Below are 57,671 nucleotides of genomic sequence, written 5' to 3' on the forward strand. Positions count from 1 at the left end.
TTGGCGAGCCTGCGAGCCTATTAGGGCAACTCATCTGTGCTTACGCAGAGGTTACGGTTTTTGACGAAGTCAAATGAAGTGGCCTCGGAGGAAACCCATCCCATGTTGACCCTTGGCGAGCCTGCGAGCCTATTAGGGCAACTCATCTGTGCTTACGCAGAGGTTACGGTTTTTGACGAAGTCAAATGAAGTGGCCTCGGAGGAAACCTCTTAATGGGCCTCGTCCCAATTCTCCCCTATCCCATAGTCCACAACCAGAGGCACATCCAATTTCACCACTTGTTCCATGATTGATTTCACTTTATGTGCCCATTGCTCTGCCACTTCCTGTTTCACTTCAAACACCAGTTCATCATGAACCTGCATGATGACCTTGATGTCGTCAGCGCCTTTCAGCTCATCATGAATGGCCAACATGGCTTTTTTAATGATATCGGCGGCAGTGCCTTGCATGGGTGCATTGATGGCAGCTCGCTCAGCCCCGGCTCGCACCCGAGCATTGCGGTTATTAATTTCAGGAAAATACAACCGCCGACCAAACAATGTATCCAAATAGCCTTGTTCTGCCGCTTGGGTTTTAACCGAATCAATAAAACCTTTGACCTTAGGGTACTGAGCAAAATATTGTTTCATATAATTGGAAGCTTCCTTGCGACCAATGTGTAGTTGTTTGCCTAAACCAAAAGCACTCATACCATACATCAAACCAAAGTTGATGGCCTTGGCTGCCCGACGTTGTTCACCACTGACTTCGTCCAAAGGCGTATCGAACACCTGAGAGGCCGTTTGGCTGTGAACATCGACCCCTTGATTGAAAGCATTCAATAAATTTTCGTCTTGAGATAAATGCGCCATGATGCGCAATTCTATTTGTGAATAATCAGCTGCCATCAACAACCAGCCTTCAGGTGCAATGAACGCCTTACGTACTTTCCGCCCTTCTTCAGTTCTTATCGGGATATTTTGTAAGTTTGGGTTTGAAGACGACAAACGCCCTGTAATGGCCACGGCTTGATGATAAGAAGTATGTACTCGCCCCGTTTTGGCATTGATTTCGAGTGGTAACTTATCGGTATAGGTGCTTTTGAGTTTACTCAATGAGCGATATTCCAAGATCACGGCGGGTAATTCATAATCTGCTGATAAATCCTGCAACACATCCTCTGCTGTTGAGGCTTGACCCGTTGCGGTTTTCTTCAATACGGGTATGCCTTGTTCTTCAAACAAAATCACTTGAAGTTGTTTGGGTGAACCCAAATTAAATTCCTTTCCTGCCAAATCATAAGCCTGAAGTGTCAGTTTATTCATGCAAAGTTCTAAGTGTTTACTCTGCCGGGCCAACTCCACTCGATCAATCAACACTCCTGTTTGCTCCATGCCAGCCAAGCAAGCCACCAATGGCATCTCTAAATCTGTAAATATGGCCCTCTGGTCGGTTTCCTTTAATTGTTGCCATAGGGCATGATGTAATTGAAATGTGATGTCAGCATCTTCAGCCGCATAATGAGTGGCATCGGCAATCGAAACTTGAGCAAAAGGCGTTTGCTTGGCACCTTTGCCACAAATATCCTCATACTTAACGGTCTTTTTATCTAAATACAAGGCTGCCAATGAATCCATGTCATGGCGCGTAACTGATGCATTAAAAACATAAGACTCTAACATGGTATCAAATTTTTGGCTGGTGATATTGATGCCATAATTTGACAACACATTCAGATCATATTTAAAGTGTTGGCCAATCACATCCACAGCCTGTAACACAGGAACAACTGCATTCAGTACGGTGGTTAGATCCAATTGATCTTCTGAAGTTTCATGGGCGATTGGAATATAGGCTGCTTGTTCTTCCTCACAGGAAAATGACATACCTATGATGTTGGCGCCAATGGGGTTCAATGAATCAGTTTCTAAATCAAATGCCACCAATCCTTTGCTTTTAATTTTATCCAACCATTGTTGTAACGTGGCCATGTCCTGAATACAGGTGTATTCGATTTGTTTTTGTGGGGTTTTCGGCGCGTCCTTTGCTTCATCCAATTCCGCAAATCGCTTCATACCAAATTTTTTACCAATTTGACTCAGTGCACTGATGTTTCTGTTACTCAACTTGAAATCACCGACCTGATAATCAACCTCACAGTCTTTTTTGATCACAACCAACTCACGTGACAATTTCAGTTGGTCAATCCCTGCGCGCAAATATTCACCTACTTTGCCTTTAAAGTCATCGGCATGAGCGATGATATTATCTACCGTCTCATACTCTTGTAACCATTTAACAGCCGTCTTCGGACCTACTTTATTCACCCCTGGAATGTTATCGGAAGAATCGCCAATCAATGCCAGGTAATCAATGATTTGATCGGGTCTGACCCCAAATTTTTCCATCACGCCTGCTTCATCCATCACATAGTCAGACATGGTGTTCACCAATGTCACATGATCAGAAACCAATTGTGCCAAATCTTTGTCACTGGTTGAAACCAAAGTCTCTATACCCAGCGTTTCGGCTTTTTTAACCAAAGTACCGATCACGTCATCAGCCTCAACATGAGGGACCTCAAGTATGGGAATCCCCATCGCCTCAACCAAATCTTTGGTCGGCTGTAATTGCATACGCAGTTCATCAGGCATCGGTGGTCGATTGGCTTTGTATTCCGCATACATGTCATGCCTGAAAGTTTTCCCTTTGGCATCGAACACCACCACCATGTACTCAGGCCCATATTCATCCAGCATGCGTTGCAGCATATTGGTAACCCCATACATCACACCTGTGGGATGACCATCCTCACTTTTTAGCCGATTTAAACCTGGCGAAAAGAAGGCGCGAAACAAATAGGAGGATCCATCGACTAAATAGAGGGTTTTATTCATGATTACGTGTGTTTTGATCAGAACAGTCATTGTAATCTGAATACAAAATAAAATCACGCTGATGTGTTATCTTTGAAAATTGTACGATTTTTAATAAATTCAATGACAAACCACCCTTTTTCCTTTAATATTTTTAAGGTTAATTAAATCTTATTATCGGGGAATAAACATGAAGTACATTTTTAAAAAAACAGCTTTGGCTGCATCTTTGGCACTGTGTGGCTTGGCCAACGCTCAAACAGAAACCTTTCTTTTTGATAACCAACTTGAATTTACCGGGCTGAATGACCAAACAGGCTATGAACTCAGACTGCGTTTACCACAAGGCGAATTAAAAACACTCTATATCAACCCATCAAAATCAATGACTTTTGAAGCCACTGATTTTGCCATCAACCAGTTTCAAGACGGAATTTACAAATATGAGTTACTGCCGTTAAATACTTCCGTTAAAAAAAGCAGAACCAATCAATCAACCAACAACTCCGATAACGACCTGGGATTTGAAGTATTGTCTGGCACATTCACCGTGTTGAAAGGCGGTACCCTCATCGATCAAGATGAGGCTGGAAGAGACCAACAAATTCTGGACGACCTGATTGTGGATGGCTCAGCCTGTATCGGACAAGATTGTGTCAACGGCGAAAGTTTTGGTTTCGATACATTAAGACTGAAAGAAAATAACCTGCGCATCCGATTTATGGATACCAGTAACTCAGCCAGTTTCCCATCCAATGATTGGGAGTTGACCGCCAATGACAGTACCAATGGTGGTGCCAATAAATTTTCAATTACAGACATTGATGGTGGCAGGGCACCTTTCACTGTTGAAGCCGGCGCCAGAAACCATGCCTTGTATGTTGAAAGTGATGGCGATGTAGGCATTGGTACCAACAGCCCAGTGGTGGATTTACATATCACTACGGGTGACTCACCGACCGTCAGACTGGAACAAAACGGCACCAGTGGTTGGACACCACAAACCTGGGACGTTGCTGGTAACGAAACCAACTTCTTCATTCGCGATGCCACCAATGGCAGTAAACTACCTTTCAGAATCAAACCAAATGCACCCACAAGTTCGCTGTTTATTGCTGCCAACGGTTACCTTGGATTTGGTACCGCTAGCCCAACTCATGGTTTACATTTACTCGCTTCTGAGAACGTGACATTGAAACTGGAAAACAGTGTAACTGATGAATCATGGAAAATTGCCAACAAAGGAGCCAGCTTACAATATGGAAAATCTGGCTCTTTGACAGGTCGATTTGAGTTTTTTGATACGGGACAATTTCAAATCGGTAATCCATCAGCTAGGATTTTTGATTTAGACGACAGTGGAAACTTAACCATCACTGGCTTACTTTCAGAAGGCTCTGATGTGAACTCAAAAGAAAATATTTTTGCCGTGAACCCCACTGAAATTTTACAAAAAGTGGTTGATTTGCCGATTTCCGTATGGAACTACAAATTTGACTCAGACAATGTAAAACACTTGGGACCTATGGCTCAAGACTTTTATAAATTGTTTGGATTGGGTTCTCGTGAAGATAAAATTGCTTCTTTAGATTCCACCGGTGTCGCATTGGCTTCGATCAAAGCCTTGGCTACAAAAGTGGATGAAAAAGAAAGTCAAATTAACCAATTGAAAAATGAGAATGAAGCGCTACAAAACAGACTTCAAATGCTTGAAGCTGCCTTTGAAAAGTTTAACAAGTAATATTTTTGATTAACAACACCACTCCAGTTTATTCTGGGGTGGTTTTTTTTCGCCTTAAGAAAACACTGAATAACAGACCATCAACATTTAAAGGGACCTGACAGTTCTGGTTCAAAAGGCAAGTTTTTATCCAGCCATTGGTAGGCATCCGTTTCTTGGTCTGCCTCAGAAAAGACATGGGATAAAAATCCAGGGTGTTGAAACCAACGGTGATAATGCAAATGGACCAATGCAGACAAATCAATATTTTGCGCCGGGTTGTTTTGCAGCCTGGGCCGAAAAGGCAACGGGTAGTTGTATTGAATACTTGGGACTTGAGGGGTTAGGCCCAGTCTATCAACGGTGATAGAGATGGACATTTGTTCAATAAAACCATAATCAACCTGATGTCTTGAAGCCCGCTTTTGGGTTCGTACTTTGCTGTCCATTAATTGATGAAAGTCATCATACCAACGGCTAAAAAAAGCAGTTTGTTTTTGTGCAAAGACAAAACCGGAGTTATAGTACGGACGGATTTTACACCTATCAACAGTGGTTTCCATGCTAGCTGGCGGCGGGTTTGTTGCAAACTGAGCAAAAGCTTTTTGCCAAAATTCATCATTGGGATCATTTTGTCCCTTTGAACCGATACCCACATTATCGACTGGTCGTATCAACATTGAATGTTGGTTCAATAATTTGTCATCAAGTGCGTTCACAAAAACAGTGTCGGTATCAACCAACAAACAAGCAGCAAGGTTTTTCTGTACTTGTTCAATTTCTCTGGTGGCAAAAATTCCATTGCACAATGGAAAATAATCATAAGATTGATTCAAATCAGCAAACAGGTAAGTTGCACCATGCGCTTTGAGTGATTCAATGGTGCTGGCCGCTGGTTGGTGGTTTTTCCTGACACAACAAGCAAAAGACTGAACCTCAGAAAATGGGGCTACAAACCTTTCTATTGACTTTTGTAACAACAAAGCTTGCTGTTCTAACAACCCTTGCTCAACAATATAAACAATGCCTAACATGCTGCTTTGTACTGATTACAAGAATCCACCACATGAGCCACTTCCGTAGCCGACAACCCAGGATAGATAGGCAAACTAACCACCTCGTCACACAAACGGTTAGTGATTGGAAATTCAGATGTCGCAAAGTTGTTTTTATAAGCACCTGATTGATGCGGTGGAATTGGGTAATGAATCATGGTTTCTACACCGCAATTTTCCATATGTTCTATGAATGCGTTCCTCTCTTTAACTCGCAATACATATTGGTGCCAAACATGGCTGTTATCAAAAATTGGGGTGGTTAACCATGTTGAATTTATGTTTTTACCGTAGTATTCAGCAATCTCTTTGCGTTGCGTAATCAATGCATCCAAATGCTTTATTTTTTCAAACAAAATGCCGGCTTGGATTTCATCTAATCTGCTGTTTAGGCCAAAACATTCATGGTTGTATTTGTTGTTTGATCCATAGTTTCTTATCAGCTTCATTTTTTTATACAACTCAGAATCATTGGTAATCACCGCACCAGCATCACCACAAGCGCCTAAATTCTTAGTGGGATAGAAACTGAACGCCGCCGCAACACCCCATGTACCACAATGTTTGTCTTGATAAACGGCGCCATGGGCTTGCGCAGCGTCTTCAACAATTGGGATCCCATGTTTCAACCCTAGTGCCTTGAGCCGATTCATCGCAACCGGTTTGCCATAAAGGTGGACTGGAATGATTGCCTTGGTGTTCTCTGTGATCGCAGCTTCAATCAAATTGATGTCTATATTCATTGATTGTTCATCTGGCTCAACAGGCACCAATGTGGCACCCAAGTCTGTCACTGGTAACCATGAAGCAATAAAAGTATGTGCAGGGACAATCACCTCACTGTTTTCATCCACGCCCAAGGCCAGCAGAATGATTTTAATGGCATCCAAGCCATTACCAACACCCAAGCAATACTTGGCCCCTAAGTATTCAGCGAAAGCAGCCTCAAACTGCTTAACTTTAGGGCCCAAGATATATTGCCCACTTTTTATGGTGTCGACCACTGAAGTCAATACAGCTTCAAGGTAACTTTTATTTTCTTTGCTGAAATCGAAAAATCGTATTCTCATGTACTTTGCTGAACCATTTGAGAGAATTCTTTGTAGTCATGGTAGTAGTCATCAGGATCGTATTTATTTGAAGCCAAAACCATCAGCACAGAACCTGAAGAAAAATTACTGATTTCACGCCAAATCATTGGGCACAAATAAAGCCCATAATACGACCTGTTCATATGAATCACTTTGCTGTTAAACCCATCATCTATTTTGATATCAAAGCTACCAGACAATGCAATGATCATTTGATGCAGGCCTTTATGCGCATGACCGCCCCTTTCTGCACCTCCAGGAACATCATATAAGTAGTACACCCTTTCTATATCAAAAGGAATGTGGTTGGAACCTTCTATAAAGGTTAAATTACCTTTGGGGTTCGAAATCACAGGTAAGTCGATGATTTTACATTGCTCGATTAACTTGGTGTTTTTTGGTTCTGATGTGTTCATGAAAAATCACCCTCCAACTTTGGATAAAAATATTGATAATACCTGCCATATTTTCTTATGCATGTTTCAATTTCTTTGCTTTCAGAATGGTCATAAAACGCATTGTTGTTTCTGGATGCCAGAGACATGTCTTTGTTGACTGAGCGAATGTTTAATTGCTCACCAATGATTGATGGGTTTTCAACCAAGTCTTCGTATTTAAAAACACTGATGTCATTGATGTTTTCATAATACTTTTTGAACATCCAATCCAATAACAAAACTTGTTTAACCAGCACGCCCTCATTTTCATGACCAACCACACTACTCGGGTCAAATTTTTCTGCAATCATCGACCTGCCTTTGCTGAGTGAAAAATCCAGTGATCGCCAGGACTTAATAACAGCGATGGGGTCTCTGACGGTAACCAACAACTGAAAATGCTTTGACTTGAGCAGTTGATTTAACAGTGCAGTAAAAAACACATTGGATTTGACAATCCATATTTTGTCACAGGTTGAAGCCGCTAACTTAACTTTTTGTGATTGCTTGGTTTTGATGATACCCTGTTCTGTTCTGGCGAAATGATTGTCTGTCAATGAATCGGTTCCTTGGCCAAAATTCATACTCACAGGTTCACCCATTTTTACCTGCGCTCGCAGGTCTGCCATTTTCTGCAACAGACTATCAGCAATCAAACCCACATCCGCCTGTTGTCTGATTTCTTTTAACCAACCTGGCTCATCAAGTCCAACGACCTGTTGATTGTCTGCAATCAACTTGAGCGCCAATGTACTGCCGCTCCTGGGTATGCCTGTGAGCAGCCAGTTTTTATTATTTGTTTTGGGGGGCAAAACTTGCATCTATTTTGTTTTTAATTTCTGGGGTTACTGCAATGATAGTTAACCAATCCAAGCCTTCGCCGTAATAACCAATTTTATTTTCTGTTGATAGCAATATTTCAAGACCGGTCGTCTTAAATATATGTTCCATGCTTTCTCTAGTAAACCCCCATAAGTGTACGGGGTCTGGCTTTTTATCAAGTGGTGACACCAACTTCTGTTGTAGGGGCGTTCCAATCACCACTGCATCAACAGAAAGTGCACTGACTCTTTGAATAAGGTCTGCAGGGTCGGCAAAATGTTCACAAAATTCAAACATAGAAACTATGTTGGTTTTTTCACCTTTGTCATTCAAGTTTTTGATCACAGAAAAGGCATCATCACAGGTATACTTTTTATGCTTCGCTGCATTTTTCTTGGCAAACTCAATTCTACTCTCTTGTAAATCACAACCATGAATTTCCCAATTTTTCGATGAATAAATGTTTTGATTCACCGCATTAGAAATGTAGCCAACGCCACAGCCAACATCCAGCCACCTGCCCTTATCTACACCCAATGAATTGAATACACCAATCATTGTTTCAATCACATTGACTGCATACGTTTTACGAAACACATGATTGATTTTAGATTTCAGCTCAATGGGTACGTAAGATTGATCAGAATAATCATTGAATACTTTGGATTTAAGTTTTTCTTTCAGCTTGATGTTTTGCTGGGTATAAAAAGCTTCATAGGCTTTTGTATCAAACCTAATAAAAGGTTTTATTTCATTGGGCTTGATACGCCCATCATTGATCATTGCGATGGTTATATTGTGTGTTGAATCCCAGTTTCCAAAATAGGACAATCTGCTATTGATAACACCACATAGTTTTTTTATTCTGCTGAGAACTTGGTTTTCAATGGCCCGTTTTAATGCCTTAAAACTGTCCGCCAAATAAGCATACAAAAATGGCCATTCGGCTTCAATCTTTTCAACGGTTAGTGATAATTTACCTGGATTTTCAGAAGATGTTGGCGCTCGGTCAATTTCTTGTATTAACTCGGTTAAGCGGGTGATTAAATCGGAATTATTTGTCATTGAAAAAGTTTCTGCTGTCGTATTTATTTACCAAATAACTGGCAAAATCTTTACTTGCACCAATAGATAAATGAGTGCGGTCATAGGTGACCATTTCTTGTTGATCTAAGGTGAAGGCCATACATGAGGGTTGTTTACAAAAGTAAGCCAATTTATCTACATAAACAGCACCAGCCTCTGAAATCTTGGTGCGGGCCTGATCATTTTGCTTAAATAAATCTTTTATTAAAAACTGATCAATATTTGATTGAGCCACCAGAAAATCATCAGAATTATGTGCGGCAATCCTCGTTTGCTTACTATACCACGGACCCACACCCATCACAATTACATTGACCGTCATGCCTTTCAGCCTTTCAATCGATACCAGCAACGGGTTAAGTCTGGACTGATCCATCTTGATTGAATATATGACATGTTTAACTTCACTGTTTTTCTCTAGATAGGCAACAATGTCATCAAAGCTTCTGTCACATGAGTCGTTTTCCCTTTTTACAGCTTCGAATAAATGTGGACAACCTCTTTCACTGATCAGCATATAATGGTATTGCGGAAAAGCATTGTTCATTATGTTGAATCCATCTATGCCATGAGAATCTCCAACCACCAAAACATTTTCTTTGGTCATGCTGGGTTTTAAACATCGGTCAGGCGTGATAAATATTTGGGTTTCACATTGCTTGCTCCACTGTTCATGCCTTTTTAAATTGGCCACTTTCGCTGGAAGACTGATAACGTTTTGGACGGGGTTTTTTGCTTGAAAAAAACGACCTTCATTGATAACTGCCACACAAAAGAAGGCTAAGGTGACCCATGCAAAGCCAGCAAAGTATTTTTCCTTTTCATGTCCATACCTGAATGTGGATTCTGTGGTTTTATACAACACCACGGATAACACCAAAGAAGCCAAAATCAAAATGATTTTGTCAATCGCTGTTAACTTATTTGGGCTAATGAATGTATAAAACACAATCAAAGGCCAGTGAACCAAGTACCAAGAATAAGAAATGTTGCCGATGTATAACATCACCTTGTTACCAAGCAACCATTGGCTTATTTTTACATTTTTCAAATAAATGATAATCACACAACTTAAACAAGGCAGCAGAGGCAAGTAGCCAGGAAATGAGCTGGTTTGGTCAAAATAAACAAAACACAAAATTATGGTTGTTAATGAGCTCACCACCAACCATTCGGCGACCTTTGAATTGATTAATTTTTTTGAATCGGGCATAAAACAAACCACCGCACCAACAAGAAATTCGAACATCCTAAATGGAATTAAATAAAAGGCATAGTGAGGGTTGATTTTGGTTATTATGACCGACAAAAGAAGACTGAGAAAAAGCAACATTAGCAACACTTTTACAAGCATTGATAAGTTTTGCTTGCGATACAAAAACATTAAAAGCAATGGAAATACGAGATAAAATTGCTCTTCAATACCCAGCGACCAGGTGTGCAATAAAGGCTTAAATTTTGCTGAAAAATCCCAGTAGCCTGCTTCGCTTAAAAAATAAAAATTCGAGACAGAAAAAAATGCAGCAATCGCTGATTGAAAAGTTTTTTGAACAAGCTCTGCAGGAAATACCAACAATGCCATGATACCAGTAAACAACACGGTAACAAATAATGCCGGAAACAAGCGCCTGATCCTTCGGATATAAAATGTTTTTAAACTGAATGAATTATCCTGCAATTGTCTTAAAATCAATTGGCTAATCAGGTAACCAGATATAGTAAAAAAAACATCGACCCCTAAAAACCCCCCAGAAAACATCGCAAAGCCACAGTGGTATGCCAAAACCCCCAAGATGGCCACTGCCCTCAGGCCTTGTATTTCACCTCTGAATTGATTGTGACGGTTTACTGGTAACATGCTTGATCAACCAGGGCTGAAAATTCTTTGCTTTTGGTGGGCATCAAATGATCTTGGTTGATAAAAGCAGCTAAATCAAAATCCATTGCCAACTCCCTAAAATCAACGTATTTAATGTTTAACGTCTCGGCAATTTGTTTGAATTGTTGCAAAGATGCCTGATATGGTTCACGGTCTGAAATGTATTGCAAATAACTTTCATCAACCGGCGTTCTCAAAACACATACATCAGCCCCTTTTTCCAATAAAAATTCCAACATGTTGCGGTAAATTGAAAAGTAATTATCAGCGGCTTCAGTACCCATCATAGGCTCCTGAAAATCCACTCGTGACAATGTTCGTTTAAGACGCTCTTCCTCATCTAAATTGACCCAATAGGATGATTTGTCCATTTCATTGGGCCAATCCCTGGTCAGGGCTTGTTTCAGGCTTTTCCAACTGTTAATTGAGGCCAATTGTTGTGCAATGCCTTTTTCAAAAAAATATATTTTTGGAACAAACCACTGGTTTATATTAAAAAAATTATTGTGGTTTTTATCGTGCCACTCAAGGTGTATTTCACTGACCAATTGTGGTGATGCTTCAACGATCACCTGATTGGGGGTTCTGTATTTAAAATAGTTTCTAATAAATAAATCCATCACTGGTATGGTCGATCCACCCCGGCCTAGATTAAGGTATTTATGTTGATCAATAAAAGAGCGATAAATATGTGAATCACCGATTGCAACATTGGGGTTGTCACTTGCATAAACACTGTGAATGCGTTTAGGCACTGACTTTGGAATCGTCACCACATACTCACGAAGAAACATTTCTGTCACCATGAGAAACCCTGCCACAATGAATATGACAATAATGAGGTAGCGCTTAAAAAAAGCGGTAGATGAATTCTGAATAGCCATTGCCAATTATTTTATATAAACTGATGATTAAGATGATACCTGTGGTTACTGCAAATACAATGCCTGGTTGCCATTTTGCCTGTTCTGAGAAATTTTCTCTGGGCTTATAATCTAAGATTTGCTGGGTGTTTGGTAAAGCTTTAACCACCAAACAAAGTAATCCAATCAACACCAAGGATACCAAGGGACTTGTACCTAGAATAAACACGCCTTTGTCTACCATGGCATCTGTCATGCCTGTAGTGAATTCAAACAAGCCTGTAGTTAAAGTGGTGATACTCAATAGTGACTCTGATCTGAATACGATGAACGTTAAATTCACAAAAATAAATGTAATCAACCAATTGGTCAAATGGTATGTTTGGCCCCCTCGGAATTGATCAGTAAAATGAATGGCTATTTTTTTTCTGTATAAATGATTTATCACCAAAGCAAAACCATGCATGCCACCCCAAATCACATAAATCCAACCGGCGCCATGCCACAACCCCCCCAGAAGCATGGTTATCATCAAAAACAAGTGACGATTAAATTCACCGTGCCTGTTGCCACCCATAGGAATGTATAAATAATCTTTTAGAAATGTAGACAAGGTAATGTGCCACCGTCGCCAAAAATCAATGATGCTCGCTGATTTATATGGGGAATTGAAATTAATCGGTAGCTGTATGCCAAATAACAAGGCACTGCCAATGGCAATGTCTGAATAACCAGAAAAATCGAAATAAATTTGTAAGGTATAACACAACGAACCGCTCCATGCCAAGACAGCCGGGATCACAGCGCCCTGGTTTCCCAACTCAAAAACCCAATTGGCATGTGGAGCTAAACTGTCAGCGATGACGACTTTCTTAAATAAACCAATGGCAATGATGGTTATGGCTGCTGCAATTGTTTTGCTATCAAGCAATATTCGATAGTCTTTAGAAAACTGTTGCAAAACATCTTTATGATGAACAATGGGGCCTGAAACCAATTGCGGGAAAAAAGCCACAAACAAGACATAACTGCGAAAAGAGTTGTCTTCAATTTTATTTTGTTTGGCATCAACCAAATAGGCAATTTGTTGAAAGGTAAAAAACGAAATGGCCAATGGCAGAACAATGCTACCTACCAGGTGTTCATAATCAAACATCCCAAGAAAAAAACCACTGTACTTATAATACCCCAACGTGGCTAAGTTAAGAACGATACCGAACACCAAAATCGGCTTACTGATTCCCTTGTATTTCATGATTGCTTGACCAGCAACATAATTCAAGACAATAGATGACATCAACAATGCCAGGTATTCAACTTTCCACCAGGTATAAAAAAACAAAGAGCCAATAATCAATAAATTGATTCCGGCTACTTTGTTTACTTTTCGAATTAAAAAATAGTATGCGATTGCCATGATAGGCAAAAACACCAAAAGATACTCTAATGAATTAAACAGCAAAACTTAGGCTCCTTTTTGGATCATCGGTCGGTTGATAAATAGCAACATCAGTCAAAACACGCCCCCAAAACAGACGCAGCGAATTCTTTACTTGCGCTGGGTGTAATGTGGTCTTGATTAATGAAATATTCTTTTGGATAATTGGTATTCAATTGATGGTGACCGACATGCGTAATTCCATATTCACTTGATACATCAGTAAAAAAAGCCATGGCAGCATCGAATGCCGCCAATTCTCGACTGTATGTTAAATACAATTCCGATACAGGCGGTGTCACCATACAAACTTCAGCCCCTTTTGATATTAAAAACTCAACCATTTGTCGGTATTTGGCTTGAAATTCTTTTGATTCATCAGAATCCATATATGGTAGGTGGTGTTTGACTCTGGACCGTGTTTTTTGTTGCCTTTGTTGGTCCGTTAACTTTAACCAGTACTGGCTGTTGGCCCTCAAGTCCTCATCATTGCTGGCATGGTAAGCAGCCATGATTTGATCCATCGAATCGAATGCACTCATAAACTCTGTTATGCCTCTTTCAAATACATACAACTTAAATGGTGTTGAAACAATGTTGAAATATTGGTCATATCTTTGGGTGTTTCTTTCCAGTTGTGGTTTGGCAAATAATTGTGGTGAAGCTTGAATGACTACTTTTCCTGGATGTTTGTCCAACAAATAATTTCTCAACACAATGTCCACAGCCGGGATTGGGTTGCCACGTTTTGCCAGGTTGATGAAACTCTTTTCAGCCACAAAGGCTCGGTACATTTGAGAGTCTCCTGCCACCACATCTGTCAATTTACTTTGATAAACGCGATCAATCAATTGCGGCGTCGACCTTGGCATTTTTACAACCACAGCTCTTAGAAACCATTCAGCAGTCACAACGAACACCACTAAACTGATGCCCAGTGAATAACAAAATATTTTAGAAAAACCTGTAAATGAACTCTGAGTATCCATTGGTCATGATCTTATAAAGTGAATAGTACAGTAGACAAATCCCGCCCAACAACCAAAATATATTGGCTTGCCAGTATGCTGATTTGATGTCATTTTGTTGATGTTGATAACCAAGTATTTGTTGCGTATTAGGGAAGTATTTAACCACAAATATTAACCCAAAAACCAAAATAAATAATCCCAGCGATGCATTTGTATTGAGGGTACTGGGGGCACCCTGAATTGGGCCACTTAAGCCAAACATCACTTGTAGTAAATCAAATCCATCATTTACAGACTGCACACGAAATACCACAAAAGCCAACACCACTGCAATGAAAGTCAAAGGCCATGCCAATATTTTCACATAAGGCTGTAAAACAGTGGTCTTATATTGAGGAAAATGTAGCAAAAAATATCGAAACACATGGTTGATAATTAAATACAAACCATGAAGCATGCCCCACAATACAAAGGTATAGGCAGCGCCATGCCACAATCCACCCAATACCATGGTTATGAACAGAAAAACCAATTTAAGAACTACGCCTTTTCTGTTTCCACCCATTGGTATGTATAAATAGTCTTTCAAAAACCTAGAAAGAGTCATGTGCCAGGTTCGCCAAAAGGCAATGATGCTTGATGATTTCAATGGTGAATTGAAATTCAACGGCAAAAATATTCCAAACATCAAGCCCAATCCAATGGCCATGTCTGAATAACCAGAAAAATCAAAATACAATTGCAAAGTATAGGCAACCGCTGCCAACCAAGCATCCATCATTGAAACATTTAAGCCAATGTTGTCATTGTCGAAAACTTGAATGACAAAGGGCGACAACTCATCTGCCACGGCGACTTTTTTAAATAGGCCAAGAATAAAGAAGGTCATGCCAGCGGCCAACCATTTGTAATTCAACCGATGCTTTTGTGAAAATTGCGGCATCATTTCTGCATGATGCACTATGGGTCCAGAGATTAACTGGGGGAAAAAAGTGATGAACAGCACGTAAGACTTGAATGAATAATTGGCAATTTTTCCATGATAACTGTCAACGATATAAGCAATTTGTTGAAAAGTGACAAAGGAAATGGCCAAGGGCAAAGCCACTGCGTAAACGGAAGGTTCAATAATACCTAAGTGACTGGCCACATCAATAAAAAAGTTGATGTATTTGAAATAAAACAGCAGCGTTAAATTAATAACTATACCTAAGATCAGGACTTGCTTAGATTTTCTTTGATGTAAAAAAGTGGATACCCAATAGTTGAATCCGATTGAAAAGAAAATCAATGCCAAGTATTCAACTTTCCACCAGGCATAAAAAAACAATGAAGCAAAAACCAGAAATAATTTTGCGTGTTCTGTATTGAATTTATTGACCAACCAATAGCCCCAAACAACCAGAGGCAGGAATATCAGAATGAAAAATAAGGAGTTAAATAACATAAAAAAAACCTGCTTTATTCAAGCAGGTTTTCGTTCATTTAAATAAATTTAATTAAATGTATTTATGGGTTAGTTGGAGTACAAGCTCCTCCACCGATAAATGTTTGTCTGCGTGATTCAAACTCATCAAAGTAGTAAGTTTGACCAGCAGCAATACTTTCATGTACGCCCATTTGACCAATTCTGGCTAAGTTGATACCTTTGAATTTAGCAGCTGGCAAACTAAGACCTGTTAAATCTAATACAGGTGTATCAGTTTCATCATTTGCATCAATCCAAACTTTCAAGTGACCTGTGTTGTTATCACCAAACAACAAATCATACTCTAAACGGAAAGGTGCATCAGGTACTGGGAAGTTAAATACATTTCTTCTGTTGGCACCTGGTTGGTTGTCATCACGAACATAACCAATGATTCTGTAATCAGGAGTAGTCATGTCTGCATTGGTGTTATCAAATTTCAACATCAAGTTATCAAAACCAAAACATTGATCAGGGCCTGCAGGTGAACCACATGAAGCGATATGAATTTTCATTCTTCTTTCTGTACCAGTAGATGGCAACTCTACGCCATTGGGGTTAAAACAGAAAGATGTTCTGTATCTCAGCTCGGAACTTGGACTGTCATCTTGTACCCAATGACGAGCTGCACCACCTTGTTGCTCTTCAATTGCCAATTGCAATCCACAAGCAGTACCATTGTGTGCTGCCGCTGCAGTCACGTCTAATTTTCCAGTTGGGTTTTGAACCAACGACCACACGCCGTCAACATTGGTGACGTCACATGAAGGACCGCCAGCTAAACTGGCTGCACTGAAAAATAAAGTTGCGGTTAACAACCCTGTTTTTTTTATAATTTTATTCATAAGTTCCTCGTAAAATTTAAATTTGTTATTGAGTAAAACGCATTGTTTATATACTTTCGGTCAAAATATTTTAATTAATTTTTTTCAGCGTGCTTTAAGTCAAGATTGAGACGTTTTACTGCTGATAAATAGCCTCATACATCCAGCATATAATCCACCGACACAAACCACATCAAGATGTCCTGATGTCAAGACAATTGAATGATTGTCAAGGAGTATAATAAACATCAAATAACAGTTCAAGGTTTATTCAATACATTCAGCTGTCAGGCTGGTGAACTGGCTTGACTTGACACGTAAAGTTAAAGCGGGTCAAAACCAGTGGTAAAAATCCGGTCATTGGTTAACTGTGCAAGCCAACCTGAAATGATTGACCCGGTATAAACTTGTCTGCTTAAAGCGTCTATGTATATGGATGAGACTCCAATGTGATTAGTAACAACAGGCTCTGTTTTATTGACTTGGGAATAACCTGTAATTGAATACAAGGTTTGTGCGACAGAAGACGCCACATAAAAAACAGGGTCACCTTCAATGGCGAATAGGTTTCTTGGGTTCACAATGTCATCTAACAAAACAATGGGGTTGAACATTGATTCGGTCATATTTTCAAACTTAATCACCAAGTCTCCTCTGGCAAAAGAGCCCAAGACATCAGAAAATGCTGAATCTGCTCCCGCAACCAACGCCAGTTCATAAGGTCTGTTCATGTTTTCAATCAATTTAAGCTCTGTAAAATCAGCAGTGTTATTCACATACAGAGAGACGTCACCTGAAAAGAAGTTAGCGACCATCAAATCAATGTCCCCATCATTATCAAAATCACTGGCCACAACGTCATTGGGCGCATCGTTGGCCTGATTGATGGTGTGTACCGTGAATGTCAGACCCATTCGATCAAACCACCTCACAGCATCATCAGAACCAGAGGTTCCAATGATATCCAATTGTCCGTCACCATTGATATCAGCCACTGCTACAGCGTTGGCAAACGGCGCTCCAGAGTAAATCACTGTGGTTTCAAACTCAGCACCACCTGAATTCCTGAACCAATAAAACCCACCCGCATTTGAGGCCGCCACCACGACATCAAGTGCGCCGTTTTCATCAACATCAACAACCAATACGTCTGCTGCACCACCAATGTTTTCTGCAATAACATGGCGCTTGAAACTCACGCCGTCATACCATTGAACCACCCCATCTCTGAAACTGGTTGCAACAATATCTGCTACGCCGTCTCCATTGATGTCACCTTTTGCAATGGCACTCACGCCCTCTGGAAAGTCTTCCCAAACCACCTCTTCATCGCCCAGTGAATTGGCGGTGTACAGCAGGTTTCTGTTTTCAAAGTATGCTTGGGTTAATATTTTCATTCCTCCATTGAATTCGAATGTGGCGGCTTGGACAGATACATAGCCATCTCTGGAGTTGGCAATCAATTGTTTATTGGCTCCGCTCAGGTCTTGTGTGTAAATGTGGCCAACACGATTGGCTACTGCAATAAGTTCACCTTGCTGATCATTGTCAATATCAGCACAATGCAGTGCATTGACCCCTGGTAAATCTTGGTCAATGACGGCGCCACTGAAAATGCCACCACCTGAATTGATAAACAGATAAACCGCGTCATCAGCGGTGGCAGAAACCACCACATCCATGGCATCGTCACCATTGGCATCACAAGAGGCCAAGTACCTGGTGCCTGACATTTGGTTGGTGATTAATTGTTCAACAAACACCCCATCGCCTTGATTCTCATACAACCTGATTGAGCTGTCTTCTTCGGATGCCACCATGAAATCCAGAGCAGTTTCATTATTGAAATGATCTACCACCAACTTCCTGGGTCTTAACACCGACTCAGCGAGGATGGCTGTACCAAACCCGCCTGTATTATCTTGTGGGTGAAAAAACACTGCGTTCAACTCAAAAGAAATGCTGATCACATCCATCAATCCATCGTTGTTAAAATCTCCGGCTTGGGCATCTGTGGGTAACAATATATTGGAAGCTATGATTTGTTTTCGATAGCCACCGTCATCCGCAATCAATGCGATGATTTCATGGGTTTCAATCGAAGGTACCAAAAAATCGACCTCACCATCTTGATTTAAATCTGTAGCTGACACCCGGAAAGCCCCTGGTACTTCCTTGGAAACATACAATTCTTCGAAGACCAAATTAACCAGGTCCTGGCTGGCGCCTTGATTGATGTATGCGCGCAAATGCCCATCCTCTATAGACGCAGAGACCACGTCCATAAAACCATCATGGTTGATGTCAACAGCAATGGAATCAACGATTCCTATTTGTGACGGGCCATGGATATTGTCTAGCACCCAGCCAGCTGCCACCTGCTGGGCAAATCCGGGAGCCGATAGCCACAACTGCAAATACAAAAAATAATGAAGAAAACGATTTGTCATGTCAGTGAAAATAACACAAGTCGGCTTATTTTTCTGTGAATATTAAGCCTATTTAATTTGACTTGGCAATATTATTTCAGTGCAGACAAAAAATCCAAAGCTTCTTGTCGTTCATGGCTGATTTTCATGTCAGGCAGAGAATTCAAAAAAGTAGAGCCATAGCCTTTGCTGGTGATCCTGCGGTCACAGATGACCAACACGCCACGGTCATCTTCGCCGCGGATAAGGCGACCAGCCCCTTGTTTTAAACTGATGATGGCTTTGGGAATTTGGTAATCAAAAAAAGCCTTGCCTCCATTTTTATTGATGTGCTCGATTTTGGCTTTCAACACAGGTTCGCTGGGGTGAGCAAAGGGCAATTTATCGATGATGACGCAACTTAAGCTGGCGCCTGAAACATCCACACCCTCCCAAAAACTGGCAGCACCTAATAACAATCCATTGCCTGATGCGCGAAAATCTTCCAACATTTGGTTGCGATCTCCTTCACCTTGAACAAACAAGGGGCGATCGACTTGATCACGAAAATGATAAGCCGCCATTTGTAAAGAGCGGTGGGATGTGAACAAGAAAAACACCCCGCCTTTGGCCTGATTTATGATCGGTGTCACATAATCAAACATGGCACGATTGAATTCAAAGTCGTTGGGTTCAGGCAAGGTTTTTGGTAACAGCATCAAAGCCTGCTTAGGGTAATCAAATGGACTGTCCAACAACAATGTTTCGGCTGGATCAAAACCCGTTTGAGATTGAAAATGAGCGAAGGAATGGTTCACTGTCAAAGTGGCTGAAGTCAGCACCCAACTGGTTTCTAATGGCGCCCTGAATTCTGACAAGGGATCGGCAATTTCCAATGGGGATTTATGCAATGCAAAATATTTTTCCCGAGCCTCAAACCAATAAATATAGTTCGACTCCTTTTGCTGCATCATGTCTTCCAACATCATCTTCAGTGCGTCCAAGCGCACATAACAGTTTTGTAACCCCGTGCTTTGTACCACCAAGGGCTCCAATGCGGTAATCAGCAAATTCATTTGATGCAACAGTAAATCAAAGGCTTCTATGACGATTTCTGTTTGGAATAAACGTTTGCTGCTTTCCCTTTCCGGCATTTGACTCATCACCAACAAAGTGTCTCTTAAAGACCTTTTCATTTGTTCATGAGGTTCGCTGATGGCGGCAAAGGCAGCATCAACTTCGCCGGCTTCGGTTAACAGGTCATTCAATATATCCGTACATTGTCTTGAGCTGAATAAATGGCTGAAAAACCGCCCTGCAATTTCAGGAATCTGATGTGACTCATCCAATACAATCACATCGGTTTTGGGTAACAACTCACCAAAGCCACCTTGTTTGATGGCCATATCCGCAAACAACAAATGGTGATTGATTACCAACAGATCTGCTTCCAAGGCTTTGCGACGTGCTTTATAGACAAAACAGTCGTTGTAATGATCACACTCTGAACCCAAACAATTTTCTGGATTAGATGTGATGTTCATTAACAGCATCCGGTTCTCAACTTGATTTATAAACTCAGAGACTTCTCCTCTGATGCTGTTATGAATCCAGTTTTTCAAGTATTTAAACAAAGGTTTGTTTTCGGGAAATCGACTGACTGGCATCACAGCAGCCTTGTGGTAACGATGTAAACAAAGGTAATTACTGCGTCCTTTTAACAACCTGACCTTAGGTTTAATCGATAACAATTCCAGTAATTTTGGGATGTCTTTACTGAACAGTTGATCTTGTAATGTTTTGGTGCCTGTGGAAACGATGATTTTTTTGCCCGACAACAAAGCCGGAAGTAAATAAGCAAAGGTTTTACCGGTTCCGGTACCCGCTTCTGCTATCAAGACTGATTGGTCTTCAATGACTTGAGAAATTTTTTCAGCCAACTCTATTTGCTGGGGTCTGGACTTGAAGCCGGGTAATTTTTCTTTAAACAGGCCGTTTTCACCCAAAACTTCGCTGATTTTCATAGACATGATAAAGGCCTCAGTACCGAGGTGCGCTGGATTGACTGCAAGAATCGATGGCCTCTAAAGCCGCTGCCTGGGTTTCTACATCGTTCAACATTTCAGCCGCCAGTGCCAAAGTTCTTCTGGCCCTTTCACAAATAGGACCATGAGCCGGGCCGTCTTGCACCACCCGGTTTGACCAATTAAAAGCGGCTTGATAATTACCTTCAGACAAATAGACTTCAGCCAAGTGTTGATGCACGGTGGCTGAGGTGGGACTGATGCTTAAGGCTCGGCTGAGGGTTAAAACTGCGGCTTTGATCAGCCCCTGCTCTATTTGCTCATCGGCTTCCTTAATCAATAATTGGACCGCTTCTGGAACCATTGGAGCTATTTGGATGACCGATGACGAGTGATCAGATGGATCGCGAACATCGTCGTTGATATCAATAGGCTTCCTTTGGCTACAATGGCTCAAAGCAAGGATTAAAATAGCAGCCAAAATACCGCGATATAAGCAAAAATTCATAACCGCTCATCTTATCTGCTTAGTCAAATTCTCACAAGACAATGGTCACAAATTCATGAATAAATGAGACCACAATATCAACGCACCATTGCTGCCTGAGTACGGTGTGGGTTTATTGTCATCTCGGCCCACCCATACGGTAACCAATAATTCTTGATTAAAACCTGAAAACCAACTGTCTCGACCTTTGTTGGTGGTCCCCGTTTTTCCAAACATCGGTTGAGGTAAATTAAACTTCTGGGTCACTTTATTCGCTGTGCCCTCTGTGGTGATGGCATGCAACGCTCGGTTGATTGCATCAATATGAGCCGTCTTTGGTTGTTTTTGTCTGACTTGCTGACTTTGACTTAACAATTTGCCATTGCTTTGGGTGATGTAATTCACGGCATAAATTTGTTGATTTTTACCTCTGGAAGCAAACAGTCCAAACAGGTGCTGTACTTCAAATGGCGTTAAATCGATCGCTCCCAAAAACAAGGAAGGATGGTCGCTCCTGTTGATGTTTAAACCCAGTTGGGTCAAATAGGCAATGAAGTTATCCAAACCAACCTTAAGCCCAAGGTCAACTGTGGCTTGATTTCTTGAATAAATCAAGGCTCGCTCGGCTGAAATTTCACCCCAACTTTGTTGGTCCCAGTTTTTGGGCTGCCACAATTTGCCATCCGTGGTGGTTACTGTCAATTCACTGTCATTCAACGGTTGTTGCAAATCGAACCCAGGCAGTAACTCTAAACCTGCCAAATAAACCAGCGGTTTAATCAAAGAGCCGATTTGTCTTTTCGCCAATAAGGCACGGTTGTAGTGCGACTTGGCATTCTTCGAGCCAGTGATTGCCAACAACTCGGCATTTTGGGCGCCACTGACCACGATGGCGCTTTCGACATCTGTGGAAAGCCATTGATTGGTGTTTTTAGCGGTCTGAGTGGTTTTGTATTGAATGTATGGGTCCAAATAAGTAAATATTTTTAAACCTTTTTGTTTCAAGTCTGACGGACTGAATTGAGACCTGAGTTGGCGCTTAACCACATCCATATAATCTTCAAAATCTGTTTTCAGTCTGCGATGTTGGGACAAGCCCAAAGGTTGTTGCGTGGCTGATTGCCATTGATTTTTCCCAATCACCCCTGTTTCATACCATGTATTCAATACCAAGTTTCGACGCGCTGTGGCCCTTTGGGCTTGTTTAAATGGGTTGTACCATGAAGGGCCTTTGATGATTCCAACCAACAAGGCTTGTTCAGCAACGCTCAACCGAGTGACCGGCTTGGCAAAATAATACTCCGCTGCTTCCACCACACCATGAATCGACACTTTACCGTCTTGCCCCCAATAAATTTCATTGAAATACATTTCTATGATGGCCTTCTTGTCGAGCTTGGTCTCTAACAAAGTAGCAGCCAAGGCCTCATGAAGCTTTCTTAACAAACTGTTGTGATTGTACTGCAGCTTGTTTTTCACCAGTTGCTGTGTGATGGTACTGCCACCCTGAACCACCTCTCCTGCCAGTATGTTTTTAATCGCTGCACGTAATATACCGAACCAAGAAACACCATGGTGTTCACTGAAAGACCTGTCTTCCACAGCTTGAAGCCCTGTGACCATGGTGTCAGGAATTTCTTCCACTTTGATGGGCTGCCTGTTTTCTAATCCAGCGGAAAAGAAATGACCAATGACCTTGGGTTCAAGTCGATATAGGTCTGGTGAGATCGATTCAACCACACCATTTGCCAACTTCAGTTTAAGGCGCCGGGGAACACTGCCACCCTCTGCAAAATCAAATCCTTTGGTGTAAATGTCAAAACTGGATTGGAACCGTTGATACTGCCCCAGTTTTGGGGTGTTTGACACTTGAATATAACCCAATGAGTCAAGCTCAAACATCAAGGCCTGAGGGCTTATTTTTTTATTTTTATACAACTCCAACGGCCTTGCGTAAACCACAGAAGGGACATCCCATCGTTCGTTGACAATAGAGTTTGTAACATGATTGATGTAAAAGTACCATGGAACAACCAGGCCCAACAACACCCCAAAAAAGTACAAGCTGCTGCGCAGGATCCAGAATTTAAATGGCTTTTTTGGTGGGTTTTTATGGGTCACAAACGATCAGACAGGGTTCAAATAAAATCAGCGCTCATATTAACATGAGATTTTATATTCATTGAACCCAATGGTTATTTATATCAGCCAAACAACATCAAGTTCTGACGAAAACACCACCCAAACAAACTTTTTAGTCAACGCAAATTAAACCACACAAAAGCCTGTCGACAATATTGGACGCTTTTTAGCGGTTTTGCTTTTCATTTCTCAGCACCTGAGGGCGGTATTTTTGGTAGAATGCGCGGATGTTAAAGAATGTTCATCAGGTATTTTACAACAGCGCTGAAAATAAGCAGGCTGATTCACAATGGCACACGACACATGAACAGTGTGACGCTGCTTTGTTCGATCAAATCAATGATAAATACCCTGATGATGAACTCATCGTCATCGTCAATGCCAAAGCCCAGCGACCAAATCATTGGTTGCGCCGTTTAACTGAACCGTTCAAAAACAACCAATCAATCAACACCGTCACTGCACTGAGCACTGACATTTTTGCGTTGTCACCCTTGGCAGCAAACAGTGAATTTCACGGCGACAACCATGAACTTGATCACGCCATTTTTATGCTGCAACCCCCAGGGACATTCGTGGCTTCGGTGATCAACAAACATGCTTTTTCAGTGCGCAATAAATCGCATTTATCTAAATCCGGAACGATTTATGTCGCCAACAACCTGTTGGTCGATTTGCCCAATCAAACACAAGTCATTACAGGTGCTGCTGGGCCTGAAGTTGGCGACCAACGACCATTACCTGCCCACCCACTGGCCACACTTCAATGGCAATTGATTCAATACAACCAACCATGGTCGTTGTTGCAATACCCGGGTCTGAATCAGCAACCCAATGTCTTACATGTGATTATGGACTGGGGCGGTGGGGTGCAAAAATGGGTGGACGATTTTATTGCATCACATCCCAAACTGAACCATTTTATTTTGGTCAGTGAAGGTGAGTTTTTTCGCCAGCGTCATGGTGAAAAGCTCAAGTTGTATTGGAATGACGTCAAGGCACCCTGTATCGAAGAATTTCATTTAAGCCAGCCGATAACGGCCACCTGTGAATCACACCCCGAATACAAACATATTTTAACAACCATCATCAGTAACTGGGACATCAAATCCCTTTACGTGTCCTCATTGATTGGTCATGCGATGGATTGTTTGGACACCGGTTTGCCAACCTTTAGGGTGCTGCATGACTACTTTCCTCATTGGCCGAGCTTAAATGCCCAGCTAGATTCAACTTCAGTTGATCAATCAATGATCGATGCCGCACTTGAAAAATCCCCAGAGGAACCACTGGGCAAAATCAGTAAAAGTCAACTCAAAGCCTGGCAGGTCAACACCAACCAATTACTTACCAGGCCAAAAACCACGGTGATCGCACCCAATCAGTCGGTGATTGACAACTTAAAAAAGCTAGACCACTCAGCCTGTTATGACCACGCGAAATTGATTCCTCACGGCATCAATTCAATCGCAGCCATTGACTACCATTATCAGGCGAACCCTTTTAAGATAATGGTGCTAGGACGAATCAGTCAACCCAAAGGACAAGAGCTGCTGATACAGTGCATTGAAGCCATACAGTCCAACCATGAAATTGAATTTGTGTTGTTAGGAACTGGCCAGGCTGGAACCTTGTTTGAAGCCTATCCACGGGTTAAGGTGATTAAGGATTATAAACAAACCGAATTGCATCAAATTGTGTCAAAGCTGGCTCCTCAGTTGGCCTTGTTATGCTCAGTAACTTCTGAAACATTCAGCTACACCTTATCAGAGTTACAAATGTTGGGACTGCCGGTTTTGGCCACCCGAGTTGGCGCGTTCAAAGATCGCATCAAAAACAACCAAACTGGTTTTTTAGAAGATCCGGACGCTCAATCTATAGTCAATAGAATCTTGAAATTAAAAGCTGATGCAGATTTATTGATACAAGTCAGTGATGCATCAAAAATCATCAAGCAACCCACGCTCAAAGAAAATGCTGAACAGCTTGAGTTGATCCTTGAAAAATTTCTTTTGGACGGTTCTTCTTACCATGTCAATGGCAACATCCAACCCAATCCACTGGCTCAATTGGCGCAAACCTCACACCTTGAGATCAGCCGATTAAACAACCAGCTGATTGGCTTAGAGCAAGACCTTGAAGAAAAAGTAACATGGGCCAAAGCGTTGAACCAGCAAATCACCCATTTAGAACAAAACCTGGATTTAACCCGTGAAGAAAAAGACCGTTTGAACACCGATTTGAAAGACACCCAGTTACAAGCTGAACAACTGGCCGATAAAATCGAAACCATCAACAAGCAGTTGAATCAAAGCCTTGCAAACAACAATCAGTTGCGTGAAGTTTTGGAACAAACCAAAACCCAAGTTGCAGCCAAAGAAAATCAGATTCAAAGCATGCTAAACAGTCGGTCGTGGCGATTCACGGCGCCTTTGCGGCGGTTTACCACTTATGCAAGACACAAAAGGAACGCAGTGAAGTTCAGATTGTCGCAATTACTAGGCTTACCCAAAAGGGTCAAAAACAGCCTAAAAACCAGGGGGTTAAAAGACACTGCAAAACTAGCCAGCAACAAGCTTAAAAAACCACCAACGACTACAGCAGAGATTGCCGTTCATGCTGTCACAGAAAACTATCTGCCATTGACCATGCAAACCGCTGAAAACCCAGTGGTCAGTGTGATCATTCCAGTCTACAACCAGTTCAAACACACTTACCATTGCTTAGAATCATTGGCGCGTCTAGCAGACAAAACACCTTTTGAAATCATTGTTATCAACGATTGTTCAACTGATGACACTGCCATTCAATTGAAGAAAATATCAGGAATTACCGCATTCACTCAACCTGAAAATGGCGGCTTTATTGAATCTTGTAACACCGGTGCACAAATGGCAACCGGCACGTTTTTACTGTTTTTAAACAATGACACCGAAGTACTGCCTGGGTGGTTGGATCAATTGACTAAAACCTTTGAAACACAGCCTGATGCCGGCTTGGTTGGATCACAACTGATTTATCCAGATGGTCGACTGCAAGAAGCCGGGGGGATTGTTTTTGCAGACGCCTCTGGTTGGAATTATGGTCGTTTCGGCTCACCCGATGAACCTGAGTACCAGCACGTTCGTGAAGTCTCTTACTGCAGCGGTGCCAGTATCATGATTGAAAAACAACTTTTTAATGAACTGGGTCAGTTTGATCAACGGTATAAACCCGCTTATTATGAAGACACCGACTTGGCATTTGGCATCAGGTCTGTTGGTAAAAAAGTCTATTACCAACCCTTGAGTCAAGTGATTCACTTTGAAGGCATTTCATCAGGGACTGACTTGACTTCAGGTACCAAAAAATACCAAGTGATTAACCAAGAAAAGTTTTTAAATAAATGGCAATCCGCACTGAAAAAACAACCCTTGCCCAATACCGACATTGAGTTGGCGCGGTTTCAAAACCAGCCGAAGAAAGTGCTGATACTGGATGCATGCACCCCCACACCAGACCAAGACTCTGGTTCTCTGCGGATGCTGAACCTGATACAAATATTCAAAGAATTGGATTATCAAGTCAGCTTCATTCCTGAAAATATGGCCCATTTTGACCAATACACCACCAACCTCCAACAACTGGGCGTTGAGTGTGTCTATGCACCTAAATACAACACCCCAATCGACTACCTCAAAGCCAAAGGCCATGTTTTTGATGTGGTTATTTTAAGCCGTTATTATGTTGCAAAACCATTGATGTCATCCATTCGCAGCTATTGTGCCAAGGCCACCTTATGGTTTGATACGGTTGACTTACATTACCTGCGTGAACTTCGTATGGCTGAAATCGCTGCAGACCCACAACTGATTAAATCTGCCAACAAAACCAAATCTCTTGAGCTTGCCGTGGCAAAAGCTTGCGACTTAACATTGGTGGTCAGTCCTCATGAGAAAGACGTTTTGGCGCAAGAGATGCCTGAACTTAAGGTTGATGTTTTATCCAACATTCATGAGGTATTTGGCAACAAAAACAGTTTTCACAAACGCCAAGACATCATGTTTATCGGCGGTTATCAGCACACGCCCAATGTAGATGGTTTGTTGTGGTTTGTTGACGAAATCTTCCCGGTGATTTGTGCTGCTTTGCCCGAAATTAAGTTGCATGTGATTGGTTCCAAAGCCCCGCAAAAAATCAAAGATTTGGGACAACACCCATCCATTGATTTTCATGGGTTTGTTGAGGACATAGATCCTTTCATGGAATCAGTTCGTGTGGCTGTGGCACCTTTGAGGTTTGGTGCCGGCGTCAAAGGCAAAGTCAATATGAGCATGAGCCACGGACAACCTGTGGTTGGCACCAAAGTGGCGGTTGAAGGCATGTACACCACCCATGAAAAAGACGTGATGATGGCAGATGACCCTGTGCAGTTTGCCCAGGCGGTGATTCGTTTATATCAAGATGAAGCGCTGTGGAGCCAAGTATCAAAAGGTGGTTTAGAAAATGTTAAACAATGGTTTTCTTTCTCTGCAGCCAAGGCACAAGTCATCAAACTGCTGGAATCAAACTGATATCAACTGAAAAAATACAACCAAAATCAAATAATTACAGTTGATTTTTACCTAAAGCATTAAAAATATCTTCCGACCTGTCTGATAATTAGATACAATCCTTTGTATATGGTCGAAATTCTTCACAGGCGTCTTTTTGAAGAATTTTACAAAGGAGTATTAAGAGGGTACTGAATGATTCACTTACAAAACAATAAAATGCTGTTGTTTCTGCTGTCACTGTTGATGCTCATTGTGGGCATATCTGAAACTGGACAATTTCTGGTTTCTTTAATGATTTTTTCCTTGGTTATGATGACCGGATGGATTTATTCTTTGCGCTTTATTAAAGATCGATTTGACGAAATTGTTGAAGCCCAGGTCAACCGAACCATACCAATTATCGCCAGTTTGTTATTAGCGACAAGTTTCTGGCTGATTGAAAACACCCACACCACCCTATTCACCACATTAACCTTACTGTGGTTAACTGGCGTGTTGTTGTTTGCCAATTTGAACCTTAAGAACACCGCAGCAGCCACCGCGGCACCCATCTTGGCTTTGGCCGTGTTACTGGTATTACAGCCAGCCAAAACCACTGGTTTAACGTCACCTTTGATGTTTGCTTTGCTCTTTGTTTTAACCACAGCCTTTCTTTTGTTGGCAGCAAAACTGATCTTGTCTGAAACGCAGAAAGTCAAAGCCAAGAAAAATGATCCATTGCCATCTAGCCTGGCCAAACAAGTTAAAAAAACCGAAGATGCCAAACACGAAGTAAAAAGTCTCAGGGCTGAAATCAAGGATTTACAAGTTGATTTATCGGCTGCTGAAATGGCAAAAATGGAATTTTTAGCCACCATGAGCCATGAGATTCGCACCCCATTAAACGGCATAGTTCCATTGATTGATATTGTAATGGACACTGAGTTGAACGACTTTCAACGTGACTACCTCAATACCGCGCACACCTCTGCCACTCAAATGCAAAAATTGATTGATGATTTGTTGGACTATTCAAAAGTTGAAGCCGGCAAACTGACCATCGAAGTCACTGGCATCAAGCTCAACAAAGTGGTTGATGAGGTGTTAGACAGCCTTAAGCCCAGTGCTGAACGCAAAGGGTTAGAAGTTACCTTAAAATTCGATGATCAAATCAATCCGCTGTTGCGTGGTGATCCAATCAGAATTCGTCAGGTGTTAACCAATATATTGTCGAATGCCATCAAGTTTTCGGACCATGGACGCATTGCCATTGAAGTCAAAAAGGTCAAAAACTTTGCCACCAATGAGTTGATTCGTTTTTCTGTCAGTGACCAAGGAATCGGTATTGCACCCGATCACATTGAAAAATTATTCAATGCCTTTACCCAAGGCGACAACTCTTCCACCAGAAAATTCGGCGGCACCGGTTTAGGTCTGGCCATCAGTAAAAAAATTGTTGAATTATTAAAAGGACAAATCGGCGTTGAATCAAAAAAAGGCGTTGGCAGTACATTTTGGTTTGAAGTGCCATTTACTAAATCTGCAGGTGGCGCCCTCGATGGCGGTACCGAGGTTCATCAACACCAAGCAATTCTGATCAACACCAACCCAACACTTTTTAAATCGATACAAAACAACCTAGAAAAACTCAGTTTACCGGTCCAAACTTCTTTGAACTATCAACATGCCATCTCTCGGGTTCAAGCAGCCCGAGGCATTCAAGATGGTAAGACCACCTTGCTGTTTATTGATTTTGATACCAATGCAAAAACATTGCGTCAAATTTTAATGTTGGTTGAAAAAGGTGAATTGGATGACGTCTGGATTTGTGCCATCACCAAGGGTGAACACATTGCTGGTGTTAAACAATACAAAAACATTCAAATCATTAAGCCAGACAAAGACATTGAACTACTTGTGGGTGAATTTGAACGTCGTTTTGCCCCAGAAAAAGTCATGGAGTTGGATGAACAACAAGAAGAGCGGGATAGCAGCAATGATGATGCAGAAACTGAACAAACCGACCATCAAACTGAGGCGTCAGACACCGAGTCAAATACACAGCCTGACTTAAGCAACATCTCTGAAACGGTGCTGTTGGTTGAAGACAATGAAGTCAATTTAAAAGTGGCACAGAAGCTCATCGACTACATCGGCTTTCCTTTTGATGTCGCCGAGAATGGTATGGTGGCTCTAAATAAAGCCAAAAAAACCAGGTATAGACTCATTCTTATGGACTGTCAAATGCCTGTTATGGATGGTTATTTTTGTACCAAACGCATCCGTAAATATGAAGACAACCACCAACTGAACCACACACCGATTATTGCCATGACTGCCAATGCCATGTTAGGCGACAAAGAGAAATGTTTGGAAGCAGGCATGGATGATTACATGTCCAAACCATTGAATCGTTATGTGTTAGAAAAAACTTTAAAGAAATGGGATCCTTTTGCTGCGGTTAAACAAAGCAAACAAGCCGTCAACAAGCCAGAAGTCAGCTTACAACACGAAACCACCATTAATCCCAAATGGCTGAACGTCAAGGCATTGGCAGAAATTAAAACCTTTATGGGCAATGAAACCAATTCACTGTTGGATTTATTTCAACAAGAATCACCCGAAATGCTCAACCAATTGAAAACATTTTCCCAGACCCAGGACTTTGGACAAGCCAAACAAATTGCGCACACTTTAAAATCAACTGGGGCCAATATTGGCGCCACTGGTTTCAGCCACTTCTGTAAAAAAATTGAAGCCGCTGCGATAGAAAAAAACCTAGAAGATGTGATGCAAAATATTGAAAAAGCACGCAAAGCTTACGTGTTAACCGTAAACGAAATTAAAAAGTATAAAGAAGTAGAGTAAAAAAGAAGGTCGAAGCTTGTTGAATTCGACCTTTTATTCAGCTACTGTTCAGAAACCACCACTATTTTTCAAGTAATAACAATCAGTGACTAACGGATATTGATTATGCCTTTGTGGCGTAGTAAATTACCCAGCCTTTGACCGAAACACTGACCATGAAAAGAATCATTGTATTAATGATGTTGGTAACTTCAGTTCATGCCCAAGAGCAGAATGAAACCGATGAAGAAGAACAAAAACAACAAGCAAGGATAGAGTCGTTGTCCCCTCTTCAGGTGACTGCCAGTAAAACGGCCACCGCTACCAATGACAGTGCTTCGGCAGTCTCGGTAGTCACTCGCGATGAAATTAAAAACAAACCCAACACATTGCTGCCCGATTTACTGCGCCAAGAATCTGGCGTATACATTCAACAAACCACGCCTGGCCAAGCCGTGCCGATCATCCGTGGCTTGAAAGGTTCGGGCAATGTTCATTTGGTTGATGGCATGCGTTTAAACACCGCTTTTTTTCGCAATGCACCCAATCAATATTTGGCTTTGGTGGATTCGTTCATGACAGCGCAAATTGAAGTGGTCCGCGGCCCTTCTTCGGTACTGTACGGTGGTGACGCCCTGGGAGGGGTGGTCAATGTATTAACCCACACCCCTGAGTTTTACAGTCCTGAATGGGACTATACTGGACAGCTATACACGTCATGGGACAGCGCTGACGAAAAATGGATCAGCCATGTAGGGGGAGATTTTGGTAACAACAAAATAGCTTCAACTTTTGGTTTAAGTTATCAAGACATTGGACAACGTCAAACCGGATCAGGTCAAACCATTCCAAGCACCGCCTATACTTCACGGTCTATTAACAACAAATGGGTATTCAATACGTCTGACATGACCCACTGGGTGTTTGATGTGCAATTGACCCACCAACCAGCCACCCCCAGGGTGGATAATTTGGTTGCTGGATTTGGTGAAACCGAAGCTGAATCTCAGGTGTATTTATTTCAACCCAATGAACGCCAGTTTGCCCATTTAAAATACACCTCTGCATCACCAACTGATTGGTTTGACATGGCCAATTATCATTTGGCCTATCAAAAAATAACTGACAACCGCTACAGCCAACCCTTATCGGGTGATCGCACCGACACGGAACAAAACCACAGTGACTTATTCACCTTTCAAGCCGATTGGAACAAAGCCATGACTGATAACAGCATGCTGGTTTATGGTGTCGAAACTTATGTAGACATCATATCCAGTGCCAGACAACGGGTCAGCTCTGATGGTGTAGACATTCCCAGAGAGTCCAGATACCCAGATGAATCAAGCCTGCGACAAGCGGCTGTATTTGCCGACTGGCATCAATATTATGGCAATCATGAAATCACCACAGGATTGCGTTTCAGTCACTATGACATCGACCTCAACAGCCCCGACATCGCCAATGATCAATTGAACTTGACTGATTTAACCTGGCATGCCAGTTGGTTATATAAAATCAATGACAATGACCGTGTGTTTATCAATATAGGTCGTGGTTTCAGACCGCCCAATATTTTTGACCTGGGCCAGGTAGGAGAACGGTCAGGCAATCGATTTAATGTCATCAATCCCGATTTAGAACCAGAATCTGTGATTTCATTTGATATTGGTTTCAAGCATGCAGGTAACGGTTGGCAAGCCGAGTTGGTGGCTTTTGTCGCCAGGTATCAAGACGTCATCACTTCGGTAGAAACTGGCGCAGTGACCACTGAAGGATTGGCAGTGGTTCAATCACAAAACATCAACGAAGTGGATACCTACGGCATAGAAGGTGAATTGAATTATTACTTTGATAACGGCGGCCATTTATTTGCCAACTTAACCTACACCCATGGTACCGAAGAAACCCAAGACGGCACCGGCCCTGCTGATCGAATTCCGCCCACTTTTGGTGTGATCGGTTATCAACAAGACTTGAATGACACCTGGGGTGTTCGATCACAAATTCGCTATGCAGACACCCAAGATCGTTTAAGTTCCAGGGATTTAACAGACCCCCGAATCAATCCATTTGGCACAGGTGGTTTTGTGGTATATGATACCCACTTTAGCTGGCAGCACAGTATTAACAGCCAAGTCAGGCTGGGTATTGAAAACATTTTTGATAAAAAATACCGCGAACATGCTTCCGGTTTAGATGCACCTGGTAGGAACTACCATGTTTCTTTTTACTATGATTTTTAAAGGCTAAGTCATGTTGATATTTGAAAAGTCCAAAGCAGGCAGAACTGCCACTGCACAATCCCCTAATGAAGTTGATGTTACTCACCTGATACCTGAACAATTTCAGCGTGGTAGTCGGCTGGGCATGCCTCAAGCCAGTGAATTAGATGTGGTCAGGCATTACACTCAGCTGAGCCAAAAGAATTTTTCTATCGATACTAATTTTTATCCTTTGGGTTCATGTACCATGAAATACAACCCAAGGGCTTGTAACTCATTGGCAATGAAAGAAGAGTTCTTATCTCGCCATCCTTTGGCCCACCCCAGTTTGTCGCAAGGTTATTTGGCCTGTATGTATCATTTACAACAAATTCTACAAGCCGTTACCAACATGAAAGGTGTTTCACTAACACCTATGGCCGGCGCACAAGGTGAATTTTCTGGCGTCGCAATGATCAAAGCATATCATGATGATCGCCAAGATTTTGCACGACGAGAAATCATCGTACCTGATGCCGCTCACGGAACCAACCCTGCCACTGCCATCATGTGTGGTTATAAAGTCAAAGAAATTCGCACAAACAAAGACGGTAATGTGGATATGGATGCTTTGGAAGCCGCATTGGGCCCTCACACAGCGGGCATCATGTTGACCAACCCATCTACCCTTGGGGTGTTTGAAAGTCGCATCAAAGAAATCGCACAAAAAGTTCATGCAGCCGGTGGTTTGCTTTATTATGACGGCGCCAACCTCAATGCCATTTTAGGTAAAACCAATCCTGGCATCATGGGTTTTGATGTGATTCACATGAATTTACACAAAACATTCTCAACGCCCCATGGCGGTGGTGGACCTGGATCCGGTGCCATCGGCGTGAGTGAACGCCTGTTGCCGTATATGCCCATCCCTTATGTTGGCAAAAAAGATGGCAACTATTATTTCGTGAATGAGCAAGAAGCACCGAAGACCATAGGTCAATTATCTGCGTTTGCGGGTAATGCCGGGGTTAATTTAAGGGCTTATGTTTATGCCTTGTTAAATGGCAGACAGGGCATGCAAAGAATTTCTGAGTTTGCGACCTTAAATGCCAATTATTTAATGAAAAGACTTGAAGCCGTTGGCTTTGATTTGGCATTTAAAAACCGCCGTGCCAGTCATGAATTCATTGTCACCTTAAAAAGGCAGGCCAAAGAATTGGGCTTAACCGCCAGCGATCTGGCCAAAGCCTTGTTGGATCAAGATATGCATGCACCAACCGTTTATTTTCCATTGTTGGTGGCCGAGTGTTTACTGATTGAACCCACAGAAACTGAATCTAAGCAATCCATTGATGCCTTTGTGACTGCCATGGCCAAAGTGTTAGAACAAGCCAATACCGATATTGACAAGTTAAAACTGGCACCCTACACCACACCTGTTCGCAGAATGGATGAAGTCAAAGCGGTCAAAGAACCCAACGTGGTATTTAAAATCCATGCCTGATTCAGGCTTCAGAGGACCCAAAGAAATTCTTCGGGCCTTTGTTTGGTCAATGCAGGGGCTGAAAGCGACTTATGTTGCAGAAGCCTCGTTTCGCATGGAAATCTATTTGTTCATCATCCTTTTACCTTGTGCTTTTTTACTCAGCACCAATCACATCGAACTGATTTTGTTGATTGGCTCAGCCTTGTTGGTTTTACTGGTTGAGATCATCAACTCAGCCATTGAAGCGGTGGTGGATTTGATTTGTGGTGAGCAACGTCATGAGTTGGCTGGCCGGGCCAAAGACATGGGCTCTGCTGCCGTCTTTATGTCACAAGTGATTGTGGTTTTGGTTTGGGGCGTCATTTTCTACCACCAAGTTTTGAGTTGATTCAGTAACTCATCCACTGACTTGGTATTCCACAATGCTGTTTCTGGCATTAATTTCACCCTTATTTTGTCGATTCCTCCACACCTATCCGCCAACCATTGAGCCCTTTGGTGCATTTGTATAATAATTATTCGTAAGATTGTTAAGCCCACGGTACAATCATATACACTGAATATTAATTTTCAGGTGCAACACATGAAAGATTTGAATGCGAGTACATTGGGCAGCTATTCCAGCAACATGGCTGGCGAGTTGGTGGTGGACATGTGCACTGCCACTCATTTGAATCTTGTTAGTCATTTCAATCATCTTGCCTTCCCATTCAACGAGTTTGTTGAATTTCAGTTTCACTTTCAACAAATGACAACCAACCACCAACAAAACACCGGTCATCTGGACACTTCCTTGAAGACTGTGGCTAACATCAATCAATGGGGATACGCTCGATGAAAAAACGAAAATCATTCTTTGCAAAATGGCTCGGCAGAATATTTTGGGTGCTCATTCTTGGTGTCCTTGCTTATTCAATTTACGCTTACAATCCCAGTATAGAGCCGATGGCCGCCAACAGCCTGCCTACTTATGATCCAGCAGTGATCGAAAGGGGACGTCAGATGGCCGCAGCCGGTTATTGCGCCGTCTGCCACACCGAGCAAGGTGGTGCGCCCTATGCCGGAAATTATGCCATGGAGACAGGTTTCGGAACCATTTATTCGACCAACATCACACCTGACCGGGAACAAGGCATTGGACGCTGGTCAGAGGCGGCCTTTACCCGGGCCATGCGTGAAGGTGTTGATCGTGAGGGTCGACATTTATTCCCCGCCTTTCCTTACAACCATTTTGCCAAGATGAGTGAACAGGACATTGTTGCAATCTATGCCTATATCATGACACAAGTTCAACCAGTACAAGTGCCTCAGCGCAACAATGAACTGCCCTTTCCTTTGAATTGGCGTTACCTACAGGCCGGTTGGAAATTAATCTCAGTGGATCTCAAGCCATACCAGCCTGATCCTGAAAAATCTGCCCTGTGGAATCGAGGTGCCTATCTGGTGGAAGGTGTGACCCATTGCGGCGCCTGTCACACGCCACGCAATGCCGTTGGTGCAGAACGCAACAGTGACAAATTCGAAGGAGCCATTATTGATGACTGGGTTGCACCCGCCTTGTCGGCGAACAACGAATCTTCTTTGACATGGTCTGCAGCCGAATTCAGTGAGTATTTAAAGACAGGAGCCACCCGTCAACATGGTGTTGCCGTGGGCCCAATGGCACCCGTGGTACATGCTGGGCTGCGTGAATTGTCAGATAAAGACCTGACAGCCATTGGTATTTATCTCGCTGATTCAGCGGGCAGTGCGGACAGTGAAGCAACAAGCGCTGCCCTTATCGCTGCCAGCCTTGAACAAAGTAAACCACGCCAAAGCCATCGATGGGATACCGGAGAACGGCTTTACGCCACAGCCTGTGCATCATGCCATTACAATGCAGAACAGATTGCCCTTGGGCGACCTGAGCTCGGAATCAATTCAGCCATACACCTCAAGCAACCGGATAATTTAATACACGTCATGTTGGATGGTGTGGACAACCAAGACGGGATTGCTGGTGTTGTGATGCCAGGATTTCGTGACGCATTGAGCGATCAAGAAATGGCATTGATTGCTGCCTATGTGCGCAGCTCCCGAACCGATAAAACGCCATGGCCCGAATTGCAGCAAAAGATTACTGAGATCCGAAAATCAACCCAATATAAGAGAGGAAATTAACATGATAAAGCTGAAAATTAATGGACGCGATGTTCAAGTTGACGCCGAGCCGGACACACCTCTGCTTTGGGCCATAAGAGATGAAGTTGGTTTAACAGGCACCAAGTTTGGTTGTGGTATCGGCATGTGTGGTGCCTGTACAGTACATGTAGGCGGCCAAGCCACTCGATCCTGCATCACCACACTCGCTTCAGTTGATGGCTCGGAAATCACCACCATAGAAGGCCTGAATCCAGCAAACAATCATCCGCTGCAAGCAGCCTGGCAAGCACTGCGCGTTCCGCAATGCGGGTATTGTCAGTCCGGCCAAATCATGCAAGCCGCCGCCTTGCTCAATGACATTCCCAACCCAAGCGATGATGACATCGATGCGGTCATGACAGGTAACCTCTGTCGCTGTATGACCTACCCTCGCATCCGCCAAGCAGTCCGCCAAGCGGCCGCAGCCAAACGGGAGGTATAAATTATGTTCAAGCAGAAATTTTCTAAAAAAACGGGCGATTTATCCCAGCTGACACGACGTGGTTTTCTCGTTGCGATGACGGCAACAGGCGCCATGTTTGGTTTTCGTGGACCGGCTCACGCGGCAATGACATTGTCTTCCTCTGAAGGCTTGCCAACAGGAACTGATGGTGAGACTTTTGAACCCACACTGTGGTATGGGATTGATCAAAACGGCCAAGTGAATGTCAATATCATCCGAGCAGAAATGGGACAGCATGTGGGTACCGCCATTGCCCGAATACTGGCCGATGAGTTGGAAGTGAATTGGCAAGATGTCCAAATCACCCATGTTGATTCCGGTGAAAAATGGGGCTTAATGGTTACTGGCGGCAGTTGGTCGGTGTGGCAGAGTTGGCCCATTTATCGACAAGCTGGCGCGGCAGGACGCACAGCGCTGATAGCAGCCGCTGCGCAAAAATGGGGCATTGACCCCACTGAATGTCAGGCGCGAGGCGGTGTCATTACCGGCGGCGGAAAATCCATCAGCTATGGAGACATTGTAGCCACAGGTCTGTCACGCCGTTTTTCTGAAGACGAACTGAAAGCCTTGCCGCTCAAACCCAATTCAGAATTCCGACTGGTAGGCAAAGATGTGACGGCGCTGGATATAGCCAACAAAACCAATGGACAGGCGATTTACGGCATTGATGCCAAAATCAAAGGCATGGTATATGGTGTGCCTCTGTTGCCACCGACGCGCATTGGGTCCAGCGTGGTTTCCATTGATGACAGCGGCGCAGAAGGGATGAAAGGCTATCTGAAAACATTGCCATTGGATGACCCTTCTGGAACGGTACCTGGCTGGGTTGTGGTGCTTGGCACATCACTGATGGCCGCCAAAAAAGCCGCTCAACAAGTGGTGGTTAACTGGCGTGCCGGAGACACAGCGGCGGTATCTGAGGACGACATCCAAGCACACGCACGCCAATTGATTGACGACCCCAATGTGGGCGCCATACTGGATACCGGCAACACCGACACAGCCACTGCCTTCGAACAATCCAGCAGCAGCCTGGAAGCTGAATACACCACTTCTACTGTGCTGCATTTTCAGCTTGAACCAGTCAATGCCACCGCTTTTCGGAACGATGAGGGGGTTTGGGAAATTCACACTGGAAATCAGTGGCAATCGTTGATCTTGCCTGCCCTGGCCAAGGCACTGGCTGTTGCAGAGAATAAAGTCATCATGCGCACCTACATGCTGGGTGGTGGCTTTGGCAGGCGTTTGAATGGAGACTATGCCGTCCCCGCTGCCCTGGCGTCCAAAGCCATGGGCGGCAAACCAGTCAAATTGGTGTTGTTTCGTGAAGATGATGCACTGTTTGACAGTCCCAGATCGCCGAGTGTACAAAAATTGCGCATGGCGTTTGACCAACAAAAATCCATTATTGGAATGGAACACCATGCCGCTGCCGGCTGGCCAACCCAAGTCATGGTCCCATCCTTCATGCCCAAAGGCACCAATGGAGTGCCATACGATCCTTTCGCTATCGATGGTGCTGATCACTGGTACAGTGTAGGCGCTCAACTGGTTCGACCCATTTCCAATGACCTTGCCAACCGGACATTTCGTCCAGGTTGGTTGCGTTCGGTTGGGCCAGGCTGGACCCATTTCGCGGTTGAAAGTTTTATGGACGAGGCTGCTCACAAGATCGGTGCCAATCCATTAACATTCAGGTTGGATCACTTGATTGCCGAAGGCTACAATGCAGGGTCTGCACCCAACGCAGTGGGGGGCGCAGCCCGCCAAGCGGCGGTACTCAAAAGGGTGGCCACCCTGTCAAACTATAACAGTGCTGAACTCGAAAAAGACACGGCCATTGGCATAGCCACAACCTTTGGTCAATCTCGCACCATGCCAACCTGGGTGGGTGGCGCCGTGAAAGTGCATGTTGACCGCGCTTCAGGGGTGGTCAATGTGCAGAAAGTTTGGTTGGTGTTTGATTGTGGAACAGTGATTGATCCAGACGGTGCACGCGCGCAATGTGAAGGCGCCGCACTGTGGGGCTTGTCCATGGCGCTTTATGAAGGCACCCGCATCGAAAACAGCAATGTGCGTGATCGCAATTTGAACACCTACACACCGCTGCGCATGATTGATACACCAGAGATGGAAATCGAATTCATCGAATCTACTGAGGCACCTGTAGGTCTCGGCGAACCAGGGACAACCGTGATTGCTCCGGCCATTGCCAACGCCATCTACAACGCCGTTGGTGTAAGGATGCGTCACTTGCCAATTTCACCCAATGACATATTAGCCGCTCTGTCTGAATCTTGATACAAGCATTCAGATTGGCGTGTCTGAGGGCGTATGGCTTTTGTGTGTTGAATTTTAAAACCAAATTTGGCTTAAGCACTATTGTTGTGGTGTCACCAACTGCCTGTGTTTTCCATTGATTTCCACGGCTCTTGGATGGGCAATGAATCGCCTTGTTGGAGCAGTTCAATGGAAATGTTATCCGGTGACCTGACAAATGCCATGTGACCGTCTCTGGGTGGTCGATTAATCACCACACCTTGGTCCATCAGTTTTTGACAGTACGCATAGATGTTCTCGACCGAATAAGCCAAATGGCCAAAGTTCCTGCCCTCAGAATAGCCACTTTCATCCCAGTTGTGGGTCAACTCCAGCATCGCCGATTCATCTCCGGGTGCGTGCAGAAAAACCAAGGTAAACCGACCGGCCTCCACATCGCGTCGACTGTGTTCAACCAAGCCAATTTTGTTGACATAAAAATCCAGTGATTCATCCAGATCACTGACCCGCACCATGGTGTGTAAATATTTCATTTTGTTTCTACCAAATAATTAACCTTGTTTTTTTGACGCGATGCCTTAACTTGATCTCTGACTGCTTTCAGCATGGTCGGCGCATGATAAGGAATACCGTCTTTAAGGGTCCAAACAATACCGCCGGTACTGTCATCACCGGTCAATGGTTTGATGTTTCTGGGCCACAACACCGACAAATCTGCCATCGGGTTACCATTAACGATCACCATGTCTGCCACATAGCCGGTTCTGATTTGGCCCAATTTATCACCTTGACCCAAGACTTGAGCCGCGTTAACCGTGGCATGTTTCAACACTTCTAAGGGGTGAAACCCTGCTTCTTGGTGCAATTGCAGCTCTCTCAAGTAACCAAAACCGAACAATTGGTAAATATAACCTGCGTCTTCACCAGCTGTGATGAGGCCGCCTTGGTTTGAAAATTCTCGCAATGCTTTGAACCACAGCTGGTAATTGTTTTTCCAAAACACTTCATCGGTGGTGGTCCAGCCCCAAAAGAATGAACCGTGTGAATCGGCGCTGGGTTCAAAGAATTTTTCTAAACCTGGGTGTAAATAATCTTTAAACCAAGGCGATGAAGTCGCCCTTTGTAAATCCCTAGATGCCTCATAAATCACCAAAGTCGGGTTCCAAGCCACGCCAGCTTCAGCCATGCCTTTTAATACCGCACTCAATTTGTCTTGGTCGGCCTCGCGCCACAAGCGTCCGGCGTACCTGAAACGATGCAGCTCATTGGAATAGTTCATGTCTGGTGGAAAGTGCTGTACCCCGTGTAATGCGGCATCTGGTACGCCATACCAGTGTTCAATGCTGGTGGTGCCCGCTTTGATGTTGTCCCATGCGTTCATGTCCTCAACACCCACATGATTGGCCACTTTTAAACCATAAGCCTTGGCTATTTTTGACGCGGCCACAAAGGTTTGCTTGTCCATCATGCCAAACTTCAAGCCGTCCACGTCTTGTTTACTGTAATCACCGATGATTTTTTTCAAATCTTTTTCACTGTGGTTACCCCAGATACCTGGATAAGCAAAAATCCTGGGAGCAATGATTTGATGCTGGGCGCTTTTTTCTCTTTCTTGTAAGGTTACAACCAAATCACTGCCCAAATCTCTGACGGTGGTGATACCACTGGCCAGCCACAAATAATGTTGGTATGGCTGAGCCATATCCATCCCTGCCCGCTGGTACATGCTGTGAGCATGCATGTTGATGAAACCTGGTAATACATAGCCACCGTTGGCGTCTAACTGTTGAATTTCAGAGCGTCTGAGTGTTGAATCAGCTCGACTGCTTATTATGTTGTGAATCAACCCACCTTTGATGTGTAGGTCATAAGGTCCTTCGGCAGGCGTACCCACACCGACAACCACCATCGCATTGGTGACCAGCAACTCATCGTGTTGTTGGTTATGAAGTGACACTTCAGCAGACAAAGCTGAGGCCCAAAATAATGACATTAAAACCATGGTTCGCATAATCTTTTGACCAATTAAAAGCCCATAGATTGTAACAACTGCCCACACATTTAACCAGTCAAGACCGCTGGTTAAACTTAACCCATTCTGAACGTGTTTGAGACATTCAGTTTCGATTCAGTCACAACCTGTAAATTGGATCTCACAGTAACAACAGGAGATTCAACCATGAGATCTTTGAAAACATATTTGACCTTAACCACTTTGGTATTCAGCCTTTCAGCCGCAGCGGCCGATCGCTCCAGAGATGGCGGGCGATACGATACAAACAAGTCGCATAGAAATCACGTTCAGAGCAACAAGCATTTCAATGACAATCGCAAAAACATCAAGCAGAAGCATTATCAAGGCGCGCACAACAGCCGCCAAGAAGTACATAGCAGCAAACACCGCGGTGGTAACCACAACAGAAACCATCAATACAGCCACAACAACAATGGCTTCAATGGTGATTACCGCAACAACAGGCGGTTTGATAGCAGCAATCGCCACTATAACAGCAGCCGCCATGATAATCATGGCTACAACAGCCACCGAAACTACGGTAACCACGGTTACATTTCTCACAATTATTACTACCCTAAGAAGTATTATAAAAAGTGGAAAAAACAAAACCGCCGCTATTGGAAAAAGAAATACCGTCAATTTTATCACTACAACGCTTATTCAAATAACCAATACCGATACCAACCATTGCGTGGTTTAGGCCACTACTTTGAACGCCAGGGATACGGTTATGGCCATTGGCATGAAGGCATGTGGTGTAGAGACTATCATGATGAATATTTTTACCGCAACTACTACAGCTACTATCCATACAACGATGGTTGGAGACATGGCGACGGTGACTTCGGCATCTGGTTCAGCTTTAACTTATAAACAATCACTTGACCCACACAAGGGCCCAGCACGGGCCCTTTTTTAATGCCCTAAACAGAATTTGTGGCTTGGGCATTGTTTAAGCCCTACTGAATACTGTGGTTTTTCTGCCCTATTTTATTTTTCAACGGTAAAATAGGCGCATGAAAAGTACCGTTGATAGCCGCCTTGAAGCCGATAGCCATGCATTGTTTGATTGGAAAAACTGTCATTTGAGGCTCCACAAGAACGCCAGTTTGCCTTGGCTGATCATCATTCCACACACCGATGAAATTGAGTTTTGTGACTTAAACCATCAACTTCAACGAGAAATCACTGCCATCAGCCACGTGATTGGCAGGCATTTTAAATCTGCTTGTGGCGCTGAAAAAATCAACTTTGCTGCCATTGGTAATGTGGTGCAACAATTACACATTCATGTGATTGGCAGACACCGCAACGACCCACTCTGGCCTGATGTGGTTTGGGGTAATGTATTACCTGACCAAACCTACCACCCTGATAAATTAACAGCCATCAGCGCCACTTTTAAAAACTTATTGGCAACTGAGTCATGATTTTTTGGGTTTCTTTTATCAACAGCTGTGTGGTCGCATTGGTGGTGATGATTCATTATGGGTTCCTGTTCCAGTTATCCAGAATATTGCCCCGGTTAAAAATCAAACCCCGCTTTACCCTGGTGTTGGGGGTGTTTGGTGCCTTATTGGCCCACACCATAGAAGTCTGGGTATTTGCCACCGCCTATTATTGGAAACTGAAGTTTGCTGCCTTTGGATCTTTTGAAGGTAATTTTGATGGCAGCTGGCTGGATTGTACCTATATTTCGTTCACCACATTCACCACCTTGGGGTTTGGTGACATTGTGCCCCTTGGCCACATTCGATTTTTGGTGGGCATCGAATCACTGACTGGTTTGGTATTGATCACTTGGTCTGCTTCTTTTCTGTTTTATGAAATGCAGAAGTATTGGAAAGTCAAATAAGCACCATCAAACATACTTACCAGCCAAGGCCTTCACCCTTTAATTTAACAACATGACTGATAACTGGGCCGTAACTTCGTGCTCAAAGCTCGACCCATCACCACTTTTTCGGTGAACCCACCGGCGGTTCGGTGGAAGGCCCCACCGCGGGCATCTTGTTCTTTATGAAATTACCAGCCAGTGACATCACCACCCGCATCCCGATGTTTCGCCAATACAATGATGTCGAGAATTTCGAACCCGGTATGGGCCTCACCCCCGATGTGTTCGCCACCCAAACAAAAAGTGATTTGCTCAAAGGGGTCGACACCATCTTGAAAGCGGCCAAACAATGGACTGAATAATTTCACAGCAAGGCCGCTGTTTCAACCTGTGGCCTTGCTGATTTATGTCTTGGTGGGGTGTTACTGAATATTGGGTTGTTAGGTTGGCCCAGAGCCGAACAGCCGCAGTCCAATTCGTCCTTTGCCAAGCAAAACAACACCATTTACCCGATCCTGTGGTTATTGATGTGGACACACCAAAGATTTTATATATACCCAAGTAACTAAGATCAGAAAACCAGCTCAATTTCCCAAGCTGGCTTTCAAATTATGTGACTGTCCTTTATTTATCGTTCTGTTGTTTTTTATTTAAAAACTTCAAAATTTGATAAATCGATATCATGATAATTGTAACCATTAATATTAAAACGAAATCATATATTTCTATAAACCTGAAAGAATCATCAGAATGAGAGTATTTCACCAAAACACCATTATCAAGGTATTCAAAACCATTGGTAGCTCTCTGAAAATTATTGAGATCATGAACCCTAATAATAAGATTAATGGTTAAGGCCACTATAGATTTAATGTAAAAGTTAATATTAACTTTAGTTTGAATATCTAAAACAAGAAATATTAACATCCCAAAACAACCTAGTAACACCAAATATCCAGAGGTATAATTTCCAAATACTAAATATAGTAGTAAGTAGGACAATAAAAGTGAAGCCAAAAAACAAAGGATTAGCTTTATTATTCTATTTGTTTCCATATTTATTACTCCAGTATTTAAATGCTTCTCTATCCATTGTTTGAAAGGCCTTTGGTCCAAGCTCATCATTTTTAGAAGCTTTGAATTTTTCAATTTGTCTGCCTAAAAACCAAGTTTTCATGTCATTTCGTAAAAAGTTTTCTGACTTGTTTAATCCTACTCCATGTGTTCTTATATGAGCTACACCATTGATGTTTACCCATTTCCGTATTATTTCTCCTGGGTGCATTTCATGTCCTTTTAAGGTAATGTTTCTATATATGCCTTCTCCCAGCTTTTGTTGCTTTATTGGTCCTATTACTTTTGTATATGCATCAGGATCATTAATATCACCAAGAAGCCCAGAATAATGAGCATCAACAATTTCATCTGGGCTAGCTGCATCTTTTGGCATTAATTTATAAGTTGGCCTGCTATATTTACTTAGTACATCATCTCTTATTTCGGCAGTACAGTTATTTGCTCCCCAATAACAAAACCCATTAGAATATTCATCGTAATGATGATATGTTTCATCCTCTGAATTATACCTATATTCTCCATTCTCATATGGGTGCGATTCACTATTGGGAGTAAAATTATCGTGTGGTACTGTTTCAGGCTCTGAAACCTTTGATTGACTTCCCACATCAGAATTACCTCCACTAGAAGAAGTCTCAGCTCCTTTTGGGGTAGCTGAATCGCCTCCATTTTCAAGGGCTACTTTTCCTTTAAAGTCAGCAGGTGCTCTACCTAAAGCACCGCTTCCACTTGGTCCAGCTGCTTTATCCGTCGCAATATGAGAACCGGTTATGCGTTCTTTTTCAATCTTATACCCACTAGGATCCGTCCCACTCAGCGGATTGTTCTGTATATAGCTGTAAGGGTTCAATGCCTGCGAATCGACCCCTTGAATAAACGGGTCCACCGACAGGAAGCGGCCCACATGGAAATCGTACATGCGGCCGTTCATATGAATCAGCTGCAGGCTGTCCAGGTGTTCGTGTTGGGTGAAGCCGCGCTTGGTGATGCGGGTACCGGCCAGGTTGTCGGCATCGGTGAAGTTCAACACTGCACCGTTGTCACCCGATCCGCGTTTCGACCAGTCGGCATTTCGGGGTTTACCAAAGGCGTCATAGGACAGGCGGTGCAGCATTTCGCCTTCATTGTTCACTACCTGAACGGTGGAACCCAAACGATCTTTCTGCAGGTAATGGTTTTCCTGGTCGCGGTGCTCATAACGGGTCACCACCAAATAGTCAGTCAAGTAGTACTTGTTCTGGATTTCGCCACTGATCAGGTTGTAAACGCGCTCATAATCCTTACCGCCATATAGGGTGATTTCTGAACTGGCCGCATCGTATTTATAATAGCGCTGGTTGTCACTGCCGTAACGAAAGTTCATGCGTTGGGCCACTCGGTTGACACCGGCGGCCTTTTGCTTGGCCTGTATCAGCAGGTTATTTGAATCATAGACATTGTGAGAGATAAAGCTGTAGTAATTGTCACCCAGGTTCACCTGTCTGCGACATTTGTAAGTGCGGTTGCCATTGGCATCGTAGAAATACTGGTGGAAACCAGCTTGGTCGACCTGAACTTCTGAAACGGCATTAGGCCCCGGTTGTGCCGGACTGGTGCCACCACAGGTCAAGCTGGGATTGGTGTACTCACCATAGACATAGGCATTGGCGTTGTTGTGGTAACTGTAATCTGACTTGCGGGTCAAGTTACCCAAAGCATCATAACCATAGGTGGTGGGTGATTGGCTGCCAATTTGGGTAGAGGTCAAGCGGTGCAGGCGGTCATAGATCAGCACTTCGGTGGCGGTGCTGTCATTGCTGTCATGCTGGCGGTGGTTCAGATTGCCCCAAGGGTCGTACTGATAAGTCAACTGCAAGTCATTACCCGATGAAGTCAGGTGGTTGATACTGGCAACCTGTCCGGTCGAGGAGTAATATTTATGCTCCGTGATGGCCGCAGACTGGCCAGCCAAAACACCGTGGTACTGCTTGGTGGGTTGGCCACGGTAATTCATGTCAACATTGTCTACACGCAGCAGCACTTCACCGGTGAGGGGGTCGATCTGCTTGTTCAACACGCCAAAATTGTTGTACACACTTTGCACCGAAAGGCCGCCGGCATAATTGGTCTGTTTGATGCGGTTGTGGTTGTCATCCCACAGATACTGGGTTGAGAACACTTGATTGGAATATGCATTGGTTCCATCAGGTGTGGATTGTGACTGGCTGGCATAGTCATTCACGGTGTTCCACATCTTGCGGTCCATTTGTACCAGGCGGGTTTTGATTACATCGTCATGCACATAGCGGTTGCGGTGGGCTTTGTAGAAGGTGGAGCCATATTCCACCACATCGGGTTGTTGGTTGCTAAATCGGGTAGAGCGCAACAGGTTTCCATAAGAAGATTCGACCCAGCCAGCAACCCAATCTACGGTGTCATAGTCATTGATGTCTTTGTAGGACAGGGCCCAACCCACTGGCTGTTTGTTGCTGTTGACATTACTGTACTTAACCAACACACGACCCAAGGCGTCATAACTGCTGAAATCATATAAATTGGCATTGATTTGTTTTTGGTCCTGAGATTGGATCACTTCACCAAAACCGTTGTAGGAGAACAACTGCACGCCCAAGTTGGGGTCGTTGACCTTCACTTTGCGGCTCAAATCATCATAGGTAGCAACGATTAAATTGCCATCATTGTTACCGCTGCGATCACCGTCTTCAATCACCGATGGATTACCATTGGCGTCGTACCAGTAATTCACGCGGGTGCCATAGACATCTTCGGTCATCATCAGACGCTGGGCTGAATCATAAACCCGGAGCATCAGTAAATTATTCGGCTCATTGTTGGCTGCAATACACTTGCTATCAAAACGGTTGTAGCCCGCATTGATATCGGTTAAACCACCGTTGTGGTTATAGTCTGTAGTCAGGTGACACAAGCCGGTGCCTGGATTTATCGGCCCCCTTAAATGATTGGAACGAATGACCTTTCTGCTGACCCGACCACGGATGTCATAGTCATACAATGTTGCAAACGGCATGGTGCCATTGGCGCCGGCATCCAGCACGATTTGTCCGCCCACATATCCGAAAGGTTGGGTTTCAACTTCAACCTGGCCTTTGGCATTGTATAGCGTGGCGGTTAAGCTGATCTTGTCACTTTGTTGGCTAGACACCAAAACGGTACGTCCCGCTGCATCGTAAAATGTTTTGATGATGGCCGCACCATTTTTCACTGCAAATGAATAATAGCGCAGTGCATTTTTTGGAAACTCAGCTGCAGGCAGCTGACTGCCGTAATCGATTCGAACCCGATTGGTGATCTTATTCAGGGCGTCCTGATAGGTGGTACATAGGTTGTCACAAAAACGCATGCCCATGTTGGATGCTTGTCCAACCACATCCCCCATCAAATCTTCCACTTCTTGCTTCTTGATCATGCCATACACATCAGTGGTACTGGTGGCCGCCATGCCATTGGGATCCACCGCGGCCAGTACCTGGCCGGTGTACCTGTCATAGGTAGACGATGCCATGTGGTAACTGTCGACATTGCCCGGTTCAACAACCTGAGTGATCACTTCAGGGAAATAACCTTCAGGCTCATAGGTGGTTTGTAATTCTTTGATTACCGATGAATCTTTACCTTGGGTTTTAACGACCAGTGGGTTTCCATGTTGATCATAACCATCAAAAACCGTTTTGCTGACCGCAGGGGCGTTGTTGCAACTGGCCGGAGCCACATCGGCACCTGACTGACTGAACTGACAGTTGATGGTCCGATCGGCATTCCAGAAGTAATAACTGGATTGACTGCTTTGGTCATTGAAATCAACGCCACTGACCGAACTGGGTAAGGTCCAGTCATTGCTCAAATAAGTGACTTCACTGTCAACATGGCTGGCTTTGAGTTGATCCACCCACCAATCGCTGGTGTTAACCGAATAAAATTCATTTTGTGCGGTGGAATAACGTTGCTGGTAATTAACGCCATTGAGAAAATCCCTGCTCCATTTGGTTTGGCAAAGGTTGTTGCCATAACCGTCAAAACCAGAATTGTTTATCCCAAAGTCAGTACAACGATTTGCTGTATTACTTGATTCACCACCATCGCCATTGAAGGTTTTGACTTGTGAGACCTTGATGCCATTTTCCCAAACCCTGGCATTGCTGCGAATCATCGGAATGAAGTGCACACCTTTGTTTGCATATAGACTGATGTTTTCATCGGTATTGGCATCACCATCCCCCCAAATAAAGCGATCTTCTGCCATGCGATGACTGGTGGATGTATAATCAACGCCCACTGGATAAGTGGTGACCCGTTCTAACTTACCGGCCACCGGGAACACTTGATGAAACAAGGATTCACTGTGGGTTTCAGCGGTCAGATCATCGATACAGATTTTTCTGAAGCCTTGGAAACCACGGCCTTTGTTGTTATAGACCGCTTCTTCATAACCATACTGGGTGGTGTTATAGGCATCCTCTGAATCATCTTGGACCACGCCATTGGACTGACGTGATTCTGCAACCACATACATCGAAGAATTGAAATAAAAGTGATCGCCTTTGAGCTCATCTTCTTCGACATAACGATTTTGGGCTTTGACCTGGTACAGCGGCAATGCTGGACGCACTGAGGCATCGGTGGACAAAGGTAAGTAATCCCATTCAATCCAGTCATGTTTACCTGGCTTGTCCACTTTGTAAACCATATCTGGCATCATTGATTGATTGATCGAAATGACAGGGATGCGATTGGATTCAAGTTCATCTGTCAATCCTGGGATGTCAAAAACATTGTCCGCAAAGTAGTAATCAATCAAAAACTCGTTGAAATTCTGATTGTCAGTAGAAACCCCTGTTAAACACGGCCTTGTTGCATCGAACAGATATTCACAGCCAAAGGTGGTGTTGTGGTCTTGTAAACCGTCACCCAAATAGTCTCCATAGTTGCCCACATATGATTGGGGAGAGTCAAACAGACCAATATTGGTTTTTACTTCTATGGTTATGCCACCATTTATGGTGGTTTTGAAATCAAGTGCTTGGTATTCGTACGTGCCAGCATCCCAATTCGGTCTGGGGTTTTCATAATTATAATAAGATTCATCGGCACCATTGACCAAATTGGGGTCTGAGCACATTAATTTATCTATAGGGTCCGTGTCCGAACCAACGAAGAAGAACTGACATGATGAGATGACCACTTCGTCTGGTTGCGGCAATAAAATCTCAGCAATGCCATCGTTGTCAATATCAACCACTTTCATGCCCTTTGAAATCGCCGGGGAGCACGCGTGATCAGTGACCACACCATTTCCTGGCCCACCGTTCATTGGATTTCTACAATTCAGATCGGCTGGTAATGTCGCCGAGGATCCTGTGTTGATGGGGGTACCAGTGAACATTTTCGTACCACCTTGGTTGAGCTTGATCACCCAACGCCAGGATGCAGATATGTAGTCGGTGTAAATATAATCGTTCAAACCATCACCGTTGACGTCGGTAAACATGTGGAAAACATGGGTGGTGTCAGCGGGCAGCCCTATCGATGAAGGGGCCTGTACGTCAAAATTGAAGGCATTATTTTGAATCTGTCCTATGGCCACGCTGGTGATCTTGTTTGATCTGTTTTTGATGATCAGGTCAGAAACACCATCGCCATTTAAATCATCTACAGAAAAATTCGAGCCCGACTCAAATTCCGGTAAATCAACCAAATTTCTGCTGAATGTAGGCTCCAAAGATCCTCCTTCTGACTGCGGTAAAATGCTTTCATTGATGTAATATTCAACATGAACAAACTCACCCTCAATACTGAGGTTTTTGACCACCAAGTCCGTATCACCATCCAAATCAAGGTCTGTTGTCTTGATCACTGATTCCTTACCCAACATGATGTGGGTGTCCAATATTTGAAATATATCTTGTAAGTTTTGTGGCGTGTTAAGGTCGGTATCGATGTAACCTGGTTGGTTCCACAGTGCCAGCATCACTGGATGTGCCATACCACTTTTAATTGGGGCGCCCTGATAAATGACATCGGTGCGACCGTCGTTATTAAAATCGGCACTGCTGTTGTTACCAACAAAACCATAGGCGCTGTCACTGGAAAAACCTTCAATGTTAATGCGCCCTTTGAGCTCGGGTTGTTTATTGCCTTGCGCATCAAATGACATGCGATACGAGTGCAACTCAGTCACAGATTGGCCATTGGTGTCCTTGTATTTGGTCAGTACTTCTTTGATGCCATCTCCATCATAGTCCGCAACAATTCTTTGCCCACCATTAAAGACAGAGTTCTGCGACGGTTCCTGACCAATTGGAGGATCTATCAATTGAGCCTCCTCTGGTATACCTCTTTTGTAAAGCTTCATTTTGGGCTTACCACCGATCCAATTGTTTGCATCTGTCCATGAATTAACCAACAATACCCTGCCATTATTTGAGGTGTCTTTCGTTGGGTACTCTATGATGCTATTCAGCTGTAATCGGGACGTGGCATTAGACTTTTGATAATCAAAAACATATTTTCGTTTCAATTCGGCTTCGACATAGACATCAATGGTTGTCAGTTTTTGAGTTTGTTGTGTGCGCGTGCCATATCGGAAGCTGCTACTATAATCAAATCCACGATCTTCATAGGTAAACACAAGGTTTCTGTTACCTGTTTGGTATACATTGTTGACAAACTGACCTGTGTAATTGATGTTGAATAACACCACTTCTCCAGATCCACGATTTGCATAGTTATAGCGGATGCTGTTGCCGTGTTTATCCACTTGTGTAGAAAGATTCCAACTCAAGGCCTTGTTAGTCCCATGCGGTTTCACCCGATAATCATAGATAGATTTGATTCCGGACTTGGCCAACACTTCAAAGCGTGGCGTGGCACCATCCATGTCACCTATCAGTCTGATTTTGTTGAAACTGTCCATTTCTGTGCGGTATTCAGACAAGCTGGCACCATAGGTTCCTGACACCACCATCAACCGTTGGCCATCCAGGCACAGTTTGTCAGTGGATTTATCAAAGACCACTGCATGGTTTTTCCCATCTTGCGCAAGGGTCGAAGGGCAGCGGTAAATGCTCGAACCGGCTGACAAAGACCATCCAACTCCTAAGGGTCCATTACCACCTTTACTGGAATAATTGACCGAAACACTGGGTTGCATGCCTTGGCGACCAGGTGCCACTTGAATGGGTAAAGAATAATGAGCTGAACCGCCACTGACACCACCTGAGCCCGGCAAGGGCCCAGAGCCTGGTTGGTGTGCAGGTACGGCAAGATTAACCACAGCTTGATCGGCCACGATGGGTACTGCCAATGAGAAGTCCGTTTGTGAACGACCGCTCAAACCACAGTTGTTGCGGTAGTAGACATCAAAACGGAAACGGGTGTTGCTGTCATAGTCTCCAAACAGGGCTGTCTCACTGAGGTTTTCGCCCAAGTAGTTTTGTAGCGAACTCAGCTGTAGGTTGCTGCTTTTGGCATGACTGGCTATTTCAATCAAACGATACGAACCATTGACGTTGGTTTCATAATCGTAATCACTTTTGTAAATTTTGAACAACATGTCCAAATTACCCGAAGGTGGGGTGTTGAACTGCAAGGCCACGTTGTGCGGGCTGACCACGCCTCCAGCTGGCAGTTGCCACACCGGTGCTGAATCAGGTGCAGTACAACTGTTGGGTGTGGTTTTGTCAAATGGCAGTGTTTTATTTAACAACAAACTGCTGTTGTAGTTCGAGTTGCTGCGCAGGGAAAATTCCCAGCCATCCAATTCAACACCTGGATTAAGCCTCAACCCTGACGAGGCTGGAGATCGTCTCTCTCTAGAAATGAGAATGCTTTCGCTGCCCTTGGTGGCATAAACGCTGGCAAAGGGATAAGGACCATCGGCAAACCAATGCAGGGTTAAATCACATTTGATCTTGTTGGCGCCAGAACTGTGAAAACAATCATCAAAAGGTAGTTGACCATCCATAAAGATTTCATCACTGCTGCTGCGTCTGATCAGTTGGGTTCCCGATTGTCTCAATTGGTTGCCATTGGTGAGTCCATAACTCATTAACTGTGATGTGTTTTCATCACCAAAAGTAGGATAGAATTCTGTTATCAATTCGGCTCGACGGCCACCCCTTTCCAAAGATGTGGATGCTTCATGGAAATATGAACGTCGGGTCTTACCAATTTTTTGGGTCACTGCTGATACGTTGTAATTGGGGTTACCACTGTCAGCATAAGAGTGGTATGCCTTGATACCTTGCGTCACTTCAGAGACAAACAAGTCTTCAAAACCATTGGTTGGGCTACTGCAAAACTCATTATTTCCTGTCGCACAAAAGTCGTACTGCGTGGGATGCAATTGCCATTTACTGTCGAAGTTCATGTCATAAACACCAGCATATGACAAGCCATCCAGATATTCTTCCAACTCTGTATTTACCTCATTACAGGAGGCGTTGTCTCTGCAATTTTGCATGATTACCCATCGTGGTATACCTTGTTCATTTTGCTGATCAAAAAACATCGCAATGGTGTGTTCTAAATCGGGGCCGTTGGTGACCTTAGTGGCTGAAACATTGAGTATCCAGTCCTTGGAGTTTTCCTCAGAGTAAACCCCATTGAATACTTGTGATTGGCCTTGAAGTACACCGTTTTCCTGAGCAGCGTATTGCACACATTCGACTTTATGACATTCTGGATTTCCTGCTTCACAAACCGGGTCGTAATTTTCATTCATGCTGAACTCAACACCATGCCTAATGGTTTGGTTACTGGTACCTGCAAAATCATGAATCCTGATTTTTAACTCGGCCACAGATTGGCTCATATCCATCACTGGATTTGAGTCCCAACTCCAGTTTTCAAATTCGTCATATGTCAGCTGATAAGCTTCACCTTCCCAGTACTTGGGTTTGGTCAAATCTGCCGGGTCCATGATAACTTCGCCAATGCCCAAAAACCATATTGGCTTAGGATGCTCACTTGTTAACGCGCTGTCATAGGTATACCAAAACGGTGTCAAAACATAATGTTGATCACTTTCACAACCGACCCATGAACCACTCTTGTTATAAGGTGATTTTCTACTGTTTTTATTCATGCTACCCGTTTCATTGTTCTGGCACATCCACCAAAAATCAAACCCCTGACCCTCTCGCTCAGGGTTGGTGTATCTGCCAGGTAACAAGGCATCAACCACACTGCTTTTATTGTTGGGAACTGCACCACACACTTGATCAATGGGTTCAGCGGATGAAAGCCCAGACAACAGCAACAGGGTGGTTATTAATAGTGTTTTGTAATGAAATATTTGATACATGACATCTTCTCGTTTTGTTTTTTAAGGGTTTGAAAGCACCCAGTTATTTGGGGTTCAAGATGCGCAAATTGTAGGTTTTATGTAGAAATCACCGTTATTAAAATCAGGACATAAATTCTAATAAATCCTCGCAAAGCTTGTCATGTCAAAGTATGAGCCCAGGTGTTGGCTATAAAGCAAGAACGTGACTGGCTTTGCTGTGAGAGCTCTCAACAGCAAGATAAATACGAGGGAGTAACGATTGTTTGATGCGCTTAAGGTGTGTACAACTTTTCATGCAGGAGGTGTGTAATCGATACCTTGTTTGCAGGCTTATTGATTCAATGTTTTTTCATAAACCATACCTGGTGCGTCTGCGGGCCTGGCCACAAATCCGCGTTGTTCATAAAATACAACTTTTCCTTTGGCAGAAAACAGCTGTATCGATCTGATGTTGGCTGCTTCGCAAGCATTCAGTAGGTTTTTAAGCAGTTCGGTACCCAACCCCCTGTTTCGGTAGTCGGGGTGCACAATCAAGTCATAAATCATCGCATACAGTACACCATCTGATACCACTCGACCAAAACCGATCAACTGTTTATCATCATAAGCACAAACTGCTTGCCAGCTATTGGTTATGGCTTGGTGCAATGCGTCCTGTGAAGCTTGATAGACCTGATTCCAGCCAGTGGTTTCGAACAAATGGGCGTATTCTTTGGCTGACGGTATTTCGAAATTAATCTGAAAATCTGACATTTGGTTTTAAATCCAACGGCGAACTTGTTGTTTATAAGCCTCGTACTCGTGTTTAAAGAGATGTTGTAATGCCCGCTCCTCTGGTTTAATTTGAAAGGCATTCATGTACCCAATAAATAGGGGCAACATCACCACAGTGACCGGATTGGCTAATTTGAAGACAAAAGCCAATAGCATCAACAAAAATCCCAAATACATTGGATTGCGGGACAATCGGTAAATTCCGCTGGTGACCACTGAGGAGGCCTTTTGCGGTTGCCTTGGATCCACTGTGGTTCGTGCTTTGTTGAAACTGACTATGCCGGAAACTATAAAAAATAAAGCGAGCAAAAAGACACTTCTGGCAGCCCACTCATGCCAGGTCCAAACTTGTTTGTACATCGGTAGTAAGTGATCAATGGCCCACATCAGAAATCCAAAGATCAACATCAACAAGGCCGGTGGAATTTTTAATTCAAGCGCTTTCATGTGACTGCTGTAACTGGGCAATCAAGCCCAACAATTTTTCTGTCGGCTTGACTTTTTTGCCGCTGTTGTAATCGACCATGACGATGCGTCCTGTGCCTAAAGTGGTGATGGCTTGCTGTTGTTGACTGAATACCCCATACTGCATTAAAAAACCATACTCATGATTTTCCAGTACATTGGCCCCAGCTATGATTTGGTCAGGAAAGACCAAAGCCCGTTTGAATTGGGCATGGGTTTCAGCCAAAATCGGGCCTAATTGATCCGCTTGCATGTCTTCCATCACCCCAACGGCATTGAAATAGGCCAGTCTTGCCGTTTCAAAATATTTAAAATACACCGCGTTGTTTACATGACCAAAAGCATCCATGTCTCCCCATTGTACGGGGATGTTAACCTGTACTGGAAAGGCTTGATCAAATTCTTGTTGAGTTCTCATTGTGTGCGTTAATCTCCTAGCCAGTCTATTTTATACAAATCACGGCGCCTATCCAGCAAGTTCCTGACCGAACCTTCGTGGTGCAGTTGTTTCAGTTTATCTAAGTCTAAGTCCACAATCAAAGTCATTTCCGTGTTCGGCGTGGTTTCTGCCATGATGGCATCATGCGGAAACGAAAAATCAGAGGGTGAGAACACGGCTGACTGTGCGTATTGAATGTCGGCCCCATCCACTTTAGGTAAATTACCTACGCTGCCAGTGATCACCACATAACATTCATTTTCGATGGCTCGGGCGTGGGCACAACAGCGCACCCGTAGGTAGGCATTTTTGGTGTCTGTCCAAAACGGTACAAATAAAATTTGTAAGCCTTTTTCTGCTTGTAATCTGGCCAGTTCAGGAAACTCGATGTCATAGCAAATGAGGATGCCAATTTTACCAAAGTCTGTATCAAAAACCCTGAGTTCATTCCCGCCTTGCATGATCCATACTTTTTTCTCAAAGGGTGTGGGATGAATTTTATATTGCGACTCCAAAGTACCGTCACGTCGACAAAAATAAGACACGTTGTACAACAAGTTATTTTCAATCACCGGAATGGACCCAGCAATGATGTTGATGTTGTATTTAACCGCTAATTTAGCCACCTCTTCAATGATTTGCTCACTGTACTCAGCCAAGGTTCTGATGGCATCGATTGAGTTGCTGTGGTTTTCAATGCCCATCAAAGGCGCATTGAAAAACTCTGGCAGCAGACACAGGTCGCATTGATAATCTGACAGTGCATCAACAAAAAATTCCACTTGCTGAATCAATTCTTCCATTGATTTCAAGGGCCTCATTTGCCACTGTACACAGCCCACACGAGCCGAAGATTTTTGGGCACCAATCAATGGCAACTGCTTTTTCTCATAGTATAAATTCTGCCATTCCAACAGCGTCGCATAACCATGAGATTCATCGTCTTCCGGCAAATAGTTGTGGAGCACCCGCTTAACTTCAAAATCATTCGACAATTGAAATGTCAAAATGGGATCATACACCTCTTTTTTCTTCACTTTTTCAATGTATTTTTGTGGGGTTAACTCTTGCGCGTATTGTTGGTAATTTGGTATCCGTCCACCGGCCACAATGGCTTTGAGGTTAAGGCTTTGACACAGTTCCTTTCGCGCTTCATACAAGCGTCGACCCAAACGCATGCCATGATAATCAGGTGACACACAAACATCTACGCCATACAACACATCACCACTGGAATCATGGGTGGTTAAATAGGCATCACCGGTGATTTCATCGTACGTGTGGTAGTCGCCAAATTTCTTATAATCAACAATCACTGAAAAGGCAGCTGCCACCACTTTACCGTGGTCTTCAATACAAATTTGACCCTCAGGAAAAGTGGTCAGTTGTGCCTTATATATCTGTTCTTTAACTGGCCCACCCGCTGCTTGGTAAACAGCTTCCATAATTTCTTTGATGTCAGGATAGTCACTGAGCTGTAAACACCTTAAATTTAAATGGTGCTCTGGATCATCGGTATGTATGGTTTCTGTCATGCTTAATTGAAAATAATAAATGGGCTTTAGTTTAGCTTATTGTGGACTAAAAACAATCTAAGATAGCACCCTTGACCCACATTTTAAGATCCGTATTTCTCGTTTAAAAATCTGAAAAATCTTGCCAATTTTCTACCATCATTAGCTTGCTTCCAGTGAACTGCTGAAACAGCGCCTGATGTTGACTGAATGAAAAATCATCATCCCTCTTGGTGTATTGTGCAATCCAATCCAATAACATGGGTAAATTGGCATCCTGCTTGGCTTTGCTGGGGTATTTATGCGGTTCCCACGGCCTGCTTCTGGCGTTTTGTTGGCACAGATCTACAGGTAAATTCATAAAAACAGCATGGCTTGCCTGTGGTGAAACCCAAGCCAATAAGTCACCATAACAACCTTCAATGACCCAAGCCTCATTATCAGCCATGAATTGATTGATGGCTGCTTGTGACTCACTCAATGGTTTCCTGCTTGGAGGCTCGGTGGTTTGCCATGCCAAAGTGTCTAAATCAAGGTGTGCCAACTGATGTTGTTTTTGAAGGGTTTTAGCCAAGGTCGATTTTCCTGAGCCTGAGTTACCAAAAACAATGATTTTTTTATGCACTGGCTGCTTATTCTGAAGTCATTGAAAGCAGGCTGATGTCGTACAGCCTTATGCTGGCTTTGAGCTCATC

At 43.4% G+C, this 57,671-nt stretch carries 39 protein-coding genes (1 of these 39 cut by a window edge); 14 read left to right on the forward strand and 25 right to left on the reverse strand.

All coding sequences use genetic code 11. From position 1 onward, the window contains the following. Positions 1 to 210: 210 nt before the first annotated feature. Positions 211 to 2,880 carry a DNA polymerase I gene (gene polA / locus CCS90_RS00775; RefSeq protein WP_099018695.1) on the reverse strand — a complete coding sequence of 890 codons (2,670 nt, stop codon included), beginning with the start codon at positions 2,878 to 2,880 and terminating at the stop codon, positions 211 to 213. A gap of 169 nt (positions 2,881 to 3,049) precedes the next feature. On the opposite strand from polA, the gene CCS90_RS00780 reads away from it, so the two are divergent. Further along, positions 3,050 to 4,600 (forward strand): tail fiber domain-containing protein, encoded by a 1,551-nt coding sequence (locus CCS90_RS00780; protein ID WP_099017607.1) that lies wholly within the window; start codon positions 3,050 to 3,052, stop codon positions 4,598 to 4,600. An 80-nt stretch (positions 4,601 to 4,680) separates the two neighbouring features. Here the strand turns inward: CCS90_RS00780 and CCS90_RS00785 are convergent, their stop codons facing one another. The 15 genes from CCS90_RS00785 to CCS90_RS00855 form a co-directional block, all read right to left on the reverse strand. Continuing rightward, positions 4,681 to 5,613, reverse strand: a complete 933-nt coding sequence (locus tag CCS90_RS00785) for a GT-B fold glycosyltransferase domain-containing protein (protein ID WP_099017608.1) — start codon at positions 5,611 to 5,613, stop codon at positions 4,681 to 4,683. Beyond that, a complete protein-coding gene (locus tag CCS90_RS00790; protein WP_099017609.1) occupies positions 5,607 to 6,704 on the reverse strand; it encodes a DegT/DnrJ/EryC1/StrS family aminotransferase in 1,098 nt (365 codons plus the stop codon). The genes CCS90_RS00785 and CCS90_RS00790 overlap by 7 nt, the downstream gene beginning before the upstream one ends. Next, on the reverse strand, positions 6,701 to 7,141 hold the full coding sequence (locus CCS90_RS00795) for a sugar 3,4-ketoisomerase (protein ID WP_099017610.1): 441 nt from the start codon (positions 7,139 to 7,141) through the stop codon (positions 6,701 to 6,703). The genes CCS90_RS00790 and CCS90_RS00795 overlap by 4 nt, the downstream gene beginning before the upstream one ends. Further along, complete coding sequence (locus CCS90_RS00800; protein ID WP_099017611.1) at positions 7,138 to 7,983, reverse strand: hypothetical protein; 846 nt, start codon at positions 7,981 to 7,983, stop codon at positions 7,138 to 7,140. The genes CCS90_RS00795 and CCS90_RS00800 overlap by 4 nt, the downstream gene beginning before the upstream one ends. After that, on the reverse strand, positions 7,955 to 9,049 hold the full coding sequence (locus tag CCS90_RS00805; protein WP_099017612.1) for a methyltransferase domain-containing protein: 1,095 nt from the start codon (positions 9,047 to 9,049) through the stop codon (positions 7,955 to 7,957). The genes CCS90_RS00800 and CCS90_RS00805 overlap by 29 nt, the downstream gene beginning before the upstream one ends. Then, positions 9,039 to 10,928 carry an acyltransferase family protein gene (locus CCS90_RS00810; protein WP_099017613.1) on the reverse strand — a complete coding sequence of 630 codons (1,890 nt, stop codon included), beginning with the start codon at positions 10,926 to 10,928 and terminating at the stop codon, positions 9,039 to 9,041. The genes CCS90_RS00805 and CCS90_RS00810 overlap by 11 nt, the downstream gene beginning before the upstream one ends. After that, on the reverse strand, positions 10,916 to 11,755 hold the full coding sequence (locus CCS90_RS00815) for a hypothetical protein (RefSeq protein WP_143751542.1): 840 nt from the start codon (positions 11,753 to 11,755) through the stop codon (positions 10,916 to 10,918). The genes CCS90_RS00810 and CCS90_RS00815 overlap by 13 nt, the downstream gene beginning before the upstream one ends. 43 nt (positions 11,756 to 11,798) lie before the next feature. Then, positions 11,799 to 13,229 (reverse strand): MBOAT family O-acyltransferase, encoded by a 1,431-nt coding sequence (locus CCS90_RS00820; protein ID WP_099017615.1) that lies wholly within the window; start codon positions 13,227 to 13,229, stop codon positions 11,799 to 11,801. A gap of 92 nt (positions 13,230 to 13,321) precedes the next feature. Next, positions 13,322 to 14,239, reverse strand: a complete 918-nt coding sequence (locus CCS90_RS00825) for a hypothetical protein (RefSeq protein WP_099017616.1) — start codon at positions 14,237 to 14,239, stop codon at positions 13,322 to 13,324. Then, positions 14,205 to 15,668 (reverse strand): MBOAT family O-acyltransferase, encoded by a 1,464-nt coding sequence (locus CCS90_RS00830; protein WP_099017617.1) that lies wholly within the window; start codon positions 15,666 to 15,668, stop codon positions 14,205 to 14,207. The genes CCS90_RS00825 and CCS90_RS00830 overlap by 35 nt, the downstream gene beginning before the upstream one ends. A gap of 62 nt (positions 15,669 to 15,730) precedes the next feature. Further along, positions 15,731 to 16,534 (reverse strand): hypothetical protein, encoded by an 804-nt coding sequence (locus CCS90_RS00835; RefSeq protein ID WP_099017618.1) that lies wholly within the window; start codon positions 16,532 to 16,534, stop codon positions 15,731 to 15,733. A gap of 302 nt (positions 16,535 to 16,836) precedes the next feature. Beyond that, positions 16,837 to 18,963: an FG-GAP repeat domain-containing protein gene (locus CCS90_RS00840; RefSeq protein WP_099017619.1), complete on the reverse strand. Its 2,127-nt coding sequence runs from the start codon at positions 18,961 to 18,963 to the stop codon at positions 16,837 to 16,839. 71 nt (positions 18,964 to 19,034) lie between these two features. Further along, on the reverse strand, positions 19,035 to 20,951 hold the full coding sequence (yoaA, locus tag CCS90_RS00845; RefSeq protein ID WP_099017620.1) for a DNA repair helicase YoaA: 1,917 nt from the start codon (positions 20,949 to 20,951) through the stop codon (positions 19,035 to 19,037). A gap of 10 nt (positions 20,952 to 20,961) precedes the next feature. Then, entirely contained in the window at positions 20,962 to 21,453 is a 492-nt protein-coding gene (locus CCS90_RS00850) for a tetratricopeptide repeat protein (protein ID WP_099017621.1), read from the reverse strand. A gap of 45 nt (positions 21,454 to 21,498) precedes the next feature. Then, positions 21,499 to 23,553 (reverse strand): transglycosylase domain-containing protein, encoded by a 2,055-nt coding sequence (locus tag CCS90_RS00855; RefSeq protein WP_133566433.1) that lies wholly within the window; start codon positions 23,551 to 23,553, stop codon positions 21,499 to 21,501. 248 nt (positions 23,554 to 23,801) lie between these two features. Between CCS90_RS00855 and CCS90_RS00860 the strand changes: the two genes are divergently transcribed. The 9 genes from CCS90_RS00860 (at position 23,802) to CCS90_RS00900 (ending at position 39,570) form a co-directional block, all read left to right on the forward strand. Beyond that, complete coding sequence (locus tag CCS90_RS00860; protein ID WP_099017623.1) at positions 23,802 to 28,127, forward strand: glycosyltransferase; 4,326 nt, start codon at positions 23,802 to 23,804, stop codon at positions 28,125 to 28,127. Between the two features lie 174 nt (positions 28,128 to 28,301). After that, entirely contained in the window at positions 28,302 to 30,956 is a 2,655-nt protein-coding gene (locus CCS90_RS00865; protein WP_099017624.1) for a hybrid sensor histidine kinase/response regulator, read from the forward strand. Positions 30,957 to 31,111: 155 nt separating this feature from the next. Beyond that, positions 31,112 to 33,181 carry a TonB-dependent receptor plug domain-containing protein gene (locus CCS90_RS00870; protein ID WP_099017625.1) on the forward strand — a complete coding sequence of 690 codons (2,070 nt, stop codon included), beginning with the start codon at positions 31,112 to 31,114 and terminating at the stop codon, positions 33,179 to 33,181. A 10-nt stretch (positions 33,182 to 33,191) separates the two neighbouring features. Then, positions 33,192 to 34,643 (forward strand): aminomethyl-transferring glycine dehydrogenase subunit GcvPB, encoded by a 1,452-nt coding sequence (gene gcvPB / locus CCS90_RS00875; RefSeq protein ID WP_099017626.1) that lies wholly within the window; start codon positions 33,192 to 33,194, stop codon positions 34,641 to 34,643. Next, the gene (locus CCS90_RS00880) at positions 34,636 to 35,013 is read left to right on the forward strand and encodes a diacylglycerol kinase (RefSeq protein ID WP_099017627.1); all 378 of its coding nucleotides are present in this window, start codon (positions 34,636 to 34,638) and stop codon (positions 35,011 to 35,013) included. Before gcvPB ends, CCS90_RS00880 begins: the two co-directional genes overlap by 8 nt. Positions 35,014 to 35,208: 195 nt before the next feature. Further along, positions 35,209 to 35,463 (forward strand): hypothetical protein, encoded by a 255-nt coding sequence (locus CCS90_RS14830; protein WP_133566432.1) that lies wholly within the window; start codon positions 35,209 to 35,211, stop codon positions 35,461 to 35,463. After that, positions 35,460 to 36,785, forward strand: coding sequence for a cytochrome c (locus CCS90_RS00890; protein WP_099017629.1), 1,326 nt, complete (start codon positions 35,460 to 35,462; stop codon positions 36,783 to 36,785). Before CCS90_RS14830 ends, CCS90_RS00890 begins: the two co-directional genes overlap by 4 nt. Before the next feature lies 1 nt (position 36,786). Further along, a complete protein-coding gene (locus CCS90_RS00895) occupies positions 36,787 to 37,248 on the forward strand; it encodes a (2Fe-2S)-binding protein (RefSeq protein WP_099017630.1) in 462 nt (153 codons plus the stop codon). Positions 37,249 to 37,251: 3 nt separating this feature from the next. Continuing rightward, entirely contained in the window at positions 37,252 to 39,570 is a 2,319-nt protein-coding gene (locus CCS90_RS00900) for a xanthine dehydrogenase family protein molybdopterin-binding subunit (RefSeq protein ID WP_099017631.1), read from the forward strand. A gap of 92 nt (positions 39,571 to 39,662) precedes the next feature. Here CCS90_RS00900 and CCS90_RS00905 read toward each other — a convergent pair whose 3' ends face one another. Together CCS90_RS00905 and CCS90_RS00910 are read right to left on the reverse strand one after the other, a co-directional pair. Next, positions 39,663 to 40,082: a VOC family protein gene (locus tag CCS90_RS00905; RefSeq protein ID WP_099017632.1), complete on the reverse strand. Its 420-nt coding sequence runs from the start codon at positions 40,080 to 40,082 to the stop codon at positions 39,663 to 39,665. Further along, the gene (locus CCS90_RS00910; RefSeq protein WP_162846739.1) at positions 40,079 to 41,542 is read right to left on the reverse strand and encodes an amidohydrolase family protein; all 1,464 of its coding nucleotides are present in this window, start codon (positions 41,540 to 41,542) and stop codon (positions 40,079 to 40,081) included. Before CCS90_RS00910 ends, CCS90_RS00905 begins: the two co-directional genes overlap by 4 nt. A 186-nt stretch (positions 41,543 to 41,728) precedes the next feature. Here CCS90_RS00910 and CCS90_RS00915 point away from each other — a divergent pair, with 186 nt between their 5' ends. From CCS90_RS00915 to CCS90_RS00930, 4 genes are all read left to right on the forward strand, one after another. Continuing rightward, entirely contained in the window at positions 41,729 to 42,439 is a 711-nt protein-coding gene (locus CCS90_RS00915) for a hypothetical protein (RefSeq protein WP_099017634.1), read from the forward strand. Positions 42,440 to 42,582: 143 nt separating this feature from the next. Further along, complete coding sequence (locus CCS90_RS00920) at positions 42,583 to 42,996, forward strand: HIT family protein (protein WP_099017635.1); 414 nt, start codon at positions 42,583 to 42,585, stop codon at positions 42,994 to 42,996. After that, the gene (locus tag CCS90_RS00925; RefSeq protein ID WP_246026988.1) at positions 42,993 to 43,421 is read left to right on the forward strand and encodes an ion channel; all 429 of its coding nucleotides are present in this window, start codon (positions 42,993 to 42,995) and stop codon (positions 43,419 to 43,421) included. Before CCS90_RS00920 ends, CCS90_RS00925 begins: the two co-directional genes overlap by 4 nt. 131 nt (positions 43,422 to 43,552) lie before the next feature. Beyond that, the gene (locus CCS90_RS00930) at positions 43,553 to 43,765 is read left to right on the forward strand and encodes a hypothetical protein (RefSeq protein WP_099017636.1); all 213 of its coding nucleotides are present in this window, start codon (positions 43,553 to 43,555) and stop codon (positions 43,763 to 43,765) included. A 680-nt stretch (positions 43,766 to 44,445) separates the two neighbouring features. Here CCS90_RS00930 and CCS90_RS00940 read toward each other — a convergent pair. The 7 genes from CCS90_RS00940 to CCS90_RS00970 form a co-directional block, all read right to left on the reverse strand. Continuing rightward, entirely contained in the window at positions 44,446 to 53,802 is a 9,357-nt protein-coding gene (locus CCS90_RS00940; protein WP_099017638.1) for a SpvB/TcaC N-terminal domain-containing protein, read from the reverse strand. A gap of 312 nt (positions 53,803 to 54,114) precedes the next feature. Further along, positions 54,115 to 54,537 (reverse strand): GNAT family N-acetyltransferase, encoded by a 423-nt coding sequence (locus CCS90_RS00945; protein WP_099017639.1) that lies wholly within the window; start codon positions 54,535 to 54,537, stop codon positions 54,115 to 54,117. A gap of 6 nt (positions 54,538 to 54,543) precedes the next feature. Then, on the reverse strand, positions 54,544 to 55,005 hold the full coding sequence (locus CCS90_RS00950) for a methyltransferase family protein (protein WP_099017640.1): 462 nt from the start codon (positions 55,003 to 55,005) through the stop codon (positions 54,544 to 54,546). Then, complete coding sequence (locus CCS90_RS00955; RefSeq protein WP_099017641.1) at positions 54,992 to 55,441, reverse strand: acyl-CoA thioesterase; 450 nt, start codon at positions 55,439 to 55,441, stop codon at positions 54,992 to 54,994. Before CCS90_RS00955 ends, CCS90_RS00950 begins: the two co-directional genes overlap by 14 nt. Before the next feature lie 8 nt (positions 55,442 to 55,449). Further along, a complete protein-coding gene (locus CCS90_RS00960; protein WP_099017642.1) occupies positions 55,450 to 56,997 on the reverse strand; it encodes a bifunctional GNAT family N-acetyltransferase/carbon-nitrogen hydrolase family protein in 1,548 nt (515 codons plus the stop codon). A 103-nt stretch (positions 56,998 to 57,100) separates the two neighbouring features. Continuing rightward, the gene (locus CCS90_RS00965) at positions 57,101 to 57,601 is read right to left on the reverse strand and encodes a P-loop NTPase family protein (RefSeq protein WP_099017643.1); all 501 of its coding nucleotides are present in this window, start codon (positions 57,599 to 57,601) and stop codon (positions 57,101 to 57,103) included. Between the two features lie 7 nt (positions 57,602 to 57,608). Beyond that, a protein-coding gene (locus CCS90_RS00970; protein WP_099017644.1) for a hypothetical protein crosses the window boundary here: on the reverse strand, positions 57,609 to 57,671 show its final stretch. 609 nt of this gene lie beyond the right edge of the window; the window shows 63 of its 672 coding nt (coding positions 610–672); its start codon lies off the right edge, out of view; the stop codon is at positions 57,609 to 57,611.

The sequence above is a fragment of the Marinicella litoralis genome (assembly GCF_002591915.1).
In the GTDB taxonomy this organism is placed as follows: domain Bacteria; phylum Pseudomonadota; class Gammaproteobacteria; order Xanthomonadales; family Marinicellaceae; genus Marinicella; species Marinicella litoralis.

Excerpts from the sequence above, each read along its gene's own strand:
- polA (WP_099018695.1), bottom strand. The coding sequence starts at position 2,880 with ATGAATAAAACCCTCTATTTAGTCGATGGATCCTCCTATTTGTTTCGC.
- CCS90_RS00780 (WP_099017607.1), top strand. The coding sequence starts at position 3,050 with ATGAAGTACATTTTTAAAAAAACAGCTTTGGCTGCATCTTTGGCACTG.
- CCS90_RS00785 (WP_099017608.1), bottom strand. The coding sequence starts at position 5,613 with ATGTTAGGCATTGTTTATATTGTTGAGCAAGGGTTGTTAGAACAGCAA.
- CCS90_RS00790 (WP_099017609.1), bottom strand. The coding sequence starts at position 6,704 with ATGAGAATACGATTTTTCGATTTCAGCAAAGAAAATAAAAGTTACCTT.
- CCS90_RS00795 (WP_099017610.1), bottom strand. The coding sequence starts at position 7,141 with ATGAACACATCAGAACCAAAAAACACCAAGTTAATCGAGCAATGTAAA.
- CCS90_RS00800 (WP_099017611.1), bottom strand. The coding sequence starts at position 7,983 with ATGCAAGTTTTGCCCCCCAAAACAAATAATAAAAACTGGCTGCTCACA.
- CCS90_RS00805 (WP_099017612.1), bottom strand. The coding sequence starts at position 9,049 with ATGACAAATAATTCCGATTTAATCACCCGCTTAACCGAGTTAATACAA.
- CCS90_RS00810 (WP_099017613.1), bottom strand. The coding sequence starts at position 10,928 with ATGTTACCAGTAAACCGTCACAATCAATTCAGAGGTGAAATACAAGGC.
- CCS90_RS00815 (WP_143751542.1), bottom strand. The coding sequence starts at position 11,755 with ATGGTGACAGAAATGTTTCTTCGTGAGTATGTGGTGACGATTCCAAAG.
- CCS90_RS00820 (WP_099017615.1), bottom strand. The coding sequence starts at position 13,229 with ATGGCAATCGCATACTATTTTTTAATTCGAAAAGTAAACAAAGTAGCC.
- CCS90_RS00825 (WP_099017616.1), bottom strand. The coding sequence starts at position 14,239 with ATGGATACTCAGAGTTCATTTACAGGTTTTTCTAAAATATTTTGTTAT.
- CCS90_RS00830 (WP_099017617.1), bottom strand. The coding sequence starts at position 15,668 with ATGTTATTTAACTCCTTATTTTTCATTCTGATATTCCTGCCTCTGGTT.
- CCS90_RS00835 (WP_099017618.1), bottom strand. The coding sequence starts at position 16,534 with ATGAATAAAATTATAAAAAAAACAGGGTTGTTAACCGCAACTTTATTT.
- CCS90_RS00840 (WP_099017619.1), bottom strand. The coding sequence starts at position 18,963 with ATGACAAATCGTTTTCTTCATTATTTTTTGTATTTGCAGTTGTGGCTA.
- yoaA (WP_099017620.1), bottom strand. The coding sequence starts at position 20,951 with ATGTCTATGAAAATCAGCGAAGTTTTGGGTGAAAACGGCCTGTTTAAA.
- CCS90_RS00850 (WP_099017621.1), bottom strand. The coding sequence starts at position 21,453 with ATGAATTTTTGCTTATATCGCGGTATTTTGGCTGCTATTTTAATCCTT.
- CCS90_RS00860 (WP_099017623.1), top strand. The coding sequence starts at position 23,802 with ATGTTAAAGAATGTTCATCAGGTATTTTACAACAGCGCTGAAAATAAG.
- CCS90_RS00865 (WP_099017624.1), top strand. The coding sequence starts at position 28,302 with ATGATTCACTTACAAAACAATAAAATGCTGTTGTTTCTGCTGTCACTG.
- CCS90_RS00870 (WP_099017625.1), top strand. The coding sequence starts at position 31,112 with ATGAAAAGAATCATTGTATTAATGATGTTGGTAACTTCAGTTCATGCC.
- gcvPB (WP_099017626.1), top strand. The coding sequence starts at position 33,192 with ATGTTGATATTTGAAAAGTCCAAAGCAGGCAGAACTGCCACTGCACAA.
- CCS90_RS00880 (WP_099017627.1), top strand. The coding sequence starts at position 34,636 with ATGCCTGATTCAGGCTTCAGAGGACCCAAAGAAATTCTTCGGGCCTTT.
- CCS90_RS14830 (WP_133566432.1), top strand. The coding sequence starts at position 35,209 with ATGAAAGATTTGAATGCGAGTACATTGGGCAGCTATTCCAGCAACATG.
- CCS90_RS00890 (WP_099017629.1), top strand. The coding sequence starts at position 35,460 with ATGAAAAAACGAAAATCATTCTTTGCAAAATGGCTCGGCAGAATATTT.
- CCS90_RS00895 (WP_099017630.1), top strand. The coding sequence starts at position 36,787 with ATGATAAAGCTGAAAATTAATGGACGCGATGTTCAAGTTGACGCCGAG.
- CCS90_RS00900 (WP_099017631.1), top strand. The coding sequence starts at position 37,252 with ATGTTCAAGCAGAAATTTTCTAAAAAAACGGGCGATTTATCCCAGCTG.
- CCS90_RS00905 (WP_099017632.1), bottom strand. The coding sequence starts at position 40,082 with ATGAAATATTTACACACCATGGTGCGGGTCAGTGATCTGGATGAATCA.
- CCS90_RS00910 (WP_162846739.1), bottom strand. The coding sequence starts at position 41,542 with ATGTCATTATTTTGGGCCTCAGCTTTGTCTGCTGAAGTGTCACTTCAT.
- CCS90_RS00915 (WP_099017634.1), top strand. The coding sequence starts at position 41,729 with ATGAGATCTTTGAAAACATATTTGACCTTAACCACTTTGGTATTCAGC.
- CCS90_RS00920 (WP_099017635.1), top strand. The coding sequence starts at position 42,583 with ATGAAAAGTACCGTTGATAGCCGCCTTGAAGCCGATAGCCATGCATTG.
- CCS90_RS00925 (WP_246026988.1), top strand. The coding sequence starts at position 42,993 with ATGATTTTTTGGGTTTCTTTTATCAACAGCTGTGTGGTCGCATTGGTG.
- CCS90_RS00940 (WP_099017638.1), bottom strand. The coding sequence starts at position 53,802 with ATGTATCAAATATTTCATTACAAAACACTATTAATAACCACCCTGTTG.
- CCS90_RS00945 (WP_099017639.1), bottom strand. The coding sequence starts at position 54,537 with ATGTCAGATTTTCAGATTAATTTCGAAATACCGTCAGCCAAAGAATAC.
- CCS90_RS00950 (WP_099017640.1), bottom strand. The coding sequence starts at position 55,005 with ATGAAAGCGCTTGAATTAAAAATTCCACCGGCCTTGTTGATGTTGATC.
- CCS90_RS00955 (WP_099017641.1), bottom strand. The coding sequence starts at position 55,441 with ATGAGAACTCAACAAGAATTTGATCAAGCCTTTCCAGTACAGGTTAAC.
- CCS90_RS00960 (WP_099017642.1), bottom strand. The coding sequence starts at position 56,997 with ATGACAGAAACCATACATACCGATGATCCAGAGCACCATTTAAATTTA.